Here is a 56,859-nt window from a genome sequence, read left to right as displayed (position 1 = left end):
CTCCTCGCCATTGGCGAGGCCCTCGATGGTGGTGACCGCGCGGGTGTGCACGGTGGGTGCCAGTGTCAGGCACGACAGCACCCGGCGCCCGTCGACGTGCACCGTGCAGGCGCCGCACTGACCGTGGTCACAACCCTTCTTGGTGCCGGTCAGCCCGATCTGCTCGCGGAGCGCGTCGAGCAGCGTGGTCCGGGGATCCAGGGCGAGGGTGTGTTCGGTGCCGTTGACCACCAGCACCGTGGAGATGAGGTCGGGGTCGACGTCGGTGCCGGCGTCGTCGTCGCCCAGCCGGGAGACCACCACGGCGACGCCGGCCGTGGCCGCGACCGCGGTGCCGGAGTAGGCGATGAAGCGGCGGCGTGATACTCCGAAGGGCAACACCGACATTCGGGTTGGTGGGCCGGCTTCGGTGGTGGTGTCAGAGCCGTCGTCTGGCATCGTTTCTCCGTCGTCCTCGCAGGTCGGTAGGGGGTTGACACCACAGTGGCAGCGCTTTTCGGGGCTATTCAGGGATTGGTTATCCCGGTATCGCGGATCCACGCCTGAGCTCTTGAGGGTCGATGTGCACACCGGAACCCGACAGCGTGCGGACACTATGACCGCAAAGATGTGGTGTGCGCGGCCGGTAAACTGACCGCACCGACACGAAGGGACATCGATGGCCACGGCGTACTGGATCGCGATCTACAAGTCGATCTCCGATCCGCAGCGGCACAAACAGTACGCCGAGATCGCCGGTCCGGCGATCGCCGCCGCCGGTGGCGAGTTCCTGGCTCGCAGTGCGGAATTCACGTCGCTGTATCCGGATTCGGCCGTCCGCATCGTGCTCATCCAGTTCCCCAGCCATGAGGCCGCGCTGAACTGCTACAAGAGCGACGACTACCAGCGGGCCTGTGCGGTGCTCGGTGACGCGGTGGAGCGGGAAGTACGCATCGTCGACGCTCTGGACTGAGCGCGGCTAGCGCGACCTTCCCGGTGTGGAGTCGTCCTCCACAAAGATCGTCACGCCGATCGCGATGAAGGCCAAGAGCGCCCACTTGGCCAGCGTCAGCCACATGCCGGGTGCCACCTTCGCGTTTGCAGAATCGCCACAGCTCTGAGAGTAGACCCGGGTGACTGGCCGACTTTGCCGGTTTGCTGCTATGCATGGATCCGGAGGACTGTGGACAGCTGAGCTGCGATCGAGCACGACCCGGGGAAGGCGGACACATGGGCAAGAATCTGAACGCAGGTATCGAAGCGCTCTATGCCACTGCGGTCGAGGTCGACGGGCATGCCGAAGCCTTCCTGACCGGCCATTCCCAGTCCGACGGGCGCATCGAATCTGCCGAAACGGGCCTCAAAGGTGTCTCCGCGCGGGCGCTGGGCCTCAAGGCGACGAGCTGGCGTCAGCGAACCGCGGTGCTGGGTGGAGCCGTTGCTGGGCACGCCGAGGCGCTGCGGGCCAGCGGCGGCGGATTCACCGACATGGAGGAGCGGCAGGCCGCCGCCCTCGACCGTCTTCGGCCCCAGGAACCCACCCCATGACCGTGTCGGTTGCCGACATCGACGAATGGAGCGTGGAGTCCATTCGGGAAGTTCATCGCGCTGCGGCGGTGCGCGCACGCGCCTCGCGGGATGCGGCGCAGGGGCTCAACGCCCTGGCGATCTTCGAGACGTGGGAGGGCGAGACGGCGGACGCGGCTCGGGAAGCGATCGCGAGCACCGGCAAGGACCTCGACATGGACGCCGGCGGAGATGGATCAACTCACCGGCCCGTCGTCCGGTATGCAGGAGGTCGCCGAACCGAACTGGCCCGGAATGGAGGCCGAGCCGATCGCTCATCTCCAGGAGGCGTATCGACTGCGCATAACAGGTCAGAGCTTCGACGGCTCGGCCGAGCACGTGCGCTGGATACAAAAAACGGCAGGTGGTACCAGGCCAACTGGGTCGACTACCAATTCGAAGCCGAGCATCTGACCAACCTCGCAACCGAGCAGGATCTCGCAGGACTGTCCCTGCCGGTCGTCGGGCTCGGGGAATGGGAGCCGATTACCATCCAGGAAATCCACAACGCGGCCGCCCACAATCCGCGTCTGACGATGTACATCCCCGATATCTGTGGGCCCACCATCGCAATCGGTGCCGATGAATCGTCCATCACCCCGGGACTTCCGACCGCCTCGGTGCCCAAATGAGGTCTCGCACACCCGCGTTGTGGATCGCGGCGGCAGTGGTGGTAGTGGTTGTCGTCGCGGTCACGCTGGTCGTCATGCGCGGCGACGACTCCGAGGCGACCACAGACTGCGGCGTCGTCAGCTCGTTGTTCGCGCAGTGGAACGACACCGTGGGTACGGCGGAGGCGGCGATCACCAGCGGCAAAGAAGGCCGGGAGGGCACTCTCGACCTCGCGGACGCCGAATCCTCGATGGCCACCACCATCCGAGAGTCACAAGGTGACGTCGACTCAACGGACATAGCGGGCTACCTCGACCAATGGGCCTCTGGCGCAGAGCAAATCGCGCAGAGCCGTCGAGATCAGGTGAATGATCCGAACCGGAGTATCACCGATCCAGCGCCTCGCGGATACGTCGAAGGTTCGCTGTCGACCCAGACGGCCATCGCGAGCTTGGTCGAGGCGTGCCCGGAGGCTCGGCAGCCGAATCGCAGCGCCTGAAACGAGCCGACGTGGCTGACGACGACCCGGTGCCTGTGATGAGCGGTGTCGCGGCTGTCCGTTCTCCGATCGAGCTCGACGGAGACGTCGGAGCACTCGATCTGACCTTCACTGCATTTGAGGAAGGCGCGCGGACAAACGCCAAAAAGAGACCGAAAGCCGAAACTTCTGTGGTCTTCGGAACCACCGCACGAGTTCGGGATCCGGGGAAGCGTGTCGGCTTCGGCTGTCGCAAGGCGGCCGGGAAGGCTTCGTCATCGTGGACGCGGGTGTCCCTGCCGCCGGTGGGTGGAGTTTCCTCATACCGCCGGAGCGATCTCGGCGGGGGAGTTGCCGCAGGAGAGCCCGTCGATGGTGCCGCAGAGCCGGCACAAAGGCGTGCCGTGATACAGCCCTCAAGCTCAGTCCGACACTGCACCCACCTTCTGCACGTACGCGCCGTCGGGACCTAGCGGCTGCCCGTCTGCGTCAACAAGTTGCAGCCGCGCGACCAGCCGGTCGGTGTCCTTCTCCCGAAGCTCCGAATGCCGTTCGTCCTCGGCGAAGAGGTGGTCTTCGCCCCACTGGCGAAGCGCGACGACGATGTGGAAAAGCTCTTTGCCGCGGTCGGTGAGCACGTACTCGCTGTAGGCGCTCCCGTCAGTGGCCGCTTGCATCTGCAGGATCCCGTGCGCAGTCAGGGACCGCAGGCGATCGGTCAGAATGTTCTTGGCCACGCCGAGGCTGCGTTGCAACGCTCCGAAACGGTGAATGCCGTCGAACACGTCGCGGATGATCAGCAGCGACCAACGATCACCGATCACGCTCACCGTGCGCCCCACGGGGCACTCGCCGGTCTCGAACGCGTCGTGTGACGCCATCTGACACCACCCTTTCAAGATTCTTCGAGATTCTGGTTGCGATTCTAGACCACTTCTTCTACCGTCCTATCTGGTTGCAAAATGCAACCGGATAGGGGAATCGTAATGGCGCAGATCGCTGACAGCACCGACAACCGGGTCAGCCCGGTGAAGGTCGCAGTTGTGCAGTTCGAACCGAAGGTTGGCGTCGAGAACCTCCAGCGAAACGCTGACGCGGTGACCGAGAGAATCGGGCGGGCCGCTGACAACGGTGCCGGCCTGATTGTCCTGCCCGAATTGGCCACCACGGGTTACGTTTTCAACACCCGCGAAGAGGCCTTCGCCCACGCGGAATCCGTGCCCGACGGCCCGACGGTCGAGCTGCTGTCCCGACTCGCCCGCGAGCGCGACCTGTACCTGGTCGCCTGCGTTGCTGAACGCGACGGTGACAGGTTGTTCGACACGGCCGTCCTCGTCGGGCCGTCGGGCTATATCGGTCGCTACCGCAAGACCCACCTGTGGAACACGGAAAAACTGTGGTTCACACCGGGGAATGAGGGCTACGTCGTCTTCGATACGCCGATCGGGAGAATCGGGCTGCTGGTCTGCTGGGACATCTGGTTCCCGGAAACGGCGCGGATCGTTGCGCAGATGGGGGCCGACATCATCTGCATCCCCACCGGATGGGTGTGGACGCCGCCGCCGCTGTACGACGCCAGTGGCGTGTGCATGGCCGCGCACCTGACGATCACCGCCGCCCACGTGAACAACGTTTTCATCGCGACGGCCGATCGTATCGGCCAGGAGCGGGGAGCCGGATTCATGGGCAACTCGCTGATTGCCGGCACCAACGGATGGCCGATCGATCGCATCGCAGGCCCGGACGAAGACACCATCATCTACGCCGACGTCGATCTGACGGCCTCGCGCACCGCACCAATCTGGAACCAGCTCAACGATCTCCACCGCGACCGACGTACAGATCTGTACGACCAATTGCTGGGCTACCGCGGCGCTGCGCCGCTCCCTCGGTGACCACCGTGACGACTCCCATCGCGTCGTCCCGCACCCGCGCCGCACACACCCGCACCCGGAAACTGCAGATACCCGCATTCGTACTGTCGAGTGCCGCGCTGATCGCGGCCGCCGTATGGACCGCGAGTGCTCCTCAGTGGCGCGGTAATCCGCTTGATGTGCCGTCATTTGTCGGATGGACCCTGCAGTCGATCTCGGAACCCCAGTTCTCGGTCGTCACCTATGCGGGAGTGGGCCTACTTGTCGGCGGCTGGTTCGGCCACATCGCACACACGCGGCGATGGAGAATCCAAGGGTTCACTCAAGCCTGCGGCACCGGACTCTGGCCGGCAGTCACCGTCGCGGCGGTGGTGAGCCTGGTGCTCAGCAACCTGATCTGGGGATGGACGCTCGCGGAGGGGCTTTGGCAGCCGCTGTTTGTACCCATAGCTTCCATCGCCCCCGCGGTCGTCGTCACTTATGGGCCGACGACAAAGGTTGTCGCCACCGCAGCGGGGCTGGGGGCGATCATCGCTCCACCGCTTGCGTTGGTGCTGGTGAATCTGGTGTGTGCGCCCCTTGCCCTTCCGCCGGTGATCGGCGTGACTGGCGCCATGGCACTTGCGGCCCTACCGGCATTCCTGCTGTGTAGTCATCTCCCGTGGATGCCGTCTCCGTGGGCATGGCGCACCGCCGACTCGCCCGATTCACCCAGCGGCCATGCCCGGTATGGCACGCTCTGGATCCTCCGGCGAGCCTTGGCGGACTTTTCCGAGGCGCAGTTCTTCGGAAGCGAATGGGCGGGCGCCGGGGTGATCGCGGGCGCCGTGGTCGCTTGGCTCACCGTTCCGAGCGTGGTGGCCTACGGGACAGGATTGCTGCTCCTTATCCTCGCTGCTCAGGTTGTTACGGCCCTGATCGCCGTGGTGGTGTGGCGTGGGCGGTGGAAGGGCGACGGCTTCTATCCCACTTTTGTCCCGATCGTGTCTGTGGCCCCGGCTGCCGTGCTCAGCCTCGGATGGAACCCCGTCGCCATCCTTGGCGCTGTTGTCCTCGGTGCGCTGCTCGGGCCGCCCCTCGCCGCGCGCATCTCACACCGGGCCCCGCAATGGTGCCATCCCTACCTCGGCAATGTTGCCTCCATGGCCATCACCACACTTGTTGTCGTACCGCCGCTTTCACTCATCGCAAATGGAGTGCTGTGAACTTTCCGCTGTCATCCGCAATTCGATTGGGCGCGGCGCTACGGGCCGGCCAGATCTCATCGGTGGGAGTCACCGACGACGCCCTGCAACGCATCCACGAAACGGACCCGGAGTTGGGTGCCTTTGTGTTGGTTGACGAGGACGGAGCCCACGAGGCCGCCGTGATCGCGGACCGAGAATTCACCGCCGGTATCGATCACGGCCCGCTGCAGGGCATTCCGGTCGCCGTCAAAGATCTGTTCGACATGGCCGGACTCCCGACCACGTGTGGGTCGGACTCCTCGTTCGGAACGGCCCGGGCCGAAACCGATGCCGAGGTCATCGGCGACCTCCGTCGCTCAGGAGCCGTGATCGTGGGAAAGACTGTGCTCCACGAGTTCGCATTCGGCGCGACGGGCGACAGATCGGCGCATGGGGCCTCGCGGAACCCGCATGACCACCTGCGTGTGTCCGGCGGAAGCAGCGGAGGCAGTGCCGTCGCTGTTGCTTCGCGCATGGTCCCGCTGAGCTTGGGGACCGATACCGCCGGCTCGGTGCGCGTCCCGGCGGCGCTGTGCGCAATCGTCGGCTTCAAGCCGGCTTTCGACGTGCTCTCCGCCAAGGGCGTTCATCCCCTGGCGCCGAGTCTAGATCACGTGGGTCTGTTCGGGAGCACGGTCGCCGACACGCAGGTCTTCTACGAGACCCTGTGCGGCACAACGCTGACGGCTACCGGGCCGCTCAACCGCATCGGCTGGATCGATCCCGACGCCATTGCCCCCACCGACACGGCGATCACCACATCGGTGCGCAACCTCATCAACAACGCCGGTATCAGCATGGCAGAAGCCACATCCACAGTCAGCGATCACCGACCAGGAGAGCTGTTTTCGATCTTCACCGCGCTGCAGGCGTGGGAGGCCTTTGAGGTCCATCGTGATCACCTCGACGCCGACGAGCATCTGATCGACCCCGGAGTGGTCGCCCGCCTCCGGGTGGGCCAGAACGTGTCCGGCAGCGCGTATGCGGACGCGCAGCGAGCGCGGGAACGTTTCCGGACGGCGGTCGAACTCGCCCTCGATGAGTTCGGCGTGCTGGCACTTCCCACCACCCCCGTCACCGCGCCGCTACTGCATCAGACAACAACAGAGATCGGCGGGGCGCACGTCGATACCCGCGCCGCATTGCTGTCACTCACCAGCCCGTGGAATCTGACGGGCAGCCCCGCGGTCAGCATTCCGGGAGGGGCCATCGAAGGCCTGCCTTTCGGCGTGCAGCTGATCGCCAGTCGTGGCAATGAGGCGACCCTGTTCGCCACTGCATCCTTGATCGAAAGCGCCTCAGCAGACCCGAAAGGAAGATAGCGATGCCCTCCATCCAGATTGATCTGCCCCTCGAGGTCGCCCCAGACGTCAAGCGCGATTTGGCCCGCAATGTCGGGGCCATTTACGCCACCACGATGCAGGTCAACGCGGATCTGCTGACCGTGTCGATTCATGACCTGGGCGAGGGGAGCGTGTGGCGGTGCCATGAAGACGGTGAGCCCACACCGTCTGCTCTGGTCATGTGCGATATCCGTCGGGGACGTCCAGTCGAGACCAGAGCATCACTGGCACAACAACTCATCGACCTCCTGGTCGAAACACTCGACTTGAGCCGAACCTGGCTCAAGGTCGAGTTCACGCAGCACACCGGCGACGAGATGTACCACCCCCACCTGAACGGGTTCAACAAAGACTGGGATGGCAGTGAACGTGACGACTAGTCACGCGCCGGGGTGAAATCACGCCTAGATTTATGGTTGTCGCGAAGAAGTCGCACAGACGCGGGCACTCGCACCCATGGTCCCAACGCGGATGCGCTTCGCCCTCAGTTGTCACGCCGACAACGACTCCCAAGACTCCCCGGCCTGTTCACCGGCTTTCCGGATGCTGACCTTCTCGAACCGGTTGAGGTAGGGCCGCGACTCACCGGCGGTCACCGCAGCCAGCAGGTTGACCGCTTCCCGCCCGAAGGTCCACGGCGCGAGATCCACCGCCGTGATCCGTTGATTCCCCAATTCCGTTGTGGGATCGCTACTCAACGAGGCCAGACCGAACTCGGGGCCGACGTGCCTGCCCATCGATTGCAGGATGCCGATGGACCGCCCTGCGAAGCTCTGCGGCGCGCAGACCAGGGCGTCGACGTCCGAGGGAGCGACGGCTGACCGCACCGCCGCACCCAGCTCCTCCAACGTCGCACCCAGCGGGCAGTCGAATGCGGATGGCTCAGCCGAATGCGCTGCGCACCAGTCGAGATAGCTCTGCCTCACATCGTCGGCCCAGGACGAGTAGAACTGCCGATCCGATCCAACGAAAGCCGGCCTGCGGTAGCCACTTTGGCGTAAGTGGTCGAGAACGAGGCGGGCCAGGTCGCTGTGCGGGGCTTCGATCACCGCCGACACCGCATCGGCCAATGCCTCGGGTGGCCGACCGGCCGTCACCATCGGGATGCCGGCGTCGACCAGACGCTCGAGCATCGGATCGCCCGGCAGGGGATCGACCGCCAGAACGCCGTCGACCTGAAAGTGCCGCGGCCCCACATCGGCGTCACGGGCGAACAGTGTCAGGTCGGCGTCGTGCTCGGCCGAACCGTGCGCCGCGCCGAACGCGAACTCCATGTAGAAGTTGAAGTTTCTGGCGATGGGCGGGATGTAGATGCCGAACGCGCCGACGCTGCGACCGCGAAGCTGGCGGGCGGCACGGTTGGTCACGTAGCCGAGCTCGCGTGCGGCGGCGGCCACCCTCGCCGCGGTGGCGGGGGACACCCGTCCGCCGCCGTGCAGTGCGTCGGAGACCGTCGTCTTCGACAGGCCGACATGCTGGGCGATCTCCACGATCGTCACCCGTCGCGCTGCCATGCGGCCATCGTAACCAGCTCGTAAATTGCCGCTTGCCCCTTGACAAGCCCCCGGGTGTGGCGCGAGTCTCAACTGTGCCGGAACGTTCCGGCATGAATGGAGACGCTGATGCCCACCGAGGCCCCACGCCCCGCGAAACGCAGAAACGCGACCATCGTGGTCGCCCTTGCCGTCCTGAACTTCGTGATCCTGCTGTTCCCGCCGCTGACGTGGTACCTCGGCCAGAACGGGGTGTGGTTCTTCCTCATCACCGGCGTGATCGGCGTGATTTCACTGCTGATCATGTACCGCGCCGACAGTTCAGCCGGGGAGGACTGACATGGAGATCCTCATCGGCTACGGCGGCGTCGCCGTCTTCCTCATCGTGCTGTTGGTTGTCCTGCAACGCACCAAAGGCAGCGCCGACTTCAGCGAATATGCTACGGCCGGACGGTCTTTCGGCCCCATGTTCTCGGCCATGGCGTTTGTCAACACCTGGTTGCCCGGCACGATTTTCATCGCTTTCGCCGGCTACGCCGCCAGCGCGGGCGCCATCGGCTTCTACTTCGTGGCGTACTCGATTCTGGCCGTGGTGCTGATGTTCCTGCTGGCCAAGCCGGTGCACGAATGGGGCCGCCGTTTCGACCTGCGCACCCAGGCCGACCTGCTGGGCCTGCGCTACGGCTCCACCGCGGTGCGGGTGATCGCCGCCATCATCGGTGTCATCGCCTCGTTCCCCTGGATCGTGCTCGGCATGCAGTCGCTGACCCTGGTGTTCGAATATCTGTCCTTCGGCGCGGTGCCGGCGGCGGGGGCGGCGTTCATCGGCATCGGCGTCCTGGTGGCGCGGCAATGGTGGACGGTGCGCCTGGGTGCCCGCGGCCTGGTCATCAGCGACTTCGTGCAGGGCATCGTCGCGTATCTGGTCGGCACCGTGCTGATCCTCGGCCTGCTCACCTGGTTGCTGACCAACGGCCACGGTTTCGGCGAGGTCGACCCCGCATTCTTCACCCTGCCCGGGCCTGGCAGCGTCGACGGCCCGCTGTACCTGTTCTCGCTGATCGCCACGGGCGCACTCGGCGGGTGGTGCTGGCCGGACATCTTCGTGCGGCTGTTCGCCTCCAACAGCACCCACACCATCAAACGCGCCGCGGTGATGGCCTCGCCGCTGTTGCTGATCTTCGGTTCCTCGCTGTGCCTGTTGGCCATGGCTGCCTCGACGTATCCCGGCGTGGCCGACGCCCCGGACGAGGTGTGGTTCCTGACGGCCTCGATCGGCGGGCCAATCATCTTGACGCTGGCCGGGGTGTGCGTGCTCGCGGCGACCATGGGCAATGTCGGGGCGAACCTGCAAGCCCTGGGGGCGCAGATCGCCAACGACGTGGTGGGCGTGGCCCGCGGTACCCGCGTCGAGGATCCCCGCTGGGGCAAGGTCTCCGTCGGAGTGTTGACGCTGCTGGCCGGTGCGGTCGCGGTGGCGACGACGGACGCGCTGTCGGCGGGCATGGTGGCGCTGGCGCAGGTGTCGTATCAGGGCATCGTGCAGTTGGCGCCCACGGTGTTCCTCGGGATCTTCTGGCGCCGCGGCAATGCCGCTGCCGCAGCCGCAGCGATGGTCCTCGGCTTCGGCACGGCCTGTGTGCTGCAGGTGATGTACCCGATCGCCATTCCGGTGCTCGGCGGCATGACCTCCGGGGTCGCCGCCCTGGTCGTCAACTTCGTCGTCTACATCGCCGTGTCGTACGCCATGCCGTCGAGCGCCGACGAAAAGCGGCGTGTCGATGAGCTTTTCGATTCCCTGCAGGTTTCCGACAAGGTGGGTGTCCAGTGACTGCTCAACGACGCACCGGCTACATCTGGCATGAACGCTACGCCTGGCATGACACCGGCACCCACGTCGGCATCTTTCCGGCCGGCGGCTTCAACCAGCCGCACATGACCTTCGAGAGCGCCGAGTCGAAATCGCGGATGGCCGGGCTGGTCGAGGTCTCGGGGATGATCGACGAACTGGTCCGGGTCAAACCGCGTATGGCATCACGGGAGGATCTGCTGCGGGTGCACGACGCCGACTACATCGACCGCATCGAACGCGAGAGCGCTGACCGTGGGGGCGACGGGGGAGACGGCTTCACCCCGTTCGGGCCCGGGTCCTACGACATCGCCCGCCTGGCGGCCGGAGGCACCATCGCCGCCGCGGAGGCCGTCCTCACCGGCGCCGCAGACAATGCCTACGCGTTGGTGCGCCCACCCGGTCACCACGCCCGCCGCGACACCGGCATGGGCTTCTGCATCTTCAGCAACGTCTGTGTCGCAATCGAATACGTGCGTGCGCACCTCGGCGTGCAGCGCGTCGCGATCGTCGACTACGACGTCCACCACGGCAACGGCGCCGAATCCATCTACTGGGACGACCCCGATGTGCTGACCATCTCTCTGCACCAGGACCGGCTGTTCCCGCAGGACACCGGAGCCGTCACCGACACCGGCGTCGGCACCAACATCAACGTCCCCCTGCCTGCCGGCTCCGGCAACGGCGCCTACCTGGCGGCGATCGAACGAGTCGCCGTCCCGGCCGTGACGGCGTTCCGGCCCGACATCATCTTCGTCTCCAGCGGATTCGACCCCAGCCCCGTCGACCCGCTCGGCTGCATGACCGTCACCTCGGGTGGCTTCAAGGACATGGCCGCGCTTCTGGTCGCACTGGCCGAGGACGTGTGCGGCGGCAAGATCGTCTTCTCCCACGAAGGCGGCTATTCGCCGGTGCACGTGCCGTTCTGCGGGCTGGCGGTGCTGGAAGCGTTGACCGGGCACGAGACTGGAGTGACCGACCCGTTCGGCCAGAGTTTCGATGCCTCGCCCGCGCACCTCCTGCAGCCGTGGCAGGACGCGGTGATCGCGCAGGCGGCCTTGATCGCCGACGCGTTGCGGCTCTAGGGACTCATCAGCGCATATCGCGACTGAGGCTACCGGGTCGGAGGGGCTCCGGCGACGAGGTCGATGGCCCCTTCCGTAGTCGCGAGAGCACCGGCGCATACTCGTCCTCGCGCCGGGAGATGCGGCACCACAGGTGCAGTCGATCCAGTATCGAGGGCGCAAGTGCAACCTGGCCACGCACAGCGACGTGAAGAAGGCGGTGAATTGCCGCCGAGTGGTGCGCGCTGCCCAGGTTCATGTACACCAAGGCGCGCTCCTCGATAGTCAGATGCGGGTTCAGAGCATCGGCGAGTTCCCACGCAATCTGGTGCTCAGTCGTTGTGACCATGGTGCGGTACCTTCTGTCGCGGCACTGCGCGTCGTGACGGTGACGTCCCAGTCTCGGCCGGACGGTCCGGCCTCGGGCCTGCCGACGAATTGTCATGCCTGCGAACGGCAACCGGTCGTGAGGGCCGGATCGTTGCGAAGTTCACTGGACGCGCTTGTCCTGACCTTGCCAGGCGCGTTCGCGGAGCAGGTACTTCTGTGTTTTCCCGGTGGAGGTTTTTGGTAGCTCACCGAATATCACGTGCTTGGGTGCCTTGAACCGCGCGATGGTGGCTCGGACGTGATCGATGATGTCCTCGGCGGTCGCTTCACAGCCAGGTTTGAGTGCGACGTGGGCGGCCGGTACTTCGCCCCACTGGGCGTCCGGTACCGCGATCACCGCAACTTCCAGGACGGCGGGGTGCTCCATGATCGCTTGCTCGACCTCCACCGAGGCGATGTTCTCTCCGCCGGAGATGATGACATCTTTACTGCGATCGCGCAGTTCGATGTATCCGTCGGGATGGCGCACGCCCAGGTCGCCGGTTCTGAACCAGCCGTCGGGGGCCGCCGCTTCGGTGGCTGCCGGGTCATGCAGATACCCGAGCATCACGTTGTTCCCGCGCAGCGCGATCTCGCCGGTGCTCACGCCGTCAGAGGGCACGTCGGTGCCGTCGTCGGCGAGCACACGAATTTCGCAGGAGATCATGTTCGCCACGCCCTGACGCGCTTTGATCTTTGCGCGCGCTTCCAGATCGAGTTCGTCCCACTCCGGGCGCCAATCGCAGATGGCCGCCGGTCCGTAGGTTTCGGTCAGCCCGTACAGATGCGTGACGTCGAATCCGAGTGCCGACATCCGGCGCAGGATCGCCGGCGAGGGCGGCGCACCGCCGGTCGCTATCCGAACGGGTGTGCCCTCGATGGTGTCGGCCTCGGGCGCGTGGGCGAGCATGGACAGCACCGTCGGGGCGCCGTTGAGGTGGGTCACCCCCTGCTGTCGGATCAGTCGCCAGATCTCTGAGGGGTCGACCTTGCGCAAGCACACATGTGTCGCGGCCGCTGCTGTGACTGCCCAAGGGAAACACCACCCGTTGCAGTGGAACATCGGAAGGGTCCAGAGGTAGACCGCCGATGGGGACAGACCGGTATGCCCGACCATCGCCAACGCTTGAAGGTAGGCGCCTCGGTGAGAGTACATCACTCCCTTGGGTTTTCCCGTTGTCCCCGAGGTGTAGTTCACTGACAACAGGGCCAGCTCGTCGGTGGGCGTGCGGCGCAGCGGGGAGGCCGCCGACAACATCTGCTCGTAGTCACCGTGCGGATCGTCGTCAGCCTGCACCAGGATCGGCGGAGTGCTCATCTGCGCCCGCACCTGCTCGACGACGTCCGCGAAGACAGGATCGTAGATCAGCACGGACGCCTCTGAATGACCCAACATGTAGGCAATTTCGGGTGCCGAAAGGCGGGTGTTGAGGGCGATCAGGGGTGAACCGGACCAGGGCACACCGAAATGCGACTCCAGCAGAACATGCGAGTTGGGTGCCAGTACGGCGACCGGCCGTCCCGACGACAGCTGCGCCAGCCCACCGGCCAGCTTCGCCGACCGTTGGTGCAGTTGTTCGTAGGTCCACCTCTGCTCACCGTCCACCACCGCCAGACGGTCCCCATGACAGCTGGCCGCGCGATCGAGGTATGCGGTGGGCGTCAACGGTTCGTAACTCATCGACGCTCGTTGCGCTGAGTGCCCATTGGCGTTCATCGCGGCGTCCCTCCTCGGGGTCGAATTCTCTTGGGACCGGCTACCGAAAGTGCAGGCGCAGTGAACTTCTTCGACTCCTCGTTGTCCTCTGATGGCATGAGCCCGTATCGGGGGAGGAGTGCCACTCAGTCAACACCGTTGTGAACCTGTCGCACAATGGGTGTCCCCGACATCGCGCATTCTGCCCAGTGCAACTGCGCATCCGGCGCACCCGGTGGGCAAATCGCCCAACTCCCGGTGCGGGGAATGAGGCCGTCGAGCACCCCCAGCCCGTGGACTTCGATCACTTCGGGATTTTTCTCGAGGGTGTCGGCGATCTGGGGGAACTTGCGCTGAGTCACCCGGGTTCACGACGAAAGCAGCGAGCGGGTAACGCTGAGCGCCTTGATGATCCTGGCATCGATCGCGTCGACGCGCGGTCTGTTGGTCACAATGCCCAGCCCGATGAGCTTCGCGCAACCGATGGTGAGCAGATTGCATCTCAGAAGGGCCGCCTCTTGCGCACAGAGGGGGCTGGTGGTCCACTGACGGTGGTCTTTTGCACATGCGGACCGGTACCTCGGGTGGCAACACTCCACCACGCCGTCGGGGCGCCCTCACCCAGGGAACCCTCGCCACAACGCGGTCGCAGACTCATGATCTGAGTCCAGTGCAGCTGTTCCTGTCACACACGACGCTCACTGACAAGGATGCCCAATGCCCGGCAACGCCGCAGTGCACAGCACTGCCCACCATGTCGACACTCCCCACATTGCGCTGCAGGAGATCGAGCAGCGGGTGTTGTGGTTGTCCACGGCGATCATTCACCATGCCAACCGAATTCGCCCCAACACCAGTGGCTTGAAGGTCGGCGGCCACCAAGCGTCCAGTGCTTCCATGGTGTCGATCATGACCTCCCTGTGGTTCGATCAGTTGCAGCCTGGCGACCGGGTTTCGGTCAAACCGCACGCCTCACCGGTCTTGCACGGCATCAACTACCTCATCGGTGAACTCGATGCGTCGTATCTGCCCCGCCTTCGTGAGTTCGGCGGACTGCAGTCCTACCCGAGCCGCACCAAAGACCCGGATCCGGTCGACTACTCAACCGGATCGGTGGGAATCGGTGCCACCGCGCCGATCTGGGGTGCGATCGCGCGCCGTTATGTCGACACCCAGATCAGCGCCGTCGGCACGGGGCGGCAGTATTCGCTGGTTGGCGATGCCGAACTGGATGAAGGCGCGGTCTGGGAGGCGATCCTCGACCCTGCGGTGGCAGACCTTGGCGAAATCGTCTGGATCATCGACCTGAATCGGCAGTCGCTGGACCGGGTGGTGCCCAACATCGCCGCCGGACGATTGGGAGCCATGTTCACCGCAGCGGGTTGGCAGGTGATCACGGTGAAGTTCGGCTCCTTGCTGGAATCGCTGTTCACCCGTCCGGGTGGTGCCGCCCTGCGCACTCGGATCCTCGATATGACCAATCCCGAGTACCAACGCCTCTTGCGTTGCGCGGCAGAAGAACTCCGCCAACGACTGCCGGGTTCGGGCCCTGACGGGCCGGTGATCGCGGCGCTGGTGGCCGAGTTGGATGATGCAGAACTACTCCAGGCGATACGCAATCTCGGCGGCCACGATCTTTCTGCGCTACGTGCGGCGTACGAACAGATCGACGACACCCGCCCGACGGCCATCATCGCGTACACCATCAAGGGGCGTGGGCTGCCCACTCAGGGGCATCCACAGAATCACTCCTCGTTGCTCACGACGGAGCAGTACGAGCAGCTGGCCACGGAGCTGGGGATCGACGTCGACGATCCCTGGCCACGATTCGACCCGGGCACCGCCGCCGGCCAGCTCTGCACGCAGACGGCGCAGCGCCTCAAACGCGAACCGGTGCAGCTGATGAGCCCACCGCCCATACCGGGAGATCTGGGGCGCACCCCGTCGGGTACGGCGACCACTCAGGCCGCGCTCGGTCGCGCGCTGCTCGATCTGAGCCGCCAAGCTCCGGAAGCAGCCAAACGGGTGGTGACCGTCAGCCCCGATGTCAGCTCGACGACGAACCTGGCCGGTTGGCTGAACAAGGTCGGCGTCTGGTCACCGAGCGAGCGGCGCAATTGGTTCGACGACGACCCCGAGACCATCATGCACTGGCGGGAGAAGCCGACCGGACAACACATGGAACTCGGCATCGCGGAAACCAATCTCGTCGGGCTCATGGGCGAACTCGGCGCGACGTGGAGCCGATGGGGACAGCCGTTGCTACCCATCGGCGTGATGTATGACCCGTTCGTCGAGCGTGCGCTGGAACCGTGGTTGTACGGGATCTATGCCGGCGGACAATCGATTCTGGTCGGCACCCCGTCCGGCGTCACGTTGGCCGCTGAAGGCGGTGCCCACCAGTCGATCAAGATGCCTTCCATCGGTCTGGAGCAGCCTGGCTGTGTCAGTTACGAGCCGGCCTTCGCCATCGATGTCGAATGGACACTGCTGTCGTGTATCGGACGCCTCGGCCGTCCCGACGGCACATCGGCCTACATCCGGTTGTCCACGCGGCCGGTGGACCAGTTGCTGGCCGCCGTGCCCGTCGACTCCGCCGGACGGGAGCGGCGCCGCCGCCACGTCCTGGCCGGGGGTTACGTGCTGCGCAGGGCCGCCAGCCCCGGGTTGACGCTGGTCGGGATGGGCGCGGTGATGACCGAGACGCTGGCCGCCGCCGAGCGCCTGGCGCAGTACGGCGTCGACGCCGATGTCGTCTGCGTCAGCAGTCCGGGACTCTTGTTCGAGGCGCTGCAGGCCCGACAGGGACGTGGCGACGGGCCTACCTGGATTCTGGATCAGCTCTTCCCGGCCGGCCGCGCTGCACCGCTGCTCAGCGTCCTCGACGGTCACCCGCACACCTTGGCGTTCCTTCCGGCCATCAACGGTGTACCGGGAACTCAGTTGGGGGTGAGTCGGTTCGGTCAGGTCGGCTCCCTGGAAGACGTGTATCGCTATCACGGAATCGACACCGACAGCATTGTCGGTGCAGCACTCGATCTCGTGGGAAAGGTCTGACATGACTGCGGCAGAAAACGCAATCGCCGTGCCACTGCCCAGCCTGGGCGAGGCCGTCACCGAGGCGACGATCACGCGCTGGCTCAAGGCGGTGGGTGATTCCGTGGAGTTCGACGAACCACTATTCGAAGTCTCCACCGACAAGGTGGACACCGAGATCCCGGCTCCGGTCGCCGGTGTCCTGGTCGAGGTCGTCGAACCCGAGGACGCCGTGGTGGCGGTGGGCGCCGTCGTCGCGAGGGTCGGGGTCGCCGCACCGGCGCGCCCCAGTCCGGAGGCGCCGGCACCACCTCTTCCCGAATCCGAATCCTCGTCGGCGCCGGACGCTGTGGACACGGCGATCACCACCCCTGCGTGCCCGACGCCGACAGCGCAGACAGACACCGGCGGTGAGGGTGACCGGGTGGAGAAACTGCCGCGGATTCGCCGGACGATCGCGCGCCGAATGGTCGAATCACTGCAAACCGCGGCCCAATTGACCACTGTCGTCGAAGCGGACCTGACCATGATCGCGGCCCGTCGCGCAATGATGAAACAGGAGTTCTTCGAACACACCGGCTCCCGGCTGTCCTACCTGCCGTTCATCGTGGTGGCTGCGGTGGACGCGCTGGCCGAGCATCCCATCATCAACGCAACGGTCAACGCCGACTGTTCTGAGGTGACCTACCACGGTTCGGTGCACCTGGGAGTGGCGGTGGACAGCCCCAAGGGGCTGATGGTGCCGGTGATCCGCGATGCTCAGGACAAGAACGTCGTCGAGACGGGCGCAGCCATTGCGGCCGCAGCCGCGGCCGTGCGTGACGGTTCGATACGGCCCGACGACATGAGCGGTGGCACGTTCACGATCACCAACACCGGCAGCCGCGGCGCGCTGTTCGACACTCCCATCATCAACCAGCCCCAGTCTGCAATTCTCGGGATCGGTGCTGCCACCGAACGTCTGGTACCCGAGCGTGACAGCGACGGTGCACTGCTGATCCGCACCCGGACCATGGCGTATCTGTCGCTGACATACGACCATCGACTCGTCGACGGTGCGGATGCGGCCCGCTACCTGACCGCGGTCCGTGCACGGCTGGAGCAGCGGCCGTGAGCCAACCGTACTTCGTTTCGCCTCCGAGATAGCCTGGACTACGTTGGCGGCTGGGTGGACGCCGTCAGCGCGTTGTAAGCCGCGGTGGACATCGTGGTGACGATCGTTTCGTGGTCGAGGCCCTTGTGCAGTGTCGCAGCGGCATTCAGCATCGAGAAGACCGTCTGGGTCAGGAGGCGTACCGCTGGATCGGACAAGTCCGGGCGAAGCCTCGTCACCACCGAAATCCATTCCTCGGCATAGAGATTCATGGACCGGCGAATGCGACGTCGGTCGGTCTCGGGAAAGGAGTGCTCGTTCTTGAGGAAGATGAGCGGAGTCGGCGGCCCCTCCAAGACGCTCCGAATGTGGAAGTCCACCATGGCCATCAGCGTCGCGTGCGGGTCGGTATCTGCTTCGGCGGCCTTTCGAGCGAACTCGTGGAGTGACCCGATCGGGTCCTCCACGACGGCGATGAGCAGTGCCTGTTTGTTCTGGAAGTGGCGATAGAGACCGGGAGCAGAGATACCTGCCTTGGCGCACAGCATTTCTACTGTGACCGAGTCGTAGGGGTGCTCGATGAACAGATCCGCCGCCACCTTCAGCAGCAACTCTCGCCGAGAGCCGTTCGCGCGAGGCGCCTTGACTCGGGGTCGGTCTTCAGTCATGACGATCACGATATCCACTGCAGGTGCCGGAAGAGACGGTGCGGGTCGGCATCGCGCATGAGATCAACATGTCGGAGAGCAGGGTAATTAGCGTTAAAGGCACCGCTCGAGATCCATCGTGGGAAGAGGGGAACCCCGCTGGCGGCCGTTGCCGCCCGCTTACGCCTGAACAGGTGTTATACCGTTCCAGGCCCGCACCAGCTATTGCTCCGGATTGACGATTGACAAAGCGCATCCAGCCACTCTAGGTTAATCCATGTTCACATTGCAGGTTTTTTTACGCCCGCAGTCCGCCGATTGCCGGCGAGCCCGTCGTGACCGAGTCCATGATCCCGAAGTTCGGAATGCCTCCGCAGTGCGACCGGCATTCCGGGGCCAGCGGACGGAGATTCGCAGTGAGGCGAACGCCCCTCGGGCCGTGAGGAAGCCGGCGGATAATGACAGATGACTGTGCGGTTCTCCGGCGGTGAACTGGACAACTCTACTGAGGAACTGGACTGATGGGTAATGATGCCGCGGCGATGCCGTCGGGTGCTGAGATCAGTGACGGGGGGCCGGTGCTGTCATCCTTGACCGGTTTCGAGGCCGTTGATCGGACTTTTCCGCAGATGCTGTGCGAACGTGCCAGATCGGAGCCGGACACCGTCGCATTCCAGAGCTGGTCGGCCGGTGTGATTCGTCAAACCACCTGGCGCGACTATCTCGACGAAGTACGTGAGGTGGCGCTGGGCTTGCACCGGCGGGGCATCACACCGGGTGACCGCGTGGCGATTCTGTCCGGAACCCGGTACGAGTGGGTGGTCGCGGCGCAGGCAATCCTCAGCGTCGGGGGCATTCCGGTGGGTGTGCACCAGACCAGCTCCCTCTCGGAGGTCCGGCACGTACTGGCGAACAGCAGGGCCACGGCGATGATCGTCGAAACGGCCGACAATGCGGAGAAACTGGCGGCTCTGACCCCTGAGCTTCCGCATCTGCGGGCGGCCATCGGGCTCGACGTACGCCCGTCCGGCCTGGCGGGAGACGCCACAGCAGAGACGTGGGAGGAACTGCGGGCCAATGGCCGACAGCAGGCTGCCGCGGATCCCACGCTCTTCGAAGGCCTGGTCGACGCGGGTGACATCGATCAACCCGCAGGCCTGTTCTACACCTCGGGATCAACGGGTGCGCCCAAAGGTGTCACGCACACCCACCGGACGATCCAGTACTCAGTGCTCGGCTTCGCCATGTCCTATCCCGATCTGGGACGCACCCGTCACGATCTCGTGGGCTTCCTCGGGTTGTCGCACGTGGCACCGGCTCTCATCGCTGTCTACACGCCCATCATGACCCGACTGGTCATCACCCACTGCAGCATCGACGAACGCCTCGACGCTCTGACCGGTGTACGGCCGACGGCGGTGCTGTGGCCACCGCGAATGCACGAAAAGCTCGCCGCTGAGGCGCTGGAGGCGCTGTCGGAGTCGGGGACGGTGTTCCAGCTGGGCTACCGCGCGGCGATGGGCGTTGCACGCGCGGTCAGTGCTCGGCGCTGGCAGGGCCGTGTTGTGCCCTGGTACCTCGCGGCAGCGAGCGCGCTCACCCGCAAGGTCGTGTTCGTGCCGCTGTTGGCCAAGGTGGGCATGGATCGCATCCAGGTGACCTGGACGGCATCGGGAAGCATGACCCCAGACGTGGCCGCTCTGTGGCACATGTGGGGTCTTGACCTCCGCGAGCTCTTCGGCACCACTGAAACGTGCGGTTCGGTTCTGGCGCAATGGGATCGGTCGTTTCCCGAACCGGGCACCATCGGCAAGTGCCTGCCGGATCCCCGTTGGGCTCTGAGAGTTTCCGAACAAGGCGAGCTGCAGCTGCGCAGCCCCTCTCTGTTCGTGGGGTACTGGGAGAACCCCGAGGCATCCTCGGCGGCCATGTCGGACGGCTGGTACTGCACCGGCGATCTGGTCGAGCTGGCTCCCGACGGCGAGGTGAAGATCATCGGCCGGTTGAAAGATGTCCTCAAGACCAGCGGGGGCAAGATGGTGAACCCGCAGCCGATCGAGTTGCGCCTCAAGGCCAGTCCTCTCATCGACGAGGCGATCGTGGTGGGCGACGGACGAAAGTATCTGTCAGTACTGCTGAGTCTGAGCCGAGACGCTGGAGAGCTGACGGCAGGGCAACGCGACGACGCAGTGACCGCTTGGCTCAGCGAGGTCAACGCCGAGTTTGCGCGGCCCTATCAGTTGAAGAAGTACCGTGTGCTACCGCGAGAGTTGTCGATCGCGGCCGGCGAACTCACCGCCAAAGGCACCATCCGGCGGGCGGCCATCCTCGCAGCGTTCGGCGACCTCGTCGACGAGATGTATCACGCGGACGATCTCGAAGCGATTGCCCGGGAGGCGCGTTACGCCAAGCCCAGCCGGCGCCGCAGCCGCTGACGCTGACGTGCCGCGGGGTCAGTTGACCCAGCGCCACGCTGCGATCTGCTCGCTACCGGTAGATCCCGTAAGTGGTGGGTGCTTCGTCCAGGATTCGCTTGTCCACCAGTGGGTTCAGCATGCCCAGCGCACCTCGCTTGAGGTCGCTCAGACACGTCACGACGTCCAGGAATCGCTGTTGCTCACGCCGGTCGATCACCCCGTCGGCGAGCTCGGCGAACTTCGCCACGTAGTCCTTACGCCCGAACGGATGGGCACCCTCCGGGTGTGCATCCGCCAGGGCAAGCTCATCAACGATCACTTCGCCGCTGCGCATGGTGATTTCAGCCCGGATGCCGAAGGCCGCCTCAGCGGGATCAGCCGATTGGTGGCCGGAGCCTTCGGCCGTGGAAATCTTGTGCCACAGCTCGATGGTGTCGGGGCGGTGCGCACGTTCTGGCGCATAAGACCGTTCATGATGCCAGGCGCCGTCCTGCAGTGCGACAGCGAACAGGTACATGACGGAGTTGCTCAGGGCGTTTCGCGGTGCGTCTGGGTTGAACTTCTGGGGATCGCCCGAGCCGGTGCCCATCAGAACATGGGTGTGGTGACTGGTGTGCAGGACAATGGACTCGATCTCGCTGACGTGGCTGATCCGTTCCCGCAGACGGAGAGCCAGGTCGATCGGAGCCTGGCCGAAGTAGCCGGCGGAATGCTCTCTGGGGTAGCTGTCCACGATGGCCCGCTTGGGTTCACCTACATCGGGTAGGACCACGTTGTCGATATGCTGGAAACCGGTGTGTAGCCAATCATCCACGCCGTTCTCAGCTTCGCCTATCGGGGTTGGCGAAACATCACCACGCATCGCGCGGTCGACAGCTTCGATCGCCAGTTTGCCGGTGTAGGCGGATGTGTGGAACTGCCAGCCGGAGTGCGACGGGCCAGAAGACCGGCGGGGGACGGCGGTCAGGTGCGCGGCGTGACCGATGGCGGCATAGATGGTTTCGGGGGGCAACTGCAGCATGGTGCCCAGACCTGCGGCCAGGGATGGACCCAGATGCGCGCCGTGATCGATTGTGGTGTTGTGCACAGCCATTCCCCTGGCCAGGCTGATCTGCACTTCATACGCGGTGGCAATGCCGCGAATCAGATCGGTACCACGAAGTCCGGTTTGTTGGGCTACGGCCACCAGGGCGGGGATGTTGCCACCGGGATGTGCGTGGTGGCCGGCGAAGAAGGCGTCGTGGAACTCGAGATCGTGAACGGCCACACCATTGGCGAAGGCCGCCCACTCGGGTGAGAAGCTTCCTTCGATCCCGAAAAGTGCGGCTCCCGGCGTGTTTCGATGTGCGCGGGCCTGAGCGCGTGCGACCGCCACAAGGTGCCGACCCACCGAAGCGGCCGATATGGCGGCGTTGTCGATGATGCGATTGATCACCATGGCGTGGGTGTCGGCCGGAATCGCAACGGGGTCGGCGGCGACTTCCGCGATTTTCCATGCCAGATTGTGCTCGGTCATGTCGGCGGCGCTGCTGCGACCGCGAACACTCCGGTCACTTGTGGTGGTCATCAGCGAGCATGGTTCGGAAACGGCTGTCGTGGAAGATCAGTGGCGAGACGGTGTCGTCTTCGGCGGCGCTGATGACTTCCAGCAGGACGACCTCGTGATCACCTGCCGTGATCGATGAACTTATCCTGCAGTCGAGCCATGCTGCTGCGTCCGCGAGGAAAACTCCCGACGAGTCGCTGGCAAACCATGTGAGCCCGGCGAAGCGATCGCCGTTCTTGGCCGCGAGCTGTCGGGACAACTCGGCGTGCCCTTCGGCGAGTACGGAGATCCCGAGATTTCCGTCTCGGGACAGCTGGGGCCACGTTGTCGATGTGTGTTGCACGCAGATCGACACCAGCGCGGGGTCCATCGACACCGGGGTGAATGACGTGGCGACGATGCCCACCGGTTGTCCATCGCGTAACGCGCAAATCGCGGCTACGCCAGTCGGGTAGCGGCCGTAGAGCCTGCGCAGTCGTGACATGTCGTGGGTGAGGTCACCGGAGCTGACCTGGCTGAGGGTTTTCATCTTTCCTCTTCTTGGGAGTGAACGCAGGTTGGTGTGCTGAGGAAACCGTCCTGGCGTCGGGGACGAACCTAGGCGCCCCGGCTTCGGACGTAGTCGACGATCAGCCCGGTGACCGAGTCGAGGCACGTTGTGCCGATAGCGGTATTCGCTCCGAGGGGGTTACCGAGAATCCCGTTGGGCGAGAACACCTTGAGGCCTTCAACAAACACCCGGGCGAGAAAGGCGTCATCGGCGTCGACTGAATAGCCCGGTTCCAGCCTGTCGGAGCGCACCCGCTCGGGATGCAACACGAGCATGACCGACGTCTCCGCGATATCCGCATGTCCGCCGACGTTGGCGCCGAGGCCGGATGCCTCAGCGGCGTCACGCCATGCTCCCAGGATCGCTTCGCTGCTGGGGAAGACGATCACCGTAAGCGGTGCCAATCTGGCGGCCAGGCGTGCCTCGAAGTCACGCATCACCGGGTAGTTCCCGATGTGCGCGGAGAACAGGACGAGCGTGTCGAAGCCCGACTCCGCCAGGTGAGCGCCGTAATCCTCGCACACGGCTTCCAGAGTCGACGGTCGCAGTGACAGGGTGCCCGGGAAACCGAGGTGATGAGGGGAGTATCCGACTCGGACCGTCGGTAGTACCAGCGCAGCCCCGAGTGCACGGGCAAGGCGAACGGCGAGTTCGTCGGCATGGTCGGCGTCCATCGACAGCGGCAGGTGAGGGCCGTGCTGTTCGACGGCCCCCAGCGGCAGGATCGCCGTGCGTGAACCACCCGCGACTGCGGCCGCCACCTCGTCGCTGGTCATCCGCTCGATCCGCACCTCGTCCGCCGAATCTGCGTCACCCATGGCCGTGCCGGGACAGGCGAGCGTGACCCGAGATCTGATCTTGTTCGTGACCTTCGTACATCTCATCGATGAGGTCGGCGAACGAGGCGAGGATGTTGCCGCGTCTGATGGTCGCTTTGAGCGTGAGCTCGCCCAAGTCAGCCGACAGAGCGCGCGGTAGGACCCGAAAGTTCTTGAGCTGCAGGGGTCGAGCCAGTTCAGAGTTGACCTCCGCGATCCAGGCCTCGAGAGCCGCATGCCGCTCCTGCGCAGGCATCGCCTTCGCTTCTTCGCTCACACTCAACAAGGCCGTCAGATACTTGCGGCCCTCACCCACCACGATCGCCTCGTCCACCAGTGGGCTTGCCTTCAGTCGCACCTCGATGGGCTGCGGGCTGACAGATTTCCCGCCGCTCGTCTTCAGAACGTCCTTGATGCGGCCGATGATGGTGACGTCTCCGTCGGGTGCGATTTCGACGAGGTCGCCACTGCCGTACCAGCCGTCATCCAGGGCAGTTTCGGTGGCTGCGGGGTCACGCCAGTAACCGGTGAAAAGACAAGGACCCTTCACCTGGAACTCGCCTTCCTTGCTGATCCGGACGGACCACCGAGGATCGGGCAGAGATCTGCCGACGGTGCCGGCAGGGAACGAGGTTCGGCCCCATTGCACCAGAACGGGACCGCAAGTTTCCGTCGTGCCGTACATCTCGCGCAAGTCCACACCCCACATCTGCCACAGCGCCGCAAGCTCGGGCGTCATCGCCCCCGATGAGGTCCAGCTGACATCGATTCGTTGCATCCCGCACGTAGCCCGTAGCGGCAGGAAGACCGTTCGCAGGCTGAGTCGATAGAGCGCATCCAGATACCGCGGAAGCCGTTCTCCGTTCCGTCGTCGAGCCCAGACGGCGCGGGCAATCGTCATGGCCACCGCGTACCGCGCTCGAAACAGCGGCCCGGATTTCGCCAGCTCCTCGAGGAGCTCGCCGGCCAACTTCTCGTACATGCGCGGTGGCCACACGATAGCGGTGGGGCGGACGTTCTTGAGTGCGGGCAGCCGCTGTTCCATGGTGCAGAAGGTCACGACCAACTTCGTCATGATCGGCACGAACACGTTCACCAGCGCTGGAGCAACATGTGAGAGTCCCAGGAACGCAACGGAGTCATGGGGCACGCGTCCGATCTCCGGGTAGGCCATCGCGAACCCGAGCACCGAGTACTGCAGCGTGCGATGGGTGTGTACCACCCCTTTGGGATCTCCGGTGGACCCCGACGTCCAGAACAGGACCGCGGGATGGTCAACCTCGCCCCGTTCGGCGAGAGTGCCGAACAGATCCGGCTCGGCGGCCGCGCGAGCGCGCCCCGACTTCTGCAAAGACCGCCAATCCGCGGCCCGTACGGATTCCGGGAGCTCGGTCGGCACGGTGTCGATGCCGACCGCTATCCGGAGGTGAGGCGTGTTCGAAGCAATCGCGGCGAGCTTGCGTAGATCTGAGGCGGTCTCCACGAAGATGGCTGTCGCCTCGCTGATCTCGAGCACTCGTGCCAGCTCGGGCGCTGAACTGGTCGGGTACACGCCGACGAGGATCGCGTCGAGGCTGTGGATCGCGAGAGCGGCGATGACCCATTCGCGACGGGTCGAGGACATGATTGCGACTCGATCACCCGCCCCGACACCGAACTCGTGAAGTCCGATCGCGACCTGCTGGACTTCGTGGAGGTATTCGCCCCACGTCGTCGGACGGGCGATGCCGTCCTGGAAGGACGCGAACGCGACTGCGTCGGGTTCACGCGCAGCCCGATCGACCAACATCTGACTGAACGTTCGCGGCGACGCCTCGAAGTTCTGGATACTCTGCAGGACAGGAATTGTGCCGGCGCTGCCGTCACTGGTCGTGCCCGTGCTGGACGCCTTCATTACCACCATCGTCTGCCTTCGTCCTCGGCGAGATTGATTCTGTTAACCATGTGTCAGTGAGGGGCGGGCCGAGACTTTGTCCCGATTCCAGCCGGCGCGCAGTCCCGCGGCGACGGGATCTTCGAAGTAGGCTTTCGCGGCGCTGATCGTGTTGGCCAATGACTGCTCATCTCGCCCGCCGTCGGGATTGTTGATGCTTCGTTTCAGTGCCCGGTAAAGGACCGGTGCCTTTGCGGCGGCGCTGCGGGCTGTCTCGATGGCCGAATCAACCAGTGTGGCGGGATCCTCGAGGCGTTCCGCCAACCCGATACCGAGGGCTTCTTCGGCGGAGAACAAGTTGCCCGACAACACCATGGATCGCACGGCGCGGGCACCGAGGATGCGTACAGCCCGCTGCAGACCCTTGTCCGCCGGTAGGAGGCCGTGGTTGATCTCCGGAAAGCCGAACTTGGCGTGCGGGGTCGCCAGGACAGCATCGGCAAAAAGCGCCAATTCCATTCCGCCCCCGACACAGTGCCCGTTGACCGCAGCGATGAGTGGCCGAGGGAACTGATCCATGGCGACGAGGAGCGCGTGAAAGTCACGCATTCGCGCCTCGATCTCCGCGGGCCCGGTGCCCTCCAACTCCTTGATGTCTCCGCCGGCGGTGAAGAACCGTTCACCTGCACCGGTGAGGACCACCGGTGCAGGTGCATCGTGGGCTGCCAGTTCGGTGAAGAACGTGCCCAGGCCAACAATGAGGGCGCGGTCCAACGCATTCGCGGGCGGCCGATCCATGGTGAGGACCACGACACCGCCGTGGTCAACCCATGTCGCCCCCGGGATCCGAGACAGGGACAACTCGGTCATGCTTGGTTGGCTGGTTCCGGGGCCGGTGCAGGTTGATTGCCGTGAGCGGAGGGAAACCGCGTTGGGCGCTTCTCCCGAAACGCCTGTCGTGCCTCGAGATAGTCGGCGCCCGCGAAGTTCAGAGTCTCCAATGCGGCGGAGAGCTCCTGTTGCGGAAGGGCATTGGTGAGCCAACCGGTGTTCAATGACCGCTTGGTCCACTGGATGGCCCGCTGCGAACCCATCGCCAGGTCATCGGCGATCGACAGGGCGCGCTCGAGCACCTTGTCTTTGGGCTCCACAAGACTGACCAGCCCGATGCGTTCGGCTTCGATGCCGGTCAGCCGGGCGGAGGTGAGCTGGTAGTACTTGGCTTTGGCCATGCCGACGAGCAGCGGCCAGATCAAGGACGAGTGGTCGCCGGCGACCACGCCGACGCGGGTGTGCCCGTCCATGAGAACAGCGTCCTCGGCGGCGATGCTGATGTCGGCCAACAACCCCAGTGACAGACCCCAGCCGACGGCGGGACCGTTGATCGCCGAGATGACCGGCTTGTCCATGCTCAACGTGGCCATGATGCGCCGGCGTTCGGTCTCCATGAGCACGATCGCATCCTCCAGCGATGGATCGGGTTGTGCGACATCCATACCCGTGCAGAACCCGCGACCGGCGCCGGTGACCACCAGCACTCGCGTCTGCGGGTCGCGGTCGGCGTCGATCAGCATGTCGCCCATCATCTCGAACATCGGCATGGTCAGCGCGTTGAGGTGCTCAGGCCTGTTGAGGGTGATCAACAGAACCCCGTTGGGTTTGCGCTCGATCAGGAACTCTTTGGGATAACGCGAGAAGATGTCATCGCCGTTGAGGGTGCTCATCAGGCCTCACCCGCACCCGTGCCGACGCCACTGATTGCTGGCTGCTTCTGATTCATCTTCTCCTCGAATGCCTCTCGTTCGGCGTAATGGGCAGGACGGGCAGCGCGGATGTCGGCCAGGATGGCTTCCGGGGTACGCGCTACGCCACGCGGATTCTTGAACTTGGGGATCACGTACTTGCCGAAGAGCTCGATCGACTTCATCAGCTCTTTGTGCGGCAGGCCGTCGATGCGCATGACCAGAGAGTCGACACCGAGATCGGCGAAACGCTGGACCTGGGCGATGCAGTCATCGGGATCGCCGACGATGAAGCCGGACGAATCTTCGAACATGTACTGTTCGTCGCTGAAGTCCAGATGCTTCACCGCGCCCATGTACTGGTAATCGCTGGAGAGCTTCGACAGCCGTTCATAGGCGTCAGTGGACAAGCCGACCGTTTCTTTCAGGCCGCGCGCCCAGGTGCGGGCTTCCTCTCGGGTTTCCGCGCAGTGCATGCCTCCGCCGATCGCCACGAGCCGTTCGGCCTGCAGCGGATAGGTGTGCGTCGCCGAAGCCAGCGCCTCGTCGTAGAGGCGGATCATGTTCTCGACGAAATCGAAGCCCAGGTAGAAGCCACCCACGATCGCCCCGACGCCCAGTTCGGCTGCAGATCGGACAGATTCGGGACTTCCGGTCGCCATGTGGATTGGGGGATAGGGCGTTTGGATGCTTCTGGGCACAAGGCTGCGGGGCGGGATCTTGTAGTGTTCACCGACGAAGGAGAAGACGTCATCGTGCAGTGCGCGGCGGATCACTTCGATGCCTTCGAGCTGCTGCGACTTGTTCTCGGCAGGCGAGACCTCGAACGCGCGCAAGGCAAGCGTGGTGTTGCCCCGCCCGACGCCCAGCTCCACCCGACCGTGAGACAGCAGGTCCTGGGTGGCGAGCCGCTCGGCGACACGGATGGCATGGTTGATCCGCGTCGGAAGCAAAGTGACCAGGTGGACGAACCGGATTCTGCTGGTCAGTGCCATCAGATACGGATACAGAACCTCAGGTGCCGAGGTGGTGGCGGTGCCGATGGCCAGGTGCTGTTCCGAGGTGCCGAACGCATCGAATCCCACCTCCTCGGCCAGCAACACCTCGTCGATCAGTTCGCGGTAACGGTGCTCGTACGAGGCGCCAGGGGCTGTCTCGCCCTCGCTCATGAATATGAATCTCACGGTCTTCGTCATCTCCTTCACGATGTGAATGAGTATTAACGTAAGACCAGTCACAGAGGCTGTCAAGACGTGGCGCGAAGATAGTCTCAATAGTGCTGGTAAAAAACAAATTTGAGCATGCGATCCGCGTCTCCGTCACGTTGCCGCGACCTGGTTCGGATGTTAATGACCTCCTGGGTACCGGTTACCGGCGTTACTGCGCGGCCGGCGAGAAAATGGCCGTTCACCTGCAACAAGTCGTCCGTGCCTCCCTCTGCGACGCGGTATCGTCGTTGTGGCAGTGTGAATGTGATACCCGGGTAGGGTGAGCACCTATGGCATCGTCAGCAGCGTCCACGAAAGGGAAGGCTGCGCCCATGCAGGTCGGTGAACCGCAGTCTCGTGGCTCGCGACGAAAGCTGCTTCTCGATGCCGCCGCCGACCTGTTCCTGCACCATCCCTATGACTTGGTCACGGTCGGTATGGTTGCCACCGCGGCGGGGATCTCCGGACCGGGGCTGTACCGCCACTTCCAGAGCAAGCAGGCGCTGCTCATCGCGGTGGTCGAGGAAGGCCTGCAGGAGCTTCACAGGTTCGCCCAGGGTGCCGCCGACGTAGAACCCGACCCACGCGCCGCGCTCGAGGCGATGGTCGATTTCCATGTCAGATCCGTGGTGGCCGATCCGCCGAGGACGCTGATATTCCTGAAGAACGAGCATGCCCTTCCCGAATCCGATCGCCGGCGGATTCGGCGGGAGATGAACATGTATGCGCAGGAATGGGTTTCGATGGTTCTTCGGCTTCGGCCGGATCTCTCTGAGCCGCAGGTGCGACTGCTGACGCAGGCGGTGTTCTCGATGCTGAACTCGGTGGCCACCCTCAACAAAGGTCTGGACCAGGAAGAGATCGTCGCGACGATGACAACTGCGGCGATTCAGGCGCTCACGTCCCAGCGATCGAACTCATCGGGCTAGCTGACGGCAGGCCGAATCCTGATTCGCGCAGTGATCGAAGTTGCAGTGCAACTGCGGATTTCGGCTATGAAGTGGTTATGCTTGTCGCCGACATCTGCGCGCACTCGACCCGCTGTGAGCCGAATGGGGCAACGAGTGCACCAAACCGGACAACCAAGAGGAGCCACCGTGAGCGTTCTCGATCTGTTCAGACTCGACGGCAAAGCCGTCATCGTCACCGGTGCGTCCTCCGGCCTCGGGGTAGCGTTCGCGCAGGCCTTCGCTGAAGCCGGCGCCGACGTCGCACTTGGTGCGCGTCGTATCGAAAAGCTCTCGGATACTGCGGAATTGGTATCCGCGGTCGGGAGAAGGGCTTTACCGATGTCTACCGACGTCGCCGACCCGGCTTCCTGTCAGGCGCTGGTGGACGCGACCGTTGCCGAGTTCGGCAAGGTCGATGTACTGATCAACAACGCCGGCGTGGGCACCGCGGTGCCCGCCATGAAGGAGACCCCCGACGAGTTCCGCCGCGTGCTCGACGTCAATCTGCACGGGTCCTACTGGATGGCGCAAGCCTGCGGTCGAGTCATGCAAGCCGGTTCCTCGGTGATCAACATCGCCAGTGTCCTCGGCATCACCACTGCGGGCCTTCCTCAGGCGGCGTACGCGTCCTCGAAGGCGGGAGTGATCGGATTGACCCGAGATCTTGCCCAGCAGTGGGGATCTCGTAAGGGAATCCGCGTCAACGCATTGGCTCCGGGCTTCTTTCGATCGGAGATGACCGACTCCTACAAGCCGGGCTACCTCGACGCGCAGATGCCGCGGGTGATTCTCGGCCGAACCGGCGAGCCAGTCGAGCTGGCCGCGACCGCCGTCTGGTTGGCCTCGGCTGCGGGCGCTTTCGTCACCGGGCAGACGCTCGCGGTGGACGGTGGTTTGACCATCACCTGAAATTGTCTATCAGCCCCGGATTCATCCGGGGCTGATAGACAACGACCGTTACAGGGGAGAGGGTTTCGGAGAGCGGACCGCCAAAACGAGCCCCAGAACAACAACGGCGATCACACCGGAAAGCCCCCACGCAATCGCAAACCCGCTCCACGGTGGAGGCGTGCCCACAGCAGCTCCGTCGACAGTCAAGACAGCGCCGGACACCTGGGCGCCCACCGTCCCCGCAACCGCCTGGATGGCGAAATTGAGGCCGTTGAACTCGGTCACCTTGTCCGCAGGGACGCCGGTGACCACCAGGTTCAGCGATTGGGTCATCGACACCGAGATGCCGAAGTTGATGAGCAGGGAGACCACGACGATGATCACGATGTTGCCCCGGTGCCCGGCCGCGAGCATCAGAGCAGCGCCGCCCAGGATCGAGATGGGGGCCAGTGCTGACGCGGCGCGAGAGCCGAGTCTCCGGTCGAGTACGGAGATCAAGGGGGCGGACAACCCGATCATCATCGCGGAGACCAGGATGACGGAGGTGACGGTTGCCGTTTCGCCCAGGCCGTAGCCGGTGGACGCGGGAAGCTGTATCTGGATGGGCACACTGATCAGAAACGCGTTGATGCAGTAGCCGGCCAGGAACATCAGGCCCGTTGCGGCGACCACGGTGAAGCTGCGCATGAGCCGCAGATCGATCAGCGGATCGACGACGGTGAGTTCGGTCCGGGCGAAGAGTGCGAACGCTGCCAGTCCAGCGGCGAAGAGCAGCAGCAGTTTCGGTGACAGCCAGCCCCAGCTGGGGGCGAAGGTCAGTGCCAGGAGTATGCATGCCAGACCGAGCGCCAGCAGGACGCTGCCGACGGCATCGATGCCTGGTCGCGGCCCATCGGATCTCAGCGAACGCGGAACGAAGAACCACACCGCGACCATGCACGCGGTGAGCGCGATGAACGGAACCCAGAACAGCCATCGGTAGGAGAGGTGGTCGGCGATCGGCCCGGCAATCATGGTCCCGGCTGCTGTGCTGCCGAAGATCGCACCGACCAGAATGCCGTTCGCGGACTTTGTCCGAACTTCGTTCTGGGTGTCCCGGATGATCCCGATAGCCAGCGGTACCGTACTCAGGCCGACGCCCTGCAACAGTTGGCCGACGATGAGCATCTCGATGGACACTGACAGGGCGGACATCAGCGTCCCGATCGACACGATCGCCAGCACTCCGAGAAGCGCCCGGCGCTTGTCCCAGACTTCCCCGAGTCGGCTCACTATGGGCGCCGCGATGGTCCCCGTCAACAGCACGCCTGTGATCACCCAGGAGATCGTCGACCCGGGGACTTGGAATTGTTCCTGCAAGATCGGCAGTGCCGGTGGTGTCACCGACTCGTTGAGGCCCTTGAACGCGGCAACGCATCCGATTACTGCAGCCAGAATTGCGCCTGCGCGTGCGCGCTGGTCAGCGGATGTAACACGCGAGTCATGGGAATTGCGCAGTGACATAGTGCTGCTCCTTTCTCAATCACGGTCGGATTGGCCAGGTCTGGGCTGTCGAGACGACCTGGGAAATGGTGGTTCCTCTGAACTGTTGAGGGATTGTCGATCCTGCGGTCCGGGCCGATCCCGGTGCGATACCAACAGGCGGATTCGTCACGACGAAGTCGGTCGGCCGCTTCAGGTGTCTGTGTCCTTGGCCTCCTGTGCTCACGGATCCTTCGTTGGGTCTGGTTGGCCGCTCGTTGTCGCCCGAACCGTGACTCATGGCATACGAGGCAATGCGCGCTGCCACGCCACGGCATGCCAGCAGGAGCGCTGACCGGGCGTCGACCGATCGGCTGCTACAGCTGATCCGCGTTGGAGTGTGACTGCGCATTAACGTAAGACCCGAGTGTGATGTTGTCAACAGTATGGTCACGTGCTAGCTGAGCGTCCGTGTGGCGACCAGGTTCTCTGGTTGTCCAACAGCGGTTTCTGGTGTTCTGCCGCTCTGCGCACGCGTAATATTCCAACCCAGCCTCAAGTCGCGCCGGTTCCCAGACTGTTAATACGTGTTAACAACGACCGCGCTCTGGTCTCAGCGCCCGATGGTCAGCTATCTGCGCCCAAGCCCTGGGCAGTCGCCCTGCGTCATCGAGCGGAGTTTCGAGCGTTCCCGTGCAGGGCCCGCCCGTAACGCCGCATCCCGCTGATCCAGCGGTCGTAATCGGTTCCCTTGCCCCGGTACATGTCCAATACCTCCGGGTGCGGCAGCACCATGAACGTGTCATTGCGCACCCCGTCGAGGACGGCGGCTGCGACATCCTCTGCCGAGAGCACCGCACCTGCGGTGGTGATCGAGTTGGCCGCCACTTGGGCGGTGGGGTCCTCGGACTCGGTGATGGCACTGAGCAGCGGTGTGGCCACACCCATCGGGCAGACCACCGTCACACGGATGCCGTTGTCGCCGTGGGTGATCGCGAGCCACTCGGCGAAGCCGACTGCCGCATGCTTGGACACCGCGTAGCCCGCCGCGCCGATCTGGGTCAGCAGCCCGGCAGCCGAAGCCACCGACACGAAATGACCGCTGCCCCGGGATGTCCACTCCGGCAGAAGTGCATCGGCGGCCCGAATGTGTGCGCGCAGATTGACGTCCAACACCTGGTCCCAATCGTCATCGCCACCCAGCCCGGGTGCGCCGATGATTCCGGCATTGGCGACGAAGATGTCGACCGGGCCAAATGTCGACCTGGCAAGGTCTAGCAGAGCCCCGATACCGTCGGCCGATACTGCGTCGGCACCCGCGCCGACCGCTCGATCACCGATATCCGCCGCGGTCCGTGCCGCCGCCTGCGCGTCGATGTCTCCGGCGACCACTGAAGCCCCGGCAGCGGCGAACGCCGCGGCAAGCGCACGACCGATCCCCGCGCCTGCGCCGGTGATGACGACAACGCTGCCTTCGATCTGCATGACGCAGTGTCTACCAGGACATCTCAGCCTGGCGTGCCAAGGGGCCGTCGGCAACGGCGCGCCATGGCGTCAACGCCGGCTGCCCAGAGGGTTTCGGTCGGGGGCCACCCCGATCATGCGCAATGCCAGCGTGGAGTACTCCTGGGCAATATCAGCTGCTGAGGTGGGCCCCGAGGTGTCAAACCACTGGGGCAGCGAGGTGCACATGGTCACGACGGCGCGGGCGGTCTCCAGGGGCCTCGCGCAGTGCGCCGACCCCTCGGCGACCGCGGCGCGGATCTGGCCGTCGATGAGATGTTGAACGCGGCTGCGACGTAATGATATTCGCGATCGCTCCGGCTCCTCGAGGCTGCGCATCTCACTGGAACCGATGAAGGCCAGATCGGCGCGCAACGTGTGGAACAGGGCCAGTGCCTCGACCTGGAGCCGAAGGCGGGTCAAGGGGTCGTTCCCGTCATCGGTTGCTGCTCTGGTTCGCCATTCGACCTCGTCCATCGTCAGGTCGAGAATGGTGACGAGCATCAGCTGCTTGCTGGGGTAATAGTGGTAGACGCCGGCCAGACTCATCCCCGCGCGGTGGGCGACGGCGCGCATGGTGGACCCGTGATAGCCCGTCTCGACGAAGGTCGCGATTGCCGCGGCGGTGACCGCGTCGAGGTCCAATGGGGTGAAGGTTCGCCAATCTGTGCTGGAGACGGCGGCACTGGGGCGATCGGTGGTCGGAATCGACTTGGTTTGCAGTAGGTCAACCGTTGTCATGCCGAAAATATCGGCGTATTGCTGCAGCCGCGTCAGTGAGAGCCCGGTGGTTCCGTTTTCCACCGCGCACACCGTGGCCGCACTGACTCCGAGCCGCTGCGCCAGCGCCCGCATGGACCACCCCCGCTCGGTGCGCAAGAAGCGAATTCTCTCAGCGGCACGGTCACCCTCAGAAATCACGTGTTCAGATTAACTGAACGACAGATACGGTCTTGAACTGCAGTGTTAGGAGACGAGCCGATCGCACGATCTATGGTCACCCGATCTTCCGAGTCAAGTAGAGGAGGGCGAGTGATGACCTTGGACGAGCTGCTCACACGCACCCGCGCGTTCGTCGACACCGAAGTGCTACCTGTCGAAGACGAGTACGACGGTGACATCGAGGCCGCCGGAGGCGACGCGCTTCGCGTCCGGCTGCAGGAATCAGCCCGTGCCGCTGGAGTATTCGCACCGCAAGCACCGGTTGACTGCGGTGGCCTCGGCCTCGGAATGGTGGCGCGTGCTGCGGTCTTCGAGGAGGCGGGCTACGCGCTGTTCGGTCCCATGGCCACCGGCATCGCCGCGCCGGATGAAGGCAACATCCACCTGCTGGACGCGGTGGCCACCGAGACGCAACGAGCGCAGTACCTGCAGCCGCTGGCCCGCGGCGAGGTGCGCTCGGCCTTCGCCATGACCGAGCCCGCACCTGGTGCCGGCAGTGATCCCACGGCTTTGAATACCCGTGCCACAAAGGTCGACGGGGGCTGGATCATCAACGGCCGCAAGTGGTTCATCACCGGAGCCGATGGTGCCGGGTTTTTCATCACCATGGCCAGGACCAGCGGAGAGCCGGGAGAGTCAGGCGGGGCGACGATGTTCCTGATGCCTGCGACCACTGAGGGGCTCCGCGTCGTGCGGCACCTGGGCACCGTCGACAAGTCGATGATCGGTGGTCACTGCGAAATCGTGTTCACCGATGCGTTCGTGCCCGATGCGGAGGTGCTCGGCGGAGTCGACGAGGGATTCCGGTACGCCCAGGTGCGGTTGGGGCCGGCGCGGATGACACATGTGATGCGGTGGACCGGTGCGGCCCGACGCGCACACGAAGTGTCAGTCCGTCACGTGACAGGACGCAACGCCTTCGGTGCGCGGCTCGCTGATCAGGGGATGATCCAGCAGATGATCGCCGACAACGAGATCGACCTGGCGGCCACCCGCGCGCTGCTGCTGGTGGCCTGCCGGGAACTCGACGCTGGGCAGCGAGCCTCGGCCAGCACCTCGATCGCCAAGACGTTCGCTGCCGAAGCGCTGCACCGCGTGGTCGACCGCGCTATGCAAATGTGCGGCGGGCTCGGGGTCTCCACCGAGCTGCCAGTGGCGCGCATCGCCCGCGAGATCAGGCCGTTCCGTATCTACGACGGTCCCTCTGAGGTACATCGCTGGTCGCTTGCCAAGCGTGCCATTCGGATGATCGCCGAGACCCCGCGATGACAGCCGGACACACTCTGACGTCTGGGGACCTGAACGCTGTTGCGGCCCGGATGCACCAGGCCGGTGAATCGCCGGCCGGACCGTTGTCGGCAACGCCGCTGACCGGAGGCCGGTCCAACCTGACGTATCGCCTCGACGACGGATACTCGAGCTGGGTGCTGCGCACACCGCCGCGACAGGGCCGTACTCCGTCCGCACACGACGTCGCACGCGAGTTCGCCGTCACACGCGCGCTCGTGGGTACCGACGTACCGGTTGCGCACCCGGTCCTGCTTTGCGAGGACGAGTCCGTTCTCGGGGTGCCTTTCCTGCTCAGCCGATTTACACCAGGGGTCTCGGTGCAATCCCGCACAGATATCGACAAGCTGGACGGCGACACGGTTTCCGAGGTGGTTGGTGCTCTGCTCGACGCACTGGCGGCCTTGCACTCGGTTGACCACACCGCCGTCGGACTCGCCGACTTCGGGCGGCCCGCCGGATACGCCCAGCGGCAGATCAGGCGCTGGACACGACAATGGACCCACGTCGGCGATCCGGACCTCACCCCGCTGGCCGAGGAACTGTCGAACCGCTTGGCGAGCAACGATTTCGCGCAAGAGCTCACCGGCATCGTGCACGGCGACTACCGGATCGACAACACTCTGATCGGATTCGGCGAAGGCAGTTGCGCCGTCCGCATCAACGCCATCGTCGACTGGGAGCTGTCCACCATCGGTGATCCCATCGCCGACGTGGCGATGATGTGTGTGTACCGACATCCGGCGCTGGATCTGGTGCTCGGTTTGTCCAGCGCCTGGACCAGTCCCGAGTTGCCCGGAGCCGATGACCTCGCCGCCGCCTACGAGAGCTCGAGTGGGCGACCCTTGCGGCAGTGGGATGCCCACATGGCACTGGGGTACTTCAAGCTGGCGGTCATCGCAGCCGGCATCGACCATCGGTACCGCGCCGGGGCCGCGCACGGAGCCGGTTTCGAGAAGGCTGCCACGGCGGTGCAGCCTCTGCTGGAGGCGGGCTTGGAGAGGTTTGCCTCGGGCTGACGCTCGAGCATGACGTCCGCGGGCGTTGACTACACGACGAGTATCCACAAGACGCCGGGACAACAGGTGTTTGTGCACGTCGAATGCTCGGGAATCTGGGCACAAATGCCACAGCGGGTTGGGGTGTTGAGCCGTTACCGTCTTCGATCATGGCCATGGCGTACTGGATTGCGATCTACCACTCGATCTCCGATCTCAGCAGGCACGCGCAGTACGCCCGGATCGCCGGGCCGGCCATCACCGCGGCAGGCGGCCGATTCCTGGCTCGCAGCAGCGAATTCACGTCCCTGTACCCCGATTCTGCCGTGCGTGTGGTGCTCATCGAGTTCCCCAGCCATGAGGCTGCTCTGGACACCTACCACAGCGACGAGTATCAGCGCGCGTGCACCGTGCTGGGCGACGCCGTGGAGCGAGACATTCGCATCGTCACCGCGCTCGACTAGTAGTCATTGGCAGCCGCGTGCAGGGCCCGCGCCGCCTTGCGCGTCGTCGGTTCGGGCCACCGGTCGGGTACGTGCAGCACGAGTGCGTACCGGGTGCCGGCCACCGAACAGGCCAGTTGGCGTCCCAGCGGTGGCGACGACAACTCGTGGACTTTGCGTTTCCGTGAGGGTCGTAGCTGCAGGCAGCGCGCCACGTCGTCGTCGGCCAGACCCAGGTGCGCGGCCGCGGTCGAAACCGCCTCCAGAGCTTCGTCCGCGGACATCGACGACAAGATGGCGGCGGCTCCCGCACACGCGGCCGCTCCCACCCGTTGGCCGGGGCGCGGCGTCAGTGGCAGCGGCAACCTGCCCAGATGCACGTCGACGAACACCACCTGGTTGCCGAACAGCCGCACCAGCGAGATGGTGTGCCCGTCGAGATCCGGTGTCGCGCAGGCCCGGAACAGACTGTGGGCCACCGCGTCAGGATCGGACAGCGAAGACCAGCGCCCACCGGCGTGCAGACCGTCGGCTCCGCGGGCGAGGAAGCCGACGTCCTCGAGTGTGCCGAGCAGATCGGAGACCGAACTCTTCGGCAGCCCGAGCATCGCGATCAGCGCCGCGGGCGTGCGGGCAGTCCCCGCCGAGACGGCATCGAGGACACGGACACCGCGGTGCACAGCGGGGGTGCGTGGTCCGTCTATCCCCATGGTTCGTACTCCGCGGCGTTGTGCACATCGATCAACCGCGGTGTGATGGCGCGGGAGGGCCGGGCGACGCGCGCACCGCTGTGCAGCGCGATGCCGATGTCCACCGCGGCCCGCACCAGGGCGGGAGGATCCTGTGTCGCGGTGGCGATGATCGGCCCGCCGGCGCGGATCTCCTCCACGGCGTTGCGCGCGCCGTCGACGCCGACGATCGGCACATGAAGTCGGCGACCCCGCAGCACTTGTGAGATGCCGATGGCGATCTGGTCGTTGGCGGCGAAGAAACCGTCGATCCCGGCATGGGTCGTCAGGATCTCTTCGGCGGCGTGTTGCCCTGAGCCGGAATCCAATTCGCCGTAACTTGTTGCGGCCACCTCCAGGTCGGGGTGCGGGGAGATGGCGGCCAGGAAGCCCGCGATGCGGTCGGAGTTGGCCGTGATGGGGATGCCGCCCACCACAGCGACGCGTCCGCGCCCGCCCAACGCACTCGCCAACGCGGAGCCGGCGAGGAAACCGGCCTTGGTGTTGTCGGTCGCGACCACCGCATCGGCGCCGCTGACCGCCGAGCCGATGGCCACCACCGGGATGCGGGCAGCCCGGGCGCGGGCGCACGCGCCCTCGAGACCCTCGGAGGCCACCGGCTCGATGAGGATGAGATCCAAACCGGCATCGACGAATTCGAGGATCTGCCGGGATTGATTCGCCCTGTCCTCCTTGGCCTTCTCCACGTGCAGGCGCGCGCCGAGCCGGTTGGCTTCGGTGTGCAGCGCCCCGATTTCGGCGAGGAAGAAGCTCTCGTCCACCGGGTAGCTGAAGCCGATGTCATGGATCGGCCAGCTCTGCGCCCGTGCACTCGAGGCCAGCTCGAAGACACGCGAGCCCAGGGCGTACGTGCCGTCGACACCGCGGGAGAGCAGCAGTTCGTCGGCCAGCGCGTGACAGATCCCCATCACGCTGCTCTTGGGGAAGCCGGTGGCGTCGGTCAACTCGGCAAGCGACATCGGCCGGCCCGCGTCACTGACGGATTGGAGGACGGCAGCCGCACGCGTCAAGGCGGGGACGCGTCCGCCGCGCGCCGACGACTCGTGTGCCACCGCCATTCGAGGAAGCGTAGTGGATTTGTTGCCTTCGACAACTGCAACTTTCGACTGCCCACACGGCGAGGAGTTATTGACAAGCTCACGACGGGGTGCTTACTGTGTGTTTCATCACTCGACGCCGAGTTCGATATATGAAACGCGTGCGGCGAGTGTTCGCCTGCCCGGGTAGGTCTCGGGCGAGGTGCATGTAGTCCACGTCGACGCGGCGTGGGCGCGTGATTCTCAGCCCGGGCCGAAGGATGAATCGATGGCGATTTCCCAACGTGTTGTCGGAGTCATCAGCGTGGCGTTGACCATGGCGATGATCACCGGCGGATGTACCAAGAAGAACGAAGAGGCCGCTCCGGCAACCACCGGCGGCGCCAGCGCCGAACAGGGTGAAGGGGCATCCGGCGAAGCGATCAAGGTCGCCTTCGTACCGAAGCTGCAGGGTTCGCCCTACTTCGAGGCCATGGACTCCGGTGCCAAGAAGGCGGCGGCCGATCTCGGCAATATCGAATGGCTGTACCAGGGCCCGACCTCGGCCGACGCCGCCGCCCAGGCGCAGATCGTCCGGTCGTTCATCCAGCAGAACGTCGACGTGCTGGTGGTGGCGCCCAATGATCCTGATTCCATGGCGCCGTTGATGAAGGAGGCCCAGGACGCCGGCATCAACGTGATGACCGCCGACACCGACGCGCCCAACTCGGTGCGTGAGGCGTTCGTCAATCAGGCCACCGCCGAAGGCATCGGCACCAAGACGGCCGAGACGCTGATGCAGGCGATGGGCGGAAAAGGCAAGTGGGCCATCGTGTCCTGCGGTGAGACCGCCGAGAACCTGAACTCGTGGATCGAGGTCGAGCGGGCCTACGTGCAGGAGAAGTACCCGGAGGCCGAGCTGGTCGACGTGGTGTACTCCGGTGAGGATCAGGCCCGAGGCACCCAGATGTCCACCGACCTGATGAGCGCCCACCCCGACCTCAAGGGCCTGCTCGGGCAGTGCACCACCTCGGCCGTCGGTGTGGCGCAGGCGGTCAAGGACGCCGGCAAGATCGGTCAGGTCTTCACCGTCGGCGTCGGCACCCCGAAGTCGATGGCGCCGTACCTGGAAGACGGGTCCTCCTCGGGCTCGATCCTGTGGAACGTCGAGAACCTCGGCTACCTGACCGTGTGGGCCGGCCAGCAGGTGGCCAGCGGCACCCCGTTCCAGCCTGAGAACAAGGTCAGCGACGACATCACCGGTGTGAAATGGGACGAGGCCACCAAGACCCTGGTCCTCGGTGAACCCCTGCTGATCACCACCGAGAACGTCGGCGACTTCGACTACTGATCCACTTCGGTTGGGCGGCGCGCGGAAACGCGCGTCGCCCAATTGATCTCAACCTTTGGAGAGTTCATGGCGCAGCAGCCTCGACTGACCCTCACCGGGGTGGTCAAGAGCTACGGCGCGGTCAAGGCCATCAGGCACGCCGACTTCGAGCTCCAGCCCGGGCAGGTGCACGCGCTGGTGGGGGAGAACGGCGCCGGGAAATCCACACTCATCAAGATCATCTCCGGTGCCACCGCACCCGACGCGGGTGCGGTGACCTACAACGGTGAACCGGTGTCCATCACCTCCACCGTCGACGCCATCAACCTCGGCATCGCCACGGTGTACCAGGAGCCGCAGCTGTTCAGTGAGCTCACCGTCGCCGAGAACATCTTCATGGGTCGCGAGATCGTCACCCGCGGACGCGTCGACTGGGCCGCGCAGAACGACCAAGTGGTCACCCTGCTCGAATCCCTGGACCTGCCCGCCAAACTCGCGACGGCCACCGTCGGCAGCCTGTCGGTGGCCACCCAGCAGCAGGTGTCGATCGCCAAGGCGCTGGCAGGCGATGCCGGAGTCCTGATCCTCGATGAGCCGTCGGCCATCCTGACCGACGCAGAAATCGAAGTCCTGTTCGGCATCATCCGTCGCCTGGCCGCCGACGGCGTGGCCATCATCTACATCTCGCACCGCCTCGACGAGGTGGTCAAGATCGCTGATCAGGTCACCGTCATGCGTGACGGCGCCACCATCGGCACCTATCCCATCGCGGACATGACCGTGCGGCGCATCGCTGAACTGATGGTGGGAGAGGCGCTTTCGGAGCAGACCGGGCACCGCACCAAGCCCAAGGGTGAACCCGTCCTCGAACTGAAGTCCCTGGCGCGCGCGGGGTCCTTCCAGGACGTCAGCCTGGAACTGCGCTCCGGGGAGATCCTCGGCCTCTACGGTTTGGTCGGCTCCGGTGTCGCCGAGATCGCCGAGTGCATCCACGGACTGGCGACCACCAGCGGCGGCGAGATCGTGGTCGAGGGCCGCTCCGTGGCTCCGCGCTCACCGCGAGAAGCTGCAAAGGCCGGGATCGCGCTGCTGCCCGCCAATCGCAAGACCGAGGGCATGTTCTCGTTCCAGTCCATCGCGTTCAACGTCTCGATCGGCCACCTCCAACGGCTTTCGTTCGGACGGGCCTTCGTCGACCGGCGTCGCGAACGCAGCGTGGTCAAGGACCTGATGAAGCGCCTCGCCGTCCGCGCTTCCGACGAAAATCAAGCCGTCGGAACTCTTTCCGGCGGCAATGCACAGAAGGTGATGCTGGCCCGCCAGCTCGTCGAGCGGCCCAAACTGCTGCTGCTGGGCGAACCCACCCAGGGTGTCGACATCGGAGCCAAAGAGGAGATCCACCGCATCATCGCCGATCTCGCCGACAACGGCACCGCCGTCCTGGTCGTCACCTCTGATCTGCAGGAAGCACTGCGGATCGCCGACCGGCTACTGGTGGTGCGGGCCGGCACCATCACCGCGGAGTTCGGTCCCGACGCCCGGCAGGCCGACGTGCTGGCCGCCGCGGCGGGGGACCGGGAAGGATCGGCGACGGCATGAGCACCACGCTGGACCCCAACGCCGCGCCCACCGCGGCCCCGATCAAGACACGCGGCCGGGTGCTGCCCTCGCCGGTGACGCCGGCCGAGATCGCGCTGATCGCCGTCCTGGTCGTGCTGTGGATCGCGCTGGCGTTCGCGACGCCCGCGTTCCTCAGTGCGGGCTCGATCATCCCGCTGCTGGTCGAGGTGGCGCCCGTCGCGCTGATCGGCATCGGCATGACGTTCATCATCATCACCGGCGGCATCGACGTCTCCGTCGGCGGCGCCATCATGGTGTGCTCGGTGATCACCGCCAAACTGATGCGCGACCAGGGCCTGCCCGTGTGGGGGTGTCTGGCGGTGGCGCTCGGCACCGGAGCGGTGCTCGGCCTGGTCAACGGCGCCCTCATCGCCTACGGGCGGGTGCACGCCATCATCATCACCTTCGGCACCGCGAACCTCTTTCTCTTCTTGGGGCTGCAGATTTTCGGTTCCACCCCGGTCGCCGGGATGCCCAACACGCTGGCGTGGTTCGGCCGCGGTATCGAAGGCCGGACGCTGGGGGTGCCCAACAGTTTCGCCATCACGGTGATCCTGGCCGCGATCGCCTGGTGGTACCTGCGGCACACCCCCGGCGGGCGGCACTTCTTCGCCGTCGGTGGTGATCCGGTGGCGGCGCGCCTGGCCGGCATCCGCGTGCAGCGCCGCATCCTGATCGCCTACGTCGTCACCGGGCTGCTGATCGGGCTGGCGTCCATCTTCACCCTGGCGAAGGGCACCTCCAATCTGGACCAGTCGGTGGGCTCGGGCCAGGAACTGGCGGTGATCGCCGCGGTGGTGATCGGTGGCACGTCGATCATGGGTGGACGCGGCTCGGTGCTGGGCACCCTGCTCGGCGCGCTGCTGGTGCAGACCGTCAAATCCGGTGTCACACAGCTCGGTTGGCCCTCGCAATTGTCCGACCTGTTCGTCGGCATCTTCATCATCGTCGCCGTCGGAACCGATCTGCTCCGCCGACGTGCCAGGAGGGACCTGTGACCGCCGATACCGCAGCGCCGCCCGCCGCTCCGAAGCCGGACCGGCGCAGCACCGCCGACCGGATCCTCGAGGCCGTCCTGACCCAGCGGATCGTGCTGCTGGGCATCCTCATCGTGATCGTCGTCGGATGGCTGATGTACCTGAGCACCGCCGGATACCTGTCCGGCGACTACGACTTCGACTACATGTCGGCGGTACTGATCGACGCCGTGCCCTTGGCGATGCTGGCCTTCGCGCAGCTGGTCGTCATCGTGTCCGGCCGCGGCGGTATCGACCTGTCGGTGGGCGCCATGGTGTCGCTGGTCGGCATGATCTTCGGCTTCGCCTACGGCCAGTGGGGCTGGCCGCTGCCTCTGGCAATCCTGCTGGCCGTGGCCGTCGGCGCGCTGCTGGGCGCCATCAACGGATTCCTGGTGGCCTACATCGGCTTTCCCGCATTGATCGCCACGCTGGCCACCTACTATGGCTACAAGTCCATCGCGATGGTGATCAACGACCAGAAGCCGATCAACAGCCCGCAGATCCAGGACCTGTACTCGCTGACCAGCTCTGTCGAAGTCCCGATCATCGGGGCCTACATCCCCGACGTGCCGCTGGGGGTGTTCACCTTCCTGATCCCGGTGCTGCTGGTGCTGTGGCTGGCGCTGGGCCGCGGCACCTACGGGCGGCGGCTTTACGCCGTCGGCACCAACGACGTGGCGGCGCGCTGGGCCGGCGTCGACGTCGCAGCCACCCGAATGCGCGCCTACGTCACTTCGGGGGTGCTGTCCGGGCTGGTGGCGGTTTACATCACCGCCCAGTTCGCCTCGGCCCGCCCCGATGCGGGCACGGCGGGCAATGGGCTGGCACTGCCGGCGATCACCATCGCCGTGCTGGGCGGTGTCGCGATCACCGGTGGCATCGGACGTATCGCCGGTGTACTGCTGGCCACGCTGCTGATCGTGTGGCTCAACGCGGGCATCATCTTGTACTTCGAGGGCAACACGGGAACGCAGTTCCAGCTGCTCGCCCTGGGCGTCGTCCTGATCCTGGCCGCCCTGCTCAACGGGTTGACCACCCGAAGGTTCCGCGGCGGCGACTGAGCCGTCCGCAATACAACGGAGGAATAGTGACTGTTCTTGATGCCTTCTCGCTGGCCGGGAAGCGCGCCCTGGTGACCGGTGGCAACCGTGGCCTCGGCTTCGCCTTCGTGCGGGGCCTGGCCGAGGCGGGCGCCGACGTCGTGTTCGTCTCCCGCGACGTCGACCGCAACGCCGCCGCCCTCGCCGAACTGGCCGACGAAGGCCTGCGGGTGCAGGCCTTCGAGGTGGACGTGACCGCCACCGACGGGCCCACCGCCGCCATCGACGGTGCCGTCGAACGACTGGGTGGGCTGGACCTGCTGCTCAACAACGCGGGCCTGGCCATCCACCAGGCCGCCCTCGAGATCTCCGATGAGGACTGGGATCTGGTGTTCGACGTGAACACCCGGTCACTGTGGCGGCTCAGCCAGCGGGCCGGTGCCTACATGAAGGATCACGGCGGCGGCAACATCCTCAACATCGGGTCCATCAGCTCGATCATCGTCAACCGCCCGCAGTTCCAGGCCTCCTACAACGCGTCGAAAGCCGCGGTGCACCAGCTGACGAAGTCGCTGGCCGCCGAATGGGCGCCCTACAACATCCGGGTCAACGCACTGGCACCCGGTTACGTCAAGACCGAGATGGCGCCGGTGGACCGGCCGGAGTTCCGCCAGCACTGGATCGAGGACGCACCGATGAAGCGTTACGCCCTGCCGGAGGAGATCGCGCCGACCGTGGTGTACATGGCCTCCGACGCCTCGGCCTTCATGACCGGCTCGGTGGTTGTCATCGACGGCGGTTACACCGTCTACTAGTTTTCAGACCAATTCGGGCACCCGCAGCTGGGCGATGCACACCTCGAAGTCGTGCTCGTCGATGATGTCGGCGCCGGCGTTGCGTGTGGTCTCGGACTTGATCTGCTCGATCCTCTCCCGATTCCGTTCGATGGCGTCGGTGCTGTCGTAGACCACCGAGGACACGCCTCGACCGGATTCCCGGTCCACCATGACGCTGACGCTGCACAGTCCGTCGAGTTCTTCGAGCGCGGGCAGGGCCGAGGATTTGAACATCTGAATGCCGGCGTCGATCTGTGCGGGGTCGACGCGGACCCACGTCACGCGGGCGCAGGCCCCGGCGGCGATATCGTGCTCGCGGTGCAGCACTTCGATCTCCCAGTGATCGAGCTGGGGACGGTCGCCGCCGAGCATCTCGATGGCCTGATCGCGGAGGCTCTGTACGGCGTCGGTGGTGGCGCGCATGGCCTCTTCGGACTCCCAGGCAGACGTCACGATGCAACGTCCGCTGGACCGGTCGGCCAGCATCGAGAGCCCGACGTAGCCGTCGTACTGGGCCAGCGCCGGCATGATGACTTCACGGACGTGGCTGATGCCGGCCTCGAGACGTGAGGGGTCTGCTGTGGTTGCGGTTGTGCGGGTGAACATGTCCGCCTCCTGTGAGAACCGGGCAGCGTCCCGACGGCGCTGCCGCCGCAATTCATGCTCCTCCGTCGGCATGGCGAGGGCAATGCTTTCCCGTTGGGCGACTGCGTTTTTCGGGTTGAATTGAATGCGTGGTGTCGCACGAATGTCGCACAGACGCGGGCAATCGCAGCCATGGTTGCGCCGTGGAACAGTTGGGGCAGCTGTGACTCCTGCGCCGGGCGAACTACTTCCGCACCACGATCACCGGCCGCTGCGCCGCCTGCACCACCGCGCCGCTGACCGAGCCCAGCAGTGCACCGACCACCGCGCCGCGGCCGTGGTTACCGACGACGATCAGCTGCGCGGACTCCGAGTGCGCCAGCAACTCCCGGGCCGGCTGATCACGCACCACCACCCGCCGCACAACGACCTCGGGGTGGCGTTCCTCGAAGGGCGCCAACTGTGCGGCCAGCTCCAGATCGATCTGGGGCTGCGTCGCCTCCCAGTCGAGCCCCGGCAGCTCGTAGGCGCCCGGCGACCACCAGGCATGCAGCACAACAAGTTCCACCCCGCGGCGGGCCGCTTCCTCGAACGCCACCGATGTCACCTGCTCCGACGAGGACGACCCGTCGAAGCCCAGCAGCACCGGGCCGTCCGCAGCCGCGTACTCCTCGTGGATGACCGCCACCGGACAATGCGATCGGTGCAGCAGCGCCATGCTCACCGAACCCAACACCGCCCGGGCTATCGCGCCACGGCCATTGCTGCCGACCACCACCAGTTCGGCGTCCCGGGACTGTTCGATCAACGCCGGCGCCGGTCCTTCGAGCACCACCTCCGTGGTGATCGGTACCGCATCGCCGATGAGTTCGGCGGCCAGCTTCTGCGCGTCGCGCAGGATCTTCTCGCTGTCTTCGCGCTGCCACTCGAGGATCGCCGCCGGCAGCACACCGGCGGACGACCACGTGGCCACCGGGCCCGGAACCGCCGCGCAGACCAACGCCAGCGGCGCCTGCCGCAGCACTGCCTCAGCCACCGCCCACCGCAGCGCGGCGGTGGAGCACGGCGAGCCATCAACGCCTACAACGATTCCGGTTCCCATGACTCCCGTTTCTAGCACCTAGGACTGTCGCGCCACCAGCACCGGCACCTTCGCGCCGTTGACCACCGCCGAACTCACCGAACCCAACAGCATGCCGGCGAACCCACCACGGCCGTGGCTACCGACCACCACCAACTGCGCGCGTTCGGCCTGCAACAGCAATTGCGGGGCCGGGCGGTCGAAGACCACCACCCGTTCCACCGGCACATCGGGATAGCGTTCCTGCCACCCGGCCAGCCGCTCGGCCAACACCTCACATTCGGCTTGATGCAGCGGCGCGAAGTCGAACCCGGGGAAGTCGAGCACTCCGGCGTCACTCCAGGCGTGGACGGCGATCAGGTCGACGCCACGGCGCGAGGCTTCGTCGAACGCCATCGCCACGGCCCGGTCGGAAACGGGTGAACCGTCGACACCGACCACCACCGGGGCGCCCGTCCGGTGCTCCTCGCCATGGATGACCGTCACCGGGCAATGCGAATGATGCACCAGCGCCGAACTCACCGACCCCAGCAACGTGCGCCCGAAAGCCCCCAGGCCGCGGCAGCCGACCACAAGCATCGACGCGTCCTTGGTCAGGTCGATGAGCGTGGAAACGACAGGGCCGGTGACCATTTCGGCTTCAATGTCGACGGCGCCCGCATCGCGGGCCACCTGCTCGGCGTTCTGCAGGATCTCGCGGCCGCGGGTGGTCTGCCATTCGGAGAACCCGGGCATTGCCAGCGGCTCCGACCACGCCATCATCACCTGCGGTGAGATCACGTGTACCAATTTCAGTGGCGCGCTGTGCAACGCCGCTTCGCGGGCGGCCCACCCGATCGCCGCGGTCGACGGCGGCGATCCGTCCGCTGCGACCAGAACACCGCGGTGCGTTTCCCACATTCGCTCTGAAGCAGACATTTTCTGTCCCTTCCGCCGATGGGATCGAACACCTTCAGGGTAAGCGCGGCAACGGCGTCGTACAGGTGCCTTTGGTCCCGAAACTCAGGGCACTAGTACCGCTGCCCCCGCCAACCGGCCGGCGCTCAGGTCCTGCAGCGCGATATCCGCACGATCCAGACGGTAGTGCGGATGGGTGATCTCGATGTGATGCCGCCCGGCGAAGTCCAGGAAGGCACGCGCGTCGGCGCGGGTGTTCGACGTGACCGAGCGCACCTGCCGCTCCTGGAACAAGTGGCGCTGATAGTTCAGAACAGGGATGTCGCTGAGGTGGATGCCGGCGACAGCAAGGGTGCCGCCGCGGTCCAGGGCTTCGAGTGCGACGGGCACCAGGTCACCGACCGGTGCGAAAAGGATGGCCGCATCCAGTGGCACCGGAGCTCGATCGTAGGCACCCTGCACCGACACCGCGCCCAGTGCGGTGGCCAGTTCCTGCGCGTGCCGGCCGCGGGTCATCACATGCACCTCGGCGCCCTGGGCCACCGCGACCTGCGCCGTGATGTGCGCGCTGCCGCCGAACCCGTAGATGCCCAGTCGCCCGCCCGCCGGCAGGTCGGCCCGCAGCAGTGAGCGGTAGCCGATGATCCCCGCGCACAGCAGCGGAGCGAGCTCGGTGTCGGAGTATCCGGTGGGCAGTGCGTGCACGTACGCCGCTGGCGCCGAGACGAATTCGGCGTAGCCGCCGTCGGCGTCCCACCCGGTGTAGCGCGATTCCGGACACAGGTTCTCGTCGCCGCGCACACAGTATCGGCACTGCCCGCAGGTATGCCGCAGCCACGCGACGCCGACACGATCACCGACGTCGACCCCGGTGACGTTCGGGCCGAGGGCCACCACTTCGCCGACCACTTCATGTCCGGGAGTGACGTGGGGCCGGTGCACGGGCAGATCACCTTCGGTGACATGCAAGTCGGTACGGCACACCCCGCAGGCGAGCACCCTGATGAGGACCTCACCGTCCCCGGGTTCCGGCACCTCGCTGGTCACCCACTCCAAGGGACGGGTGTTGATGGGCCCCGGTGTGCGTACCCGCCACGCTTTCATGGTGTCAGTGTCCCTTAGCGGTAGAGCGTGCGCCCGAGTTCGCGGCCCTTTGTCGTCGGCCGACAGCTGGCGGTCAAGCCGACGATGCCGTCCAACGAGGCGAACCGCAACCGGACGTGCATCGGCCGCGAAGCCCTGTTGCAGCACGAACTCGATGCCGTGACGGCGGCCCACCCTCGTCCGGACTTCAAACGACGCATCCTGAACGCCTTCACTGAGGGGGTAAAGCACCGTCCGGCAAGCAGATTCGGTGCCGTCAACGCCGATGCCCCGGCGCACTTCGACCCCGGCTTCGTCCGCGCGGATTTCGTCGAGATCATCCGAGGCAACGGTTGGGCCGAGTAACGCCGTTCACCCATCGGCTGGACTCCGTCCATGCCCGTATCAGAGGGTGGGGCCATGCGCTGCTCGCTGATCGTCGTCTGGGTCGCCGTGCTGACCGCCGCCTTCGGCGTCACGCCTTCACGTGCCGAGGAGCCGCTGGCGCTGCTGACCGATCCGTTCCAGCAGCGCCCGCATCCCGACTCCACCGAGATCGCCTGGTTCACCGAGTTCCGCGGCGACGCCCATTACGTTCTGGTGGGAGAGGGCGTGGCGGCGCTGTCCGACGGCGAGCTGCCGGACCTGCTCGCGCGGGGGAGCGCCGAGGGGGTGCGGGTGCTGCCCGCGGTGACGGCGAAGTTGTCGCAGGTGGCCGAGGACGCCCAGTCCGAGCTGCCCGCTGACCGTAAACCGTTGACGGGTATCAGGGCGCGCGACGTGTATCGCCACCACGCCGTCGTGACCGTGCCGACCGGTATCCGGGAGCCCTACCGCGTGGTGAGCACCCGCGGGGGCGCGCTGGCGGTATCCGAAACATTCACGGTGCGTGGGCAGTTGGCGCCGGGGGAGGCGGCGGTGATCATGCTGACCTCGGATCACCAGTTGATGGTCAACACCCCGGCCAATCTGGAGTGGGCGGCGCGCACCATCACCGAGCAGCTGGGCCCGATCGATGCGGTGTTCATGCCCGGCGATCTGATCAATGTGCCCGACCGCGCGTCGGAGTGGTTCGACGATCAGCGTGGCTCGGCATTCTTCCCGGGCATGCAGGGCCGCGGCGGCCGTGAAGCCAGCGACGGCGTGGTGTACCGCGGCGGCCAGATCCTGCAGAACGCACCGATTTTCCCGGCGATCGGCAACCACGAAGTGCAGGGCCGCCGCGACGGGCACACCTCGCTGACCGATTCCTTCTACAACCCGGTACCGCGTGCGGTGGCCCCAGATGGGTTCAACACCACCACCTATGAGGAGATCTTCTCGCTGCCCGGCACGGGGCGCCACTACGCCACCACCGTGGGCGACATCCGGCTCGTCACCCTGTTCGCGACGCGAATCTGGCGCTCCGACAAAGCCGATGCCGACCCGGCCGCCCGCACATCGACCACGCGGTACCAGGAATCGCGGGACGGCCTCGACGACCCGTTGTCACAAGGCCACGGCGAGTTCATCTTCGAGGACCTCAGCGTCGGCTCACCACAGTACGACTGGCTGCAGCGCGAGCTGAATTCCCCGGAGTTCCGCAACGCCAAGTACACCGTGGTGATGCTGCACGAAGGCCCACAGAGCCTGGGTGAGAACGCCACCCCGGCCTTCGCGCACCCGCAGCGCATCGAGGAACGCGACGGCAACGGCGAACTCATCGGGATCCGCTACGACTACCCGGCCGCAGAGGACATCCTGCTGCGGGACATCACTCCACTGCTGGAGAGCGCCGGCACCGATCTGGTGCTCAACGGCCACAATCATCTGTGGAACCGCTTCGTCTCACCGGCCGGCGTCAACTACCTCGAGGCGTCGAACACCGGCAACAGCTACGGCGCGTTCCTACCGGTCTCAGGGGCGAGCCGCCCCATCCCACCGCCACCCTGGAATCCCGACAACTATCTGGCGCAGGGTAATTCGGGTGGGCTGGCGCCGGTAGTGCCCAGCATCGCATCGCGGCTCAACGCCGACGGGGTGCCGGAGCCCTACATCGCCGACAACAACCTCATCGTGTTCCAGGCGCTGCACACGGGCACCGGCACCATCACCAGCTGGTATGTCGACATGGCCAACACCGCCGCCGGAGCGGTGAAGTTCGACGAGTTCACCTTGTGATGAAGCCATCCCTCGCCCAGCCGAGAATTGTGTTGCCGCGAGGCTCACGTGGGGGCCGTGGATCCGCTAGATCGCTCCGAGGTTGTGACGACCGCAGGGTGGCGCGGCGGGACCAAGTCCGCAGTTGCCCGCGTCTGTGCGACTCGCCAGCGACAGAACCCTAAAGCGATGCGATCTCGTACTCGCCGATCTGCTTGGTCAGCACATGCAGCTGATCTTCCGCCGACCCGAGGGTGTGGTTGATGGCGGTGAGCCGGGCCGCGTAGTGCGCCACCGGGTACTCCGCCGTCACCCCGATACCGCCGTGCAGCTGGATGGCTTCCTGGCTGATGTGCCGGCCGGAGCGGGCGATCTGCAGCTTGGCGCGGGCGGCGATGGTCGGCGACAGCACGCCGTCGGCGATGGACATCGCGGCATAAAGATTCATGCTGCGGGCCAGCTCCAGCGAGACATACATATCGGCGGCGCGCTGCGTCAACGTCTGGAACGTGTTGAGCGTGACGCCGAACTGTTTGCGACTCTTCAGGTAATCCGACGTCAGCCGCAGCGACTCTTCCATCGCGCCCAGGGCCTCGGCGCACAACGCCGATTGGATGCGGATGAGCGCGCGCTCGACGGCCGCCGTCGCATCCTCGGGGGAGCCCAGCGCCACGGCGGGGGAGCGCTCCAGGTCGATCTGCGCGCCGCGCTGACCGTCGAAGGTCCGATAGCCCTGCTTGGTCACGTTGTCACCGTTGACCAGGAACAGCCCGGTGCCGCCGTCCGGCAGTGCGGCGGTGACCACCAACTTGTCGGCGGTGTCACCAGCCAGCACCGGATTCTTGCGGCCGGTCAACACCCACGCGTCACCGTCACGCTCGGCCGTCGTCGCGACCGTCGGCGTCGACCCGCGCATACCGGGCTCGAAATGCGCGAACGCCAACAACAACCGGCCCTCGGCCACCTCGTCCAGCAGCTGCTTGTGCTCGTCGCTGCCGACCTCGGCGATCACCGCGCCCGGCCCCAGCGCGGCGTGCAGCACCGGCTCGGGCGCCAGCCGGCGACCCACCTCGGTGAGCACCAACATGATCTCGATCTGACCGGACTCGTCGGGGTCGAAGCCCAGACCGAGGATGCCGGTGTCGGCCAGCTGGCCCCACACCTCGCGGCTCCAGCCCAGATCGGTGTCGATCACCTTGTTGCGGCGCTCGGCGTCATAGCTGTGGGCCAGCAGGTCGCGGGTGGTGTCACGCAGCAGTTCCTGCTCGTCGCTGAGTTGAAAGTCCATTGTCTTGAGGCCCTATCTCACAGTCCGAGGATGGTCGAAGCGATGATGGTGCGCTGCACCTCGTTGCTGCCGCCGTAGATCGACGTCTTGCGATAGTTCAGGTAGTGCGGCGCGCTGGCCTGCGCCCACTCCGGTGACGCGATGGCCGCGGCCTCGAACGGCAGCGCGTCCGGCCCCGCCACCTCCACCATCAGCTCCGTGGTGGCCTGCTGCAGCTGGCTGCCGCGCAGCTTGAGCACCGACGATGCCGGGTTGGGCTGTCCGTCCTTCGAGCTCGACGCCACCCGCATCTGGGTGAGTTCGAGTGCCAACAGGTCGTTCTCGACCTCGGCGAGGCGGGCGGCGAACAGCGGGTCTTCGACGAGGCCGGTGGCGGACGCACGTTTCTTCACCTCAGCCAGCGCCACCTTGGTGGCGCCGATGCGGGCGATGCCGGTGCGCTCGTTGCCCAGCAGGAACTTCGCGTACGTCCAGCCCTGGTTCTCTTCACCGACGAGCTGGTCGGCGGGCACCCGGACATCTTCGAAGAACACCTCGTTGACCTCGAAGCTGCCGTCGATGAGCTTGATCGGGCGCATGGTGATGCCCGGGGTGTCGAGGTCGATCAGCAGGAACGAGATGCCGGCCTGGCGCTTGGGCGCCTGGGGGTTGGTGCGGACCAGACAGAAGATCCAGTCGGCGTACTGGCCGAGTGTGGTCCAGGTCTTCTGTCCGTTGACCACATAGGTGTCGCCGTCGCGGATCGCGGTGGTGCGCAGCGAAGCGAGGTCGGACCCGGCCTCGGGCTCGGAGAAGCCCTGGCACCAGAAGATGTCGAGGGCGGCCGTCGGCGGCAGGAAGCGTTCCTTGATCTCCTGGCTGCCGAACTCGGCGATCACCGGGCCGACCATCTTGGCGTTGAACGTCAACGGCTCCGGGACACTGGCCAGCTGCATCTCATCGAGCCAGATCTGGTGCTGCGTGGGGGTCCAGTCCTTGCCGCCCCACTCGACCGGCCAGTTCGGCACGGCGATGCCGTGTTCGTGCAGGATCTTGTGGCTGCCAACGATGTCGTCTTTGCTCAGGTGTCCGCCGAGGCGGGTGCGTTCCCGCATGTCCTCGGGGAATTTGGTGGTGTAGATGGTGCGAAGCTCGTCGCGGAAGGCGGCTTCCTCCGGGGTCAACGCCAGCTGCATGTGCTGCCTCCGTGCTCGGTGTTGGGGCGATCTTAGACCGATGTTGAATACAGGCTAGCCGACCGGTTGGTTGGGGAGTCTGAGGGCCCGTCTCCGGGTCGTGCCGCCGCCTCTTGCGGTTACCCACCAACACAGTGGGTAGACCCCTGTATCGCCGGCACCGCGGAAAGGGGAGGGCAGTGGGGGTGGACTGCCCGAAGCGGATGGAGTTCGGGCCGTGTGGTGGCGTACGCCCCGACGGTTCCTGCGAGATGCGTCCCGGGCCGTGCGCATTCCCCGACATCGTGCCGTGGTCCGGGCCGGTGGCCGCCGCCGCTCCGACGGCCGCGCCGCTGGTACTCACCGATTTCAGCTGCGTTCCGTTCGACCCCGCCGACTTGGCGGCCACCGCCGAGGTGCTGGCCCTGTCCTGTGACGCCGTGCTGGTGGGCGAGCACCAGAACCGCCCAGACTTTCCGCCCACCCTTGCCGGGCGGATGCTTCGCGACAGCGGCGTCACCCCGTGGATCACGTTGTCGTGTCGCGACCGCAACCGCATCGTCCTCGAGCAGGAGCTGCGGGGTTTGAAGCAACTCGGTGTGCAGACGGTGTTCTGCGTGACCGGCGATGGGCGTGGCTATGACGTACGCCCGGACGTCACCCAGACCTTCGACCTCGACGGGCCCCGGCTGCTGTCGTTGGCCGCATCGCTGGGGATGACAGCGGCAGCGCCCGAGACGCTGACCGCCCCGCCGGTGCAGGGCCGCCCGGCGCGGTTGGTGCAGAAGCAGGCCGCAGGGGCGCGCATGGCGGTGCTGAACCACGTGCCGTACCCCGCTCAGGTGGAGGTGTTCATGAAACAGGCTCGGGCGTGGGGGCTTTCGATACCGGTGCTTGCCGCGGTCGCCGTGTTCACCGACCCGGTGTCGGCGGCGGTGCTCCAAGGGCTTCCCGGGCTCGAACTCGATCAGGAGGTAGTTGCCCGGGTGGTCGATGCGCAGGATTCCCTGGAAGCCGGTATCGAGGCGGCCGTCGCCGAGGCGCGGGCGCTGTTGGCGATCGAGGGAATTGAAGGGGTGAACCTCTCAGGCTCAGCATCGGGCGCCGGCACCCGTGTTGGTGCGCAGATCAAAGCCGAGGTCGGTCGTCGGATCAGGGCGGAGTTCGCATGAGTGAGGCGATGGAGGCGGAGTTCAGCACCGTCGCCGAGTGGACGGCCGAGGTGGCACGCGATCTCGGGCCGTCCTTTCACATTCCCGCGGGCTGCCGGGGCAGCGGCAGCCCCGCCGCGTTGGACTGGCTGATCGAGCGTCTCGAGCTGGCCCCGGGTGAGAGCCTGCTCGACAGCGGTGCCGGTGTCGGCGGGCCGGCTGCTTATGCGGTGCAACAGCGCTCGGTACGCCCGACGCTGCTCGAGCCGGAGGAAGGTGCGTGCCGGGCGGCGCGCGCTCTGTTCGCGTATCCGGTGGTGCAGGCCAGCGCGACAGACGTACCGTTCGAGGACGAGATCTTTGATGCGGCATGGTCTTTGGGGGTGATGTGCACGGTGGACGATCAGCTGACGTTCCTGACCGAGCTGCGCCGGGTGGTGCGTCCGCCCGGGCGCATCGGGTTGCTGGTGTTCATGGCGCAGACCCCGAACCCCTCCGGTCAGCCCGAGGGAAACAACTTCCCGACCCGGGACTCGCTGACCGAGCTGATTGACCGCAGCGGGCTGCGCATCACGCACTGGCTCAGCACCGCCGATCTGCCTGCCATCCCGGACGAGTGGCAGGACAAGATCGACACCGTGACAAAGGAACTCGAGACACGGCATCACGGCGAGCGCGCCTGGCAGCTGGCCGAACGTCAGAGCAAGCTCATCGGTGGCCTACTCGAGGACGGGAAGGTCACCGGAGAATTGCTGGTGCTGCGGCGGGCTTGACGGATGGGTACGCGAAAGCGACCGCCGCCATGCCGAGCACGCCGAAGATGGCGCCGACCACAAATGCCGCGGGACATCGAGTCGCTTCCGGTGCGCCACCACCGCGGCGCAGACGCCACAGAGCAACAGCAGTGCTGTCATCGTGATCAGGGAACCGGCCAGTCGTGCTTCCTCGCTGGAACAGGCAAGAGGCAGCGAACCAAAGCGACGCGCCCGTCGGCTCCCCCTTGCTCCGACGAACGCGCCGCCTCAGCCTGTCCGCGTTCAGCGGACACCAGGCGCACATCCCGGTCCGGGTGAATGTGCGCCTGAAACTGTCACCGCGCAGCTGTGCGGTGCAGTCCCGAGACTAGAGGCCGTCATGGGCAAAGGCAAAGGTCACGGCGCAAATTGGGACGTTCGTATGACACGTTCGGGCGTCACAGTTCGTTGAGGCTGAGGATGCCGTCCTCGACGGCCCGAGCCAGCAGGGCCGATTTCGTGGGCGCGGGTCGGCCCACCGCCGCGTACTTGGCCCGCGCACGCTGCAGATGCGTGCGGACCGTGGTGGGGGCGATGTAGAGCCGCTTGCCCACCAACTCCTTGCTCTCGGTCTGGAACCATGCCCGCAGCACTTCCTTCTCGCGCTCGGAGAGTTTGATCCGGCCGGAGGTACGGTCGTTGACCAGGGCCTTCGCCATCCGCGGGCCGGTGTACGGGGTGCCGGAACCGGCCGCGTGGATGGCCTCGATGAGGTGCAGCCGGCCCTCGGACTTCACCAGGTAGGTGACGGCACCCAGTTCGAGGCTGGTGAGGATGATCTCGTCGGCCGTCAGGTGCGAATAGATGATGACGCGCTGACCTGACTCGCAGAGCTTGCGCAGCGTGGCGAAGTCGGGCCGGTTGCCGTCGATTTGCAGGTCGAGCAGAACGACGTCGACCTGATTCGGGATGTCGGGAAAACGGGCCAGGAACTCGTTGGGGTGCAGAAAGTTGCCGACGAGCTCGATCGGCGGTTCGGCCCTGGCGCACCACGCCTCGACCCCGGCGTGGACGACGTCGTGATCATCGATGATCGCGACTGTGACAGGGCGGGCAGCCCCCTCGTCGTGCATGTACTGGACCCCCAACCCCGCTGCGGATTCCGCAAACTACTTTGACCAAGCGGAACTAATTTAATCGCATGGTCGCCAAGCCGCGACTACTACTCCCATTACCCACATAAGGATCTTCCGACTCGTGGTTCACATCACCGCGGATTCGTTCACATCGAAGGCCCCGTGACTCCGGCCCCATGGGGTTGCATGCTCGTCCCCGCAGTTGCAGGGGGGTCGCCCAGATGCGCGTCGGTGTGAAATGAATTCAAAAACTTGCAGTGGGACTAAAGGGGGTTCAAGCAGAGGACTCGGTCGCCGGCCGTTTGTGGTGAGACCAATGGACGCGTGTTCACTCACGCGCTACGCACCCCCAATCGCGGGCTGGGGCCGCTACAGCAAATTGACGGCAATTGTCGGTTATGGTCGCCGTGTGGGTCGGGGGACTTGGGTGCGAGCGATGGTTCGTCGGGCCCGCAGCGCGGCCGGGAGCCCGACGACGGCATCTGCCGACGACGTGTCCCAGCGACAGCTGATGCGGCGGGCGGCGACGGTGGGCCTGCTCATGCGCCACACGGTGAACCTGCTGGTCGTGGTGATCGCCCTGCTCGACCCACAGTCGGTGGCGCAGCGACCGGCGCAAGCGCTGCTGATCGCGCTCGGCCTTTGGTCGGGGTACCGGTTGGCGACGCGATCGCACCACCCGCTGTGCACCGGCATCGACCTGCTGTTCGTGTTGGCGCTGTGCGCCGCGATGCCGTACCTGCTGCAGGATCCGCTGTTCCACTCATACAACACCGCTCCGCAGGCCATCGCCGGGACCGCAGTCGTGAGCTTCTCGGTGTCGGTGCCGGCAAGGGCCAGTCTGCCGATGTCGATGGCGATCGCGACCATCTACGCCTACGGTGGGGCCACGGTGGCCGGATGGAACCACCTCGGTGACATCACCGCGCTGTATTACTTTGCGCTGCAATGGGTCACGGCGGCGCTGATCAGGGCGATGCTGCTGCGCGTCGCCGTGGAAGTGGACCGGGTTCGCGCCGAACGACAGAGCGCCGAACTCAACCAGCA

Annotated in this window: 53 protein-coding genes and 1 pseudogene (2 of these 54 only partly in view); 29 read left to right on the top strand and 25 right to left on the bottom strand. The window is 65.6% G+C overall.

The genetic code is table 11. The features are described 5' to 3' along the window. A protein-coding gene (locus NL241_RS22895) for a (2Fe-2S)-binding protein (protein ID WP_494395129.1) crosses the window boundary here: on the bottom strand, positions 1-438 show its 5' portion. Its footprint begins 216 nt before the window's first position; only the first 438 of its 654 coding nucleotides appear in the window; its start codon is at positions 436-438; its stop codon lies off the left edge, out of view. 220 nt (positions 439-658) lie between these two features. Here NL241_RS22895 and NL241_RS22890 point away from each other — a divergent pair, with 220 nt between their 5' ends. The 4 genes from NL241_RS22890 to NL241_RS22875 all read left to right on the top strand — a co-directional run bounded on the left by NL241_RS22890 (position 659) and on the right by NL241_RS22875 (position 2,656). Beyond that, the gene (locus NL241_RS22890) at positions 659-952 is read left to right on the top strand and encodes a DUF1330 domain-containing protein (RefSeq protein ID WP_487687488.1); all 294 of its coding nucleotides are present in this window, start codon (positions 659-661) and stop codon (positions 950-952) included. Positions 953-1,209: 257 nt separating this feature from the next. Beyond that, positions 1,210-1,527 carry a hypothetical protein gene (locus tag NL241_RS22885; protein WP_494395128.1) on the top strand — a complete coding sequence of 106 codons (318 nt, stop codon included), beginning with the start codon at positions 1,210-1,212 and terminating at the stop codon, positions 1,525-1,527. After that, positions 1,524-2,177 (top strand): Rv0964c family protein, encoded by a 654-nt coding sequence (locus NL241_RS22880; protein WP_494395127.1) that lies wholly within the window; start codon positions 1,524-1,526, stop codon positions 2,175-2,177. The genes NL241_RS22885 and NL241_RS22880 overlap by 4 nt, the downstream gene beginning before the upstream one ends. Next, positions 2,174-2,656, top strand: coding sequence for a hypothetical protein (locus tag NL241_RS22875; RefSeq protein WP_494395126.1), 483 nt, complete (start codon positions 2,174-2,176; stop codon positions 2,654-2,656). The genes NL241_RS22880 and NL241_RS22875 overlap by 4 nt, the downstream gene beginning before the upstream one ends. 401 nt (positions 2,657-3,057) lie before the next feature. Here NL241_RS22875 and NL241_RS22870 read toward each other — a convergent pair whose 3' ends face one another. Beyond that, positions 3,058-3,516, bottom strand: a complete 459-nt coding sequence (locus NL241_RS22870; protein WP_494395125.1) for a winged helix-turn-helix transcriptional regulator — start codon at positions 3,514-3,516, stop codon at positions 3,058-3,060. Positions 3,517-3,621: 105 nt separating this feature from the next. Between NL241_RS22870 and NL241_RS22865 the strand changes: the two genes are divergently transcribed. Genes NL241_RS22865 through NL241_RS22850 form a run of 4 tightly spaced genes read left to right on the top strand, consistent with a single transcriptional unit; the run spans position 3,622 to position 7,458 of the window. Next, on the top strand, positions 3,622-4,530 hold the full coding sequence (locus tag NL241_RS22865) for a nitrilase family protein (RefSeq protein WP_487687496.1): 909 nt from the start codon (positions 3,622-3,624) through the stop codon (positions 4,528-4,530). A gap of 5 nt (positions 4,531-4,535) precedes the next feature. After that, positions 4,536-5,714 (top strand): hypothetical protein, encoded by a 1,179-nt coding sequence (locus tag NL241_RS22860; RefSeq protein WP_494395124.1) that lies wholly within the window; start codon positions 4,536-4,538, stop codon positions 5,712-5,714. Next, the gene (locus NL241_RS22855; protein WP_494395123.1) at positions 5,711-7,057 is read left to right on the top strand and encodes an amidase; all 1,347 of its coding nucleotides are present in this window, start codon (positions 5,711-5,713) and stop codon (positions 7,055-7,057) included. The genes NL241_RS22860 and NL241_RS22855 overlap by 4 nt, the downstream gene beginning before the upstream one ends. A gap of 2 nt (positions 7,058-7,059) precedes the next feature. After that, complete coding sequence (locus tag NL241_RS22850; RefSeq protein WP_487687502.1) at positions 7,060-7,458, top strand: tautomerase; 399 nt, start codon at positions 7,060-7,062, stop codon at positions 7,456-7,458. A 111-nt stretch (positions 7,459-7,569) separates the two neighbouring features. Here the strand turns inward: NL241_RS22850 and NL241_RS22845 are convergent, their stop codons facing one another. Further along, a complete protein-coding gene (locus tag NL241_RS22845; RefSeq protein ID WP_494395122.1) occupies positions 7,570-8,592 on the bottom strand; it encodes a LacI family DNA-binding transcriptional regulator in 1,023 nt (340 codons plus the stop codon). A gap of 108 nt (positions 8,593-8,700) precedes the next feature. On the opposite strand from NL241_RS22845, the gene NL241_RS22840 reads away from it, so the two are divergent. Genes NL241_RS22840 through NL241_RS22830 form a run of 3 tightly spaced genes read left to right on the top strand, consistent with a single transcriptional unit; the run spans position 8,701 to position 11,505 of the window. Then, positions 8,701-8,910: a hypothetical protein gene (locus NL241_RS22840; protein WP_494395121.1), complete on the top strand. Its 210-nt coding sequence runs from the start codon at positions 8,701-8,703 to the stop codon at positions 8,908-8,910. A 1-nt stretch (position 8,911) separates the two neighbouring features. Continuing rightward, positions 8,912-10,402 carry a sodium:solute symporter family protein gene (locus NL241_RS22835; RefSeq protein ID WP_494395120.1) on the top strand — a complete coding sequence of 497 codons (1,491 nt, stop codon included), beginning with the start codon at positions 8,912-8,914 and terminating at the stop codon, positions 10,400-10,402. Continuing rightward, positions 10,399-11,505 (top strand): histone deacetylase-like amidohydrolase, encoded by a 1,107-nt coding sequence (locus NL241_RS22830; RefSeq protein ID WP_494395119.1) that lies wholly within the window; start codon positions 10,399-10,401, stop codon positions 11,503-11,505. The genes NL241_RS22835 and NL241_RS22830 overlap by 4 nt, the downstream gene beginning before the upstream one ends. Positions 11,506-11,974: 469 nt before the next feature. On the opposite strand, the gene NL241_RS22825 is transcribed toward NL241_RS22830, so the two are convergent. Next, entirely contained in the window at positions 11,975-13,534 is a 1,560-nt protein-coding gene (locus NL241_RS22825) for an AMP-binding protein (protein WP_494395118.1), read from the bottom strand. Between the two features lie 161 nt (positions 13,535-13,695). After that, a complete protein-coding gene (locus tag NL241_RS22820) occupies positions 13,696-13,911 on the bottom strand; it encodes a hypothetical protein (protein ID WP_494395117.1) in 216 nt (71 codons plus the stop codon). Positions 13,912-14,266: 355 nt separating this feature from the next. Between NL241_RS22820 and NL241_RS22815 the strand changes: the two genes are divergently transcribed. Both NL241_RS22815 and NL241_RS22810 read left to right on the top strand, forming a co-directional pair. Beyond that, a complete protein-coding gene (locus NL241_RS22815; protein ID WP_494395116.1) occupies positions 14,267-16,606 on the top strand; it encodes a thiamine pyrophosphate-binding protein in 2,340 nt (779 codons plus the stop codon). Position 16,607: 1 nt separating this feature from the next. Further along, positions 16,608-17,699: a 2-oxo acid dehydrogenase subunit E2 gene (locus NL241_RS22810; RefSeq protein ID WP_494395115.1), complete on the top strand. Its 1,092-nt coding sequence runs from the start codon at positions 16,608-16,610 to the stop codon at positions 17,697-17,699. 38 nt (positions 17,700-17,737) lie between these two features. Here the strand turns inward: NL241_RS22810 and NL241_RS22805 are convergent, their stop codons facing one another. Continuing rightward, a complete protein-coding gene (locus NL241_RS22805; RefSeq protein WP_487687525.1) occupies positions 17,738-18,364 on the bottom strand; it encodes a TetR/AcrR family transcriptional regulator in 627 nt (208 codons plus the stop codon). 482 nt (positions 18,365-18,846) lie between these two features. On the opposite strand from NL241_RS22805, the gene NL241_RS22800 reads away from it, so the two are divergent. Further along, positions 18,847-20,760, top strand: coding sequence for an AMP-dependent synthetase/ligase (locus NL241_RS22800; RefSeq protein ID WP_494395114.1), 1,914 nt, complete (start codon positions 18,847-18,849; stop codon positions 20,758-20,760). 52 nt (positions 20,761-20,812) lie between these two features. On the opposite strand, the gene NL241_RS22795 is transcribed toward NL241_RS22800, so the two are convergent. The 7 genes from NL241_RS22795 to NL241_RS22765 all read right to left on the bottom strand — a co-directional run bounded on the left by NL241_RS22795 (position 20,813) and on the right by NL241_RS22765 (position 28,509). Continuing rightward, positions 20,813-22,309 carry an MmgE/PrpD family protein gene (locus NL241_RS22795; RefSeq protein WP_494395113.1) on the bottom strand — a complete coding sequence of 499 codons (1,497 nt, stop codon included), beginning with the start codon at positions 22,307-22,309 and terminating at the stop codon, positions 20,813-20,815. Continuing rightward, a complete protein-coding gene (locus NL241_RS22790) occupies positions 22,293-22,817 on the bottom strand; it encodes a flavin reductase family protein (protein ID WP_487687532.1) in 525 nt (174 codons plus the stop codon). The genes NL241_RS22795 and NL241_RS22790 overlap by 17 nt, the downstream gene beginning before the upstream one ends. A gap of 68 nt (positions 22,818-22,885) precedes the next feature. Beyond that, on the bottom strand, positions 22,886-23,656 hold the full coding sequence (locus NL241_RS22785; RefSeq protein WP_494395112.1) for a creatininase family protein: 771 nt from the start codon (positions 23,654-23,656) through the stop codon (positions 22,886-22,888). Continuing rightward, positions 23,649-25,445, bottom strand: a complete 1,797-nt coding sequence (locus tag NL241_RS22780; protein ID WP_494395111.1) for an AMP-dependent synthetase/ligase — start codon at positions 25,443-25,445, stop codon at positions 23,649-23,651. Before NL241_RS22780 ends, NL241_RS22785 begins: the two co-directional genes overlap by 8 nt. A 147-nt stretch (positions 25,446-25,592) precedes the next feature. Continuing rightward, on the bottom strand, positions 25,593-26,399 hold the full coding sequence (locus NL241_RS22775) for an enoyl-CoA hydratase/isomerase family protein (protein ID WP_494395110.1): 807 nt from the start codon (positions 26,397-26,399) through the stop codon (positions 25,593-25,595). Further along, positions 26,396-27,253 carry an enoyl-CoA hydratase-related protein gene (locus NL241_RS22770; RefSeq protein ID WP_494395109.1) on the bottom strand — a complete coding sequence of 286 codons (858 nt, stop codon included), beginning with the start codon at positions 27,251-27,253 and terminating at the stop codon, positions 26,396-26,398. Before NL241_RS22770 ends, NL241_RS22775 begins: the two co-directional genes overlap by 4 nt. Next, positions 27,253-28,509: an LLM class flavin-dependent oxidoreductase gene (locus tag NL241_RS22765; RefSeq protein WP_494395108.1), complete on the bottom strand. Its 1,257-nt coding sequence runs from the start codon at positions 28,507-28,509 to the stop codon at positions 27,253-27,255. Before NL241_RS22765 ends, NL241_RS22770 begins: the two co-directional genes overlap by 1 nt. Positions 28,510-28,769: 260 nt before the next feature. Between NL241_RS22765 and NL241_RS22760 the strand changes: the two genes are divergently transcribed. Together NL241_RS22760 and NL241_RS22755 are read left to right on the top strand one after the other, a co-directional pair. Further along, complete coding sequence (locus NL241_RS22760) at positions 28,770-29,408, top strand: TetR/AcrR family transcriptional regulator (RefSeq protein ID WP_487687545.1); 639 nt, start codon at positions 28,770-28,772, stop codon at positions 29,406-29,408. Positions 29,409-29,576: 168 nt separating this feature from the next. After that, positions 29,577-30,338 carry an SDR family NAD(P)-dependent oxidoreductase gene (locus tag NL241_RS22755; RefSeq protein WP_494395107.1) on the top strand — a complete coding sequence of 254 codons (762 nt, stop codon included), beginning with the start codon at positions 29,577-29,579 and terminating at the stop codon, positions 30,336-30,338. Between the two features lie 48 nt (positions 30,339-30,386). Here NL241_RS22755 and NL241_RS22750 read toward each other — a convergent pair whose 3' ends face one another. The 3 genes from NL241_RS22750 to NL241_RS22740 form a co-directional block, all read right to left on the bottom strand. After that, positions 30,387-31,823, bottom strand: a complete 1,437-nt coding sequence (locus NL241_RS22750) for an MFS transporter (RefSeq protein ID WP_494395106.1) — start codon at positions 31,821-31,823, stop codon at positions 30,387-30,389. A 624-nt stretch (positions 31,824-32,447) separates the two neighbouring features. Beyond that, entirely contained in the window at positions 32,448-33,266 is an 819-nt protein-coding gene (locus tag NL241_RS22745; protein ID WP_487687554.1) for an SDR family oxidoreductase, read from the bottom strand. Positions 33,267-33,335: 69 nt separating this feature from the next. Next, the gene (locus NL241_RS22740; protein WP_494395105.1) at positions 33,336-34,205 is read right to left on the bottom strand and encodes a TetR-type transcription factor C-terminal domain-containing protein; all 870 of its coding nucleotides are present in this window, start codon (positions 34,203-34,205) and stop codon (positions 33,336-33,338) included. Positions 34,206-34,319: 114 nt separating this feature from the next. Between NL241_RS22740 and NL241_RS22735 the strand changes: the two genes are divergently transcribed. The 3 genes from NL241_RS22735 to NL241_RS22725 all read left to right on the top strand — a co-directional run bounded on the left by NL241_RS22735 (position 34,320) and on the right by NL241_RS22725 (position 36,975). Then, positions 34,320-35,495 (top strand): acyl-CoA dehydrogenase family protein, encoded by a 1,176-nt coding sequence (locus NL241_RS22735; RefSeq protein WP_494395104.1) that lies wholly within the window; start codon positions 34,320-34,322, stop codon positions 35,493-35,495. After that, a complete protein-coding gene (locus tag NL241_RS22730; RefSeq protein ID WP_494395103.1) occupies positions 35,492-36,532 on the top strand; it encodes a phosphotransferase family protein in 1,041 nt (346 codons plus the stop codon). Before NL241_RS22735 ends, NL241_RS22730 begins: the two co-directional genes overlap by 4 nt. A 149-nt stretch (positions 36,533-36,681) precedes the next feature. Next, entirely contained in the window at positions 36,682-36,975 is a 294-nt protein-coding gene (locus NL241_RS22725) for a DUF1330 domain-containing protein (RefSeq protein ID WP_487687563.1), read from the top strand. Here NL241_RS22725 and NL241_RS22720 read toward each other — a convergent pair. Both NL241_RS22720 and NL241_RS22715 read right to left on the bottom strand, forming a co-directional pair. After that, positions 36,972-37,664 (bottom strand): helix-turn-helix domain-containing protein, encoded by a 693-nt coding sequence (locus NL241_RS22720; protein WP_494395102.1) that lies wholly within the window; start codon positions 37,662-37,664, stop codon positions 36,972-36,974. The two genes, NL241_RS22725 and NL241_RS22720, sit on opposite strands and share 4 nt — an antisense overlap. Then, positions 37,655-38,761 (bottom strand): substrate-binding domain-containing protein, encoded by a 1,107-nt coding sequence (locus tag NL241_RS22715; protein ID WP_494395101.1) that lies wholly within the window; start codon positions 38,759-38,761, stop codon positions 37,655-37,657. The genes NL241_RS22720 and NL241_RS22715 overlap by 10 nt, the downstream gene beginning before the upstream one ends. A 247-nt stretch (positions 38,762-39,008) precedes the next feature. Here NL241_RS22715 and NL241_RS22710 point away from each other — a divergent pair, with 247 nt between their 5' ends. From NL241_RS22710 to NL241_RS22690, 5 genes are all read left to right on the top strand, one after another. Continuing rightward, entirely contained in the window at positions 39,009-40,070 is a 1,062-nt protein-coding gene (locus tag NL241_RS22710; RefSeq protein ID WP_487687570.1) for an autoinducer 2 ABC transporter substrate-binding protein, read from the top strand. 66 nt (positions 40,071-40,136) lie between these two features. Further along, positions 40,137-41,648, top strand: a complete 1,512-nt coding sequence (locus NL241_RS22705) for a sugar ABC transporter ATP-binding protein (protein ID WP_494395100.1) — start codon at positions 40,137-40,139, stop codon at positions 41,646-41,648. After that, positions 41,645-42,667 carry an ABC transporter permease gene (locus tag NL241_RS22700; RefSeq protein WP_487687573.1) on the top strand — a complete coding sequence of 341 codons (1,023 nt, stop codon included), beginning with the start codon at positions 41,645-41,647 and terminating at the stop codon, positions 42,665-42,667. Before NL241_RS22705 ends, NL241_RS22700 begins: the two co-directional genes overlap by 4 nt. Continuing rightward, on the top strand, positions 42,664-43,749 hold the full coding sequence (locus NL241_RS22695; protein ID WP_494395099.1) for an ABC transporter permease: 1,086 nt from the start codon (positions 42,664-42,666) through the stop codon (positions 43,747-43,749). The genes NL241_RS22700 and NL241_RS22695 overlap by 4 nt, the downstream gene beginning before the upstream one ends. A 26-nt stretch (positions 43,750-43,775) precedes the next feature. After that, the gene (locus NL241_RS22690) at positions 43,776-44,543 is read left to right on the top strand and encodes an SDR family oxidoreductase (RefSeq protein WP_487687577.1); all 768 of its coding nucleotides are present in this window, start codon (positions 43,776-43,778) and stop codon (positions 44,541-44,543) included. Positions 44,544-44,546: 3 nt separating this feature from the next. Here NL241_RS22690 and NL241_RS22685 read toward each other — a convergent pair whose 3' ends face one another. The 4 genes from NL241_RS22685 to NL241_RS22670 form a co-directional block, all read right to left on the bottom strand. Further along, on the bottom strand, positions 44,547-45,170 hold the full coding sequence (locus NL241_RS22685; protein WP_487687580.1) for a hypothetical protein: 624 nt from the start codon (positions 45,168-45,170) through the stop codon (positions 44,547-44,549). A 223-nt stretch (positions 45,171-45,393) separates the two neighbouring features. Further along, entirely contained in the window at positions 45,394-46,251 is an 858-nt protein-coding gene (locus NL241_RS22680; RefSeq protein ID WP_487687582.1) for a universal stress protein, read from the bottom strand. 18 nt (positions 46,252-46,269) lie between these two features. Further along, complete coding sequence (locus tag NL241_RS22675) at positions 46,270-47,148, bottom strand: universal stress protein (RefSeq protein ID WP_494395098.1); 879 nt, start codon at positions 47,146-47,148, stop codon at positions 46,270-46,272. An 84-nt stretch (positions 47,149-47,232) separates the two neighbouring features. Next, complete coding sequence (locus NL241_RS22670; protein ID WP_487687586.1) at positions 47,233-48,231, bottom strand: zinc-binding alcohol dehydrogenase family protein; 999 nt, start codon at positions 48,229-48,231, stop codon at positions 47,233-47,235. A 120-nt stretch (positions 48,232-48,351) separates the two neighbouring features. Here NL241_RS22670 and NL241_RS22665 point away from each other — a divergent pair. Further along, positions 48,352-48,576 (top strand): annotated as a pseudogene (locus tag NL241_RS22665) (HD domain-containing protein); the annotation flags it as partial. A 30-nt stretch (positions 48,577-48,606) separates the two neighbouring features. After that, complete coding sequence (locus NL241_RS22660) at positions 48,607-50,370, top strand: metallophosphoesterase family protein (RefSeq protein WP_494395097.1); 1,764 nt, start codon at positions 48,607-48,609, stop codon at positions 50,368-50,370. A 160-nt stretch (positions 50,371-50,530) separates the two neighbouring features. Here the strand turns inward: NL241_RS22660 and NL241_RS22655 are convergent, their stop codons facing one another. Further along, positions 50,531-51,637, bottom strand: coding sequence for an acyl-CoA dehydrogenase family protein (locus tag NL241_RS22655; protein WP_487687591.1), 1,107 nt, complete (start codon positions 51,635-51,637; stop codon positions 50,531-50,533). A gap of 17 nt (positions 51,638-51,654) precedes the next feature. Continuing rightward, positions 51,655-52,812 carry an acyl-CoA dehydrogenase family protein gene (locus NL241_RS22650; protein WP_494395096.1) on the bottom strand — a complete coding sequence of 386 codons (1,158 nt, stop codon included), beginning with the start codon at positions 52,810-52,812 and terminating at the stop codon, positions 51,655-51,657. Positions 52,813-53,015: 203 nt separating this feature from the next. On the opposite strand from NL241_RS22650, the gene NL241_RS22645 reads away from it, so the two are divergent. Both NL241_RS22645 and NL241_RS22640 read left to right on the top strand, forming a co-directional pair. Beyond that, positions 53,016-53,963, top strand: a complete 948-nt coding sequence (locus tag NL241_RS22645) for a methylenetetrahydrofolate reductase (protein WP_494398368.1) — start codon at positions 53,016-53,018, stop codon at positions 53,961-53,963. Further along, positions 53,960-54,715 carry a class I SAM-dependent methyltransferase gene (locus NL241_RS22640; protein WP_494395095.1) on the top strand — a complete coding sequence of 252 codons (756 nt, stop codon included), beginning with the start codon at positions 53,960-53,962 and terminating at the stop codon, positions 54,713-54,715. Before NL241_RS22645 ends, NL241_RS22640 begins: the two co-directional genes overlap by 4 nt. Positions 54,716-55,134: 419 nt before the next feature. Here NL241_RS22640 and NL241_RS22635 read toward each other — a convergent pair whose 3' ends face one another. Further along, entirely contained in the window at positions 55,135-55,809 is a 675-nt protein-coding gene (locus NL241_RS22635) for a LuxR C-terminal-related transcriptional regulator (protein ID WP_487687602.1), read from the bottom strand. Positions 55,810-56,248: 439 nt separating this feature from the next. On the opposite strand from NL241_RS22635, the gene NL241_RS22630 reads away from it, so the two are divergent. Next, positions 56,249-56,859, top strand: partial view of a sensor histidine kinase gene (locus NL241_RS22630; protein ID WP_494395094.1) — the 5' portion only. Its footprint extends 1,654 nt past the window's final position; the window shows 611 of its 2,265 coding nt (coding positions 1-611); its start codon is at positions 56,249-56,251; its stop codon lies beyond the right edge, outside the window.

This window comes from Mycolicibacterium sp. SMGY-1XX (assembly GCF_059132455.1).
The sequence above is the reverse complement of the archived record's forward strand: the minus strand, read 5'-3'. Positions and strand labels throughout refer to the sequence as shown.

Bases quoted from the DNA above. Each gene is read 5' to 3' on its own strand.
- NL241_RS22845 (WP_494395122.1), bottom strand. From the start codon at position 8,592: ATGGCAGCGCGACGGGTGACGATCGTGGAGATCGCCCAGCATGTCGGC.
- NL241_RS22880 (WP_494395127.1), top strand. From the start codon at position 1,524: ATGACCGTGTCGGTTGCCGACATCGACGAATGGAGCGTGGAGTCCATT.
- NL241_RS22835 (WP_494395120.1), top strand. From the start codon at position 8,912: ATGGAGATCCTCATCGGCTACGGCGGCGTCGCCGTCTTCCTCATCGTG.
- NL241_RS22660 (WP_494395097.1), top strand. From the start codon at position 48,607: ATGCCCGTATCAGAGGGTGGGGCCATGCGCTGCTCGCTGATCGTCGTC.
- NL241_RS22685 (WP_487687580.1), bottom strand. From the start codon at position 45,170: ATGTTCACCCGCACAACCGCAACCACAGCAGACCCCTCACGTCTCGAG.
- NL241_RS22680 (WP_487687582.1), bottom strand. From the start codon at position 46,251: ATGGGAACCGGAATCGTTGTAGGCGTTGATGGCTCGCCGTGCTCCACC.
- NL241_RS22825 (WP_494395118.1), bottom strand. From the start codon at position 13,534: ATGAGTTACGAACCGTTGACGCCCACCGCATACCTCGATCGCGCGGCC.
- NL241_RS22720 (WP_494395102.1), bottom strand. From the start codon at position 37,664: ATGGGGATAGACGGACCACGCACCCCCGCTGTGCACCGCGGTGTCCGT.
- NL241_RS22850 (WP_487687502.1), top strand. From the start codon at position 7,060: ATGCCCTCCATCCAGATTGATCTGCCCCTCGAGGTCGCCCCAGACGTC.
- NL241_RS22710 (WP_487687570.1), top strand. From the start codon at position 39,009: ATGGCGATTTCCCAACGTGTTGTCGGAGTCATCAGCGTGGCGTTGACC.
- NL241_RS22775 (WP_494395110.1), bottom strand. From the start codon at position 26,399: ATGACCGAGTTGTCCCTGTCTCGGATCCCGGGGGCGACATGGGTTGAC.
- NL241_RS22745 (WP_487687554.1), bottom strand. From the start codon at position 33,266: ATGCAGATCGAAGGCAGCGTTGTCGTCATCACCGGCGCAGGCGCGGGG.
- NL241_RS22795 (WP_494395113.1), bottom strand. From the start codon at position 22,309: ATGACCACCACAAGTGACCGGAGTGTTCGCGGTCGCAGCAGCGCCGCC.
- NL241_RS22750 (WP_494395106.1), bottom strand. From the start codon at position 31,823: ATGTCACTGCGCAATTCCCATGACTCGCGTGTTACATCCGCTGACCAG.
- NL241_RS22785 (WP_494395112.1), bottom strand. From the start codon at position 23,656: ATGGGTGACGCAGATTCGGCGGACGAGGTGCGGATCGAGCGGATGACC.
- NL241_RS22770 (WP_494395109.1), bottom strand. From the start codon at position 27,253: ATGAGCACCCTCAACGGCGATGACATCTTCTCGCGTTATCCCAAAGAG.
- NL241_RS22815 (WP_494395116.1), top strand. From the start codon at position 14,267: ATGCCCGGCAACGCCGCAGTGCACAGCACTGCCCACCATGTCGACACT.
- NL241_RS22735 (WP_494395104.1), top strand. From the start codon at position 34,320: ATGACCTTGGACGAGCTGCTCACACGCACCCGCGCGTTCGTCGACACC.
- NL241_RS22635 (WP_487687602.1), bottom strand. From the start codon at position 55,809: ATGCACGACGAGGGGGCTGCCCGCCCTGTCACAGTCGCGATCATCGAT.
- NL241_RS22730 (WP_494395103.1), top strand. From the start codon at position 35,492: ATGACAGCCGGACACACTCTGACGTCTGGGGACCTGAACGCTGTTGCG.
- NL241_RS22670 (WP_487687586.1), bottom strand. From the start codon at position 48,231: ATGAAAGCGTGGCGGGTACGCACACCGGGGCCCATCAACACCCGTCCC.
- NL241_RS22640 (WP_494395095.1), top strand. From the start codon at position 53,960: ATGAGTGAGGCGATGGAGGCGGAGTTCAGCACCGTCGCCGAGTGGACG.
- NL241_RS22700 (WP_487687573.1), top strand. From the start codon at position 41,645: ATGAGCACCACGCTGGACCCCAACGCCGCGCCCACCGCGGCCCCGATC.
- NL241_RS22725 (WP_487687563.1), top strand. From the start codon at position 36,682: ATGGCCATGGCGTACTGGATTGCGATCTACCACTCGATCTCCGATCTC.
- NL241_RS22675 (WP_494395098.1), bottom strand. From the start codon at position 47,148: ATGTCTGCTTCAGAGCGAATGTGGGAAACGCACCGCGGTGTTCTGGTC.
- NL241_RS22875 (WP_494395126.1), top strand. From the start codon at position 2,174: ATGAGGTCTCGCACACCCGCGTTGTGGATCGCGGCGGCAGTGGTGGTA.
- NL241_RS22865 (WP_487687496.1), top strand. From the start codon at position 3,622: ATGGCGCAGATCGCTGACAGCACCGACAACCGGGTCAGCCCGGTGAAG.
- NL241_RS22885 (WP_494395128.1), top strand. From the start codon at position 1,210: ATGGGCAAGAATCTGAACGCAGGTATCGAAGCGCTCTATGCCACTGCG.
- NL241_RS22870 (WP_494395125.1), bottom strand. From the start codon at position 3,516: ATGGCGTCACACGACGCGTTCGAGACCGGCGAGTGCCCCGTGGGGCGC.
- NL241_RS22790 (WP_487687532.1), bottom strand. From the start codon at position 22,817: ATGAAAACCCTCAGCCAGGTCAGCTCCGGTGACCTCACCCACGACATG.
- NL241_RS22650 (WP_494395096.1), bottom strand. From the start codon at position 52,812: ATGCAGCTGGCGTTGACCCCGGAGGAAGCCGCCTTCCGCGACGAGCTT.
- NL241_RS22840 (WP_494395121.1), top strand. From the start codon at position 8,701: ATGCCCACCGAGGCCCCACGCCCCGCGAAACGCAGAAACGCGACCATC.
- NL241_RS22655 (WP_487687591.1), bottom strand. From the start codon at position 51,637: ATGGACTTTCAACTCAGCGACGAGCAGGAACTGCTGCGTGACACCACC.
- NL241_RS22705 (WP_494395100.1), top strand. From the start codon at position 40,137: ATGGCGCAGCAGCCTCGACTGACCCTCACCGGGGTGGTCAAGAGCTAC.
- NL241_RS22760 (WP_487687545.1), top strand. From the start codon at position 28,770: ATGGCATCGTCAGCAGCGTCCACGAAAGGGAAGGCTGCGCCCATGCAG.
- NL241_RS22890 (WP_487687488.1), top strand. From the start codon at position 659: ATGGCCACGGCGTACTGGATCGCGATCTACAAGTCGATCTCCGATCCG.
- NL241_RS22800 (WP_494395114.1), top strand. From the start codon at position 18,847: ATGGGTAATGATGCCGCGGCGATGCCGTCGGGTGCTGAGATCAGTGAC.
- NL241_RS22780 (WP_494395111.1), bottom strand. From the start codon at position 25,445: ATGTTGGTCGATCGGGCTGCGCGTGAACCCGACGCAGTCGCGTTCGCG.
- NL241_RS22810 (WP_494395115.1), top strand. From the start codon at position 16,608: ATGACTGCGGCAGAAAACGCAATCGCCGTGCCACTGCCCAGCCTGGGC.
- NL241_RS22645 (WP_494398368.1), top strand. From the start codon at position 53,016: ATGGAGTTCGGGCCGTGTGGTGGCGTACGCCCCGACGGTTCCTGCGAG.
- NL241_RS22715 (WP_494395101.1), bottom strand. From the start codon at position 38,761: ATGGCGGTGGCACACGAGTCGTCGGCGCGCGGCGGACGCGTCCCCGCC.